Origin of the sequence: Litchfieldia sinesaloumensis (assembly GCF_900156865.1) — a bacterium.
GTDB lineage: Bacteria > Bacillota > Bacilli > Bacillales > Bacillaceae_L > Ferdinandcohnia > Ferdinandcohnia sinesaloumensis.
The window spans coordinates 4,086,456-4,144,126 of record NZ_LT732529.1; the positions used below are offsets into that span (position 1 = coordinate 4,086,456).

Below are 57,671 nucleotides of genomic sequence, written 5' to 3' on the forward strand. Positions count from 1 at the left end.
TGGAATCGCCGCAGCTACTGTTGAATTAGAAGCAGTAGTAGAGACTGAATTAGTTGCTGATGTGTTGCTTACAGCAGGAGTAGCAGCAAGCATACTTGCACGAAGCTCCTCAATATCAGCTAACGTTTTTTGCTCCTTTGATTGTAGAGCAGCCTTTAGGGTATCATTTTGTGCTTTTTGTTCTTGAATCTGACCCTGCATAGCTACTAGTTCTTCTTTTTTGTTTTGTAAAGATGTGAGTGTGGCCTTAATAGTATCTCTTTTTTCTTGTACATCACTAATGGCATTAGCTTGTTCATCAATTATTTTTTGGTCAGCTTGCATAATAGTGGTAACCGCGCTTATACGGTTAATAAAGTCTGAAAAGTTTTGTGCACCAAAAATAACATCTATATAGCTGATAGTACCACCAGACTCCTGCATCATGCGGGCACGCTCTTTGAGAATTTCATTTCGAGCTTCAATTTCTTTTTCTAATTGGTCAATCTCAGATTGAAGTGTATTAACTTGTTCTTCAGACTTTTTAATTTCATCTTCAGTTTGAGTGATCATCTTATGGTTATCTTCAATCGCTTTATCTACCTTTGCGATTTGTGCGTTTAATTCTTTTAGCGCATTTTGAGTTTCTGAAAGTTCACTTTCTAGAGAATTCATTGTCTCAGCGCTAGTTGAGATTACATATGGAGAAAAGGCACTTATCATTAAAGTGGCACTTAAAGCTACGAGTGTCTTTTTCAAGATAATTCCTACTTTCTTACTAGTCTACTAGTCTTCTATCCTAGCTTTTTATTCTCCAATATTATCATATATTTCTATATAATTCTCCATTTGTCGCGAAATTGTTACATTTTGTTAAAATTGTAATGTTTAAAACCTAGTAATGTATGGAAGGGTAATAGAGGTTTCTTACAATTAGTGTCGAAATAAATCTGTAATAATTCCATGCTAGATTACAGATATTCCTCCTACTAAAGTAGGGAAAGGTACAACAGACCTATGAAGAGAATAGTGGATTACTAATGAGTAGGGGAGTGTGGAGCAGGCGCAAGTTTTAAGTAGAAACATCATCGCGCCTGAGTTACTATTTTTATATACCTTCAAACTTTTTGATTCTATCCTTTATGTCTTTTGGTAGGGGAGCTGAAGAGTTTGTAACATTATTGTAATTTACTTGTATTGTTTCAGCTTCAACCAGAATTTCATCTCCTCGTGCTATACTACTTTCTAGAGTGAGACTGGAATTTCCCAATTTTTTAACTCGAACGTAAATAGTTAGTAAGTCATCTAGTACTGCCGGTTTTTTGTATTCTACAGTACTCTTAACAAGGACTGGTTCGAAATGGGAAGTATGTTGATTTAGAAACCAATCTTGTCCAAGAATTTCACGCATATATTCTGTGAAGCCGACATCAAGATATGTAAGGTAATGCGCGTTAAAAACGATTTTTTGCCCGTCAATCTCAGAATACCTGACACGTAGAGTATGTGAGAAATGATAGTTTTCCAAGTGGAATTCCTCCTTTTTAGAAGTATATTCTGTAAAGCTAGGGAATTTCCTGCCTACATTTTATAAGTAGAGTTGTTAAAAAGAAAGGTCGAAAAAAATGAAGTTTTCACTAATGAAAGGAATTGGAGAGGCGTATATAGTTTCGGCAATTGGTGGCTTGTTATTTTACTTATTACATTTTCCAATACCATGGATACTAGGCCCGATGACATTTATGATTGTGTATAAAGCAATCACCCATCGAAAATTGGTTGTATCAACAAGAGCGTATAATGGAGGACTTGCAACCCTCGGAATCTACTTTGGGCTATCGTTTACAAGGGATACCTTTATAACTGTATATCCCTATATCATTCCGTTTTTAATCACGACTATTTTACTTCTTACAGTTAGTGTGATTAACAGTATCTATGTAACTAGGTTTATTAAAATAGACCCAATGACAAGTGTTTTCGGCTCAATTCCAGGTGGATTATCTGAAATGGTAGCAGCGAGTCACTCGTTACGTGCAAATTCAGCCATGGTTACAATCTTTCAAACAGTCCGATTGTTAACAGTAGTATTTCTTGTCCCGTTTATTGTGACACATCTATTTTTGGCGGATGCTGAACGAGTCCTTGATGTAACTAAAGAGATGAGTAACGGACCCGCATATGCGTATTTATGGTTTGGGTTGGCGGTTGTAGCAGGGTGGCTACTTCAAAATAAGCTACCAGCTGCTTATGTCATTGGACCACTTGCTGTTACTGCGCTACTTGGTGTGTTGGGTGTGAGTTTGCCTAGCATTCCACCGTGGTTTTTAATTATCGCGCAAATTACAGTTGGATTGAGAATGGGGAATAACATCAATTTGCGAGATTTAAAGATTGGTGGAAAGTATTGTGGAGTTTATCTAGTGTTAACAATGTTACTGGTGGTTGTCTCGTTTGGGTTCGGTTATCTGTTTGCCATTTTCACAGATTTGGATTTACCAACTGCCATGTTAAGTTTGGCACCTGGTGGAATTGTAGAGATGGTGTTAACCGCAACAGCTATTGGAGCGGATCCAGCTGTGGTAAGTTCATTACAGCTCATTCGTCTATTGTTCATCATCATAGTCGTACCAAGCTTTTTAAAATGGATGTTTACGAGGAAAGCGAAGGTAGCAGCATGATGAGTGCTATTTAAACAAACGATTGATTGAAGTCTGAACCCCATGTGTACCAAGGTTTGTAAGTTAAACAAATGGTCGACCCATGGAGTTGAAAAAAGCTAATGTCTTGTAAGCAAAAATTCAAACAAACGCTTGATTGAAACGTGAATCCCTTGTGTCGCAACAGATAGAACACTAAACAAACGTTTGATTGAAAATTATTATGTAAACTAAATGTGACTTTAGTCTTCCTATCGTCATTTGAGCGAAATCAAGGAGCCACTAGGAATAACCTAGTGGCTCAATTAATTATCAAATTGTTTATGCGCCCCATTCTTCCTTAGAAGGACCGTATACACCAGGAACCTTCAATCCGGCTTGGCGCATAAGGATCGTCATTTGACCACGGTGATGAATTTGATGAGTATTCATCATTCCAAGTAATATAGCAGTAGGCATTTGACCGCCAAAAATATCATGGACTTCTTTTAATGTTTCGTCGTTCCATTGTGCCTTAATCGCATTAACTACATTTTCAGTTGTTACACGGTAGCTATCAGCGATTTCCTTCGCGCTAGTAGGTACTTCTTGACCGTTAGCTCCTTCGAATTGAAGACCAGCTTGTGAAAGCATGAGATGTACAGAAGTAACAACATGCCATGCTAGCTCTCCTAATGTACGGTGCCCAGGCGCAACCTCTTGTGATAATGACTCATCTGTTAAAGCATCGAGAATTTTTTGAGTGCTACTAGCTTCGTATTGCCATTCCTGCACGAATTCCTGTAGTAAATGGTACATATGTATTCCTCCTCATATTTGTTTATTACTATTATACTTCATGCACAAATAATAGCCATTTTAAACGCTTAAGTCGTTTTTAAGAAAATGTATGCTATAAGCCATGAAAGTATGTAGAATAGATAGTAATACTAGATTTTCACACAAAGGATGTTGACGCGTGAAGGAAATAACAATTAGCTCACTCTTAGATGTGATTGGGGAATTGTTCTCTGATGAGATTTCAATAGCCGTATCAAACACAAAGGAATATATCTATTATCGTCCAAGTAAACGAATTGACCTAAAAATAAAACCAGGCGATGTGGTAAAAGAGGGGACCATTGCCTATAAAGCTATAACATCCGGCCAAAAAACGTCTGAATTTATCAATCGGGATGTATTTGGAATTCCCTATCACGGGATGGCAGTACCCTTTTTCGATCATGACGTATTGGAAGGCTGTGTAACTGCTATCTATCCTGCGTTAACAGACGGAAAGTCTGTCGTAACGGTGAAATCACCAGATGGGTGGGTTCCAATTCCATTTTCAGATGTTATTTTCTTAGAAGCAAAACAAAAGAAGACGTATGTGTATACAGAAGGGTTCTCTGGAACTCATAAATATTCGCTACAGGAATTTGAATACACATTACCAAAGGATTTTTTTATTCGTTGTCACCGGTCCTTTATTGTGAACGTCAATCAAATAAAGGAAATTCACCCCGATACCCACTCTACCTTTTTACTTGAAATGAAAAACGGAGCAAGAGTCCCGGTTAGCCAAAACTACTCAAGTTATTTTCGGAAGTTGCTAGGGTTTTAACCATGAATATGCTAGAAAAAGAACAAATCTTCTACTTTAGGAGTTTGTTCTTCTTTTTTATCGAGTTTTCTTGTTCTTTATTCTAGAAATTCCTACTTACATGGCGAATATAGGTAAAATTATCTTAATATTCAATATCATGAAAGGGATGGGATATATGGATAATAAATTAGAACGCATTAGAGACACCCGTCTTCACGAACGTGTTGTCACACCGGAAGAAGCAGCAGAGTGGATACAGGATGGTATGACTTTAGGACTTAGTGGCTTTACTCGTGCAGGTGATGTGAAAGCGGTACCATTTGCACTTGTGAAACGTGCTGAAAAAGAGCCATTAAAAGTTAACGTATATACTGGAGCTTCCTTAGGCTCTGATGTTGATAAATTATTTGCTGAAGCTGGCATTTTAGGAAAGCGTTTACCATTTCAAGCTGATCCAACAATGAGAAAGGGTATTAACCAAGGGGACTTCTTATTTGTGGACCAGCATTTATCTCACACGTCAGAATTAATACGTGCCAATGTAATGGATATAGATGTAGCAATTTTGGAAGCGATTGCAGTAAAAGAGGATGGGCTGATTATCCCTACAACATCGATTGGGAACTCTTTAACATTTGCTCAGCATGCTAAATCAATCATTATCGAAATCAATCTTGCACAGTCTACTGAACTTGAGGGAGTTCATGACTTATATGCACCAGGAAAGCAAGGGGAAAGAAAACCGATTCCACTAACAAAGGCAGATGATCGAATAGGTTTACCAGGCATTAAAGTTGATGTAGAAAAAATTAAAGGCATCGTGTTTACAGATCAAACGGATTCACCATCAACAATTGTACCCCCAGATGACGAAACAGAAATTATGGCACAGCATCTTTTAACCTTTTTACGTAGTGAGATTGAAGCTGGGCGTTTAACAGAAAAGCTTGCTCCACTACAGTCGGGCATTGGGTCTGTAGCAAATGCAGTACTGCATGGAATGCTCGATTCCGAGTTTACTAACTTGGAGGTGTATTCTGAAGTATTACAGGATGCAGTGTTTGATTTAATAGATGCTGGAAAAGTGAATTTTGCTTCGTGCTGTTCGATTACGCTATCAGACGAAAAAATGAAGAAAGTATTCGGGGATTTTGAACAGTATCGTGAGCGGTTAATAATGAGACCTCAAGAGATTTCGAATCACCCTGAAATTATCCGCCGTCTTGGATTGATCTCAATTAATACTGCACTTGAGCTTGATATCTATGGGAATGTAAATTCAACACATGTGCTAGGCACCAAGATGATGAACGGCATCGGTGGTTCAGGTGACTTCGCGAGAAACGCGCGGCTTGCGATTTTTGTTACGAAGTCCATTGCAAAGGGTGGTAACATTTCAAGTATCGTACCGTTCGTATCCCATGTCGATCATACAGAGCATGATGTAGATGTTATTGTGACAGAGCAGGGGTATGCAGACCTTCGTGGCCTTGCGCCAAGAGAGCGTGTAGAGCTGATTATCGAAAACTGTGCCCATCCGATGTACAAACAGCAGCTTCGCGAATACTACCAAGAGGCCCTAACTAGAGGAGGCCAAACACCACACGTACTAGAAAAAGCACTCTCATGGCATACAAACTTCGCTCAAACCGGAACCATGTTGCAGAAGGAACTAGTTAAAGGATAAGTACGTACTAGCCGTTTAAAGAGAATTCTTTAGACGGCTTTTTTTATTCTAGAATGAATCAACATAGGAAAAAAGTAATGTACCCTACGATTTGGAATCATGGTACCATTATCAAAAAGAATAGGGAAGAGGGGTTGAATGAATAATCTTAAGGCATTTGTGGGATGCTTTTTTATTGCAGTTTCTGCTTTTTTATATGCGACAAAACACATAACAGCTGCAATTATGTCGTCTAATATTAATAGCCCAGATGTGAATTACTATGAAGGTGCATACAAAATTGTTGGGTTTGGTATCAACTTTTGGATTTTCGCAGCTTTATTTATCGGAATTGCTATACTAGGAAGCCTATTTACACGTGGAGCAGTACTCCCGTTCAAAAAGAAAATAACAAAAGTAGAAAATCCTCACCAATGAATGGATGAGGATTTTATTAAAAATATTAAAAAGGCTTTAAAATCATTAATGTAATAACAATCAAAAAGATTGCATTCTCAATATGCTCTACTCGAAAAAGCGCCTTTGCTAAAGGATAATATTCTTCAGGAATGTCATCACCCTGATGTGTTTCTAATATCGCTTTTACCGGCTTTGATTTAGGTGTCAGGGCAAATGGCCCCATCGCTAACGCAACAAGAAATAGAAGCAAGCTTGTTACATACCAACCCCTTGTAAAAAGATATGGATTAATAGCCCCCATTAAAAGACCGGTCACAAGCAGAAGTATACCACCAATCATAACAAATATATGGAGTCTATGCCTGATTGCATATGAATGCCTGAGCTGTGTCATCGTATCTCCAGACTTCACGACTGTTGTTAAAATAAAGCCAGGTCCCATTCCAAGGATGGCTGAAACAATATGTATGAAAACAAGTATCTGATAAAATACATCCACTTTATGGAAACCCCCATTCGCAACATATTCATTATTAATGATAGCATTATCGTCAAAAAGGTAAGTGATATCTCTCACTAATCATTCCTCTTAATCTTACTATTTTGTGACAACAGTTTTCTAGTGAAAATAAGTGGTATAATAGTAAATGGATTTTGAACGTGGAAGAAAGGGGGCGATTTTGTGAAGAGCGTCACGAAAATTTTATATATTTTCTTAGGATTTCTTTTCTTAGGCCTTGGGGTTATAGGAATTGTTTTGCCGATCATTCCAACTACACCCCTGCTAATGCTTGCTTCCTTCTTTTTTGTAAAAGGGTCGAAAAGATTTGATCGATGGTTTAAAGGTACTAGCCTATATAAGAAACATTTAGAAGGGTTTGTAAAGCGCCGTGAAATGACCCTCAAACAAAAGTTGACGATTCTCTTAAGCGCTGATGCGATGATTGCAGTCCCATTTATTATTCTAGATAGCATCGCCCTTAAACTATTCTTAGTCGCAGTTGTTATATATAAGTACTACTATTTCTTTACAAAAATTAAAACGGTGGCACCGGAAACGGGTACCGTTCACACGCAATCTCTTGTTGAGAAACCAAGCCATAAATAGACGAAAACCCTTGTCAGTACTTACCTCTGACAAGGGTTTTCTTTTTACTCATTCACTTTACTAAATTCATGGACCCATACTTTCATGTGCGGAAGCCAAGGCATTCCTGGGTGGTAGGAAAGGATAGATTCTTTATACTCATCGACGGTATCAAAGCCTTCCCTATTCGCATCCTCATCGGTGAGTTCTCCAAGTGACTGTTCATAGACATTATCAATTTTAAATTGTTGACCCTCAAGAGTCATTATTTCCCCAACATCAGCATATCTTCCATTTCTGCGTGTTGCGGTTTTAGTACCTTCGAGGACCTTTTTAATGTCAGATTCCATTGTCACAAGACGTTCAATGGAACATGTTTTTGGTGGTAATTCATTTGGTGTATTCATTTTCATACTCCTTTCAATTGACAATCTTCAAGATGAATTTTAATCCGTCTCACAAGGATTGAAAGAGGACTATTTAGGTGGCTTTTCGATCAAAATACCTCCTCAATCCTTCCCCTAAAATGGTAAATGTAAACATGGTTAGGGAAATGGCAACACATGTCCAAAACGGTATCCATATCGAACTAATGATATCTCTTCTGGCCTGTCCTAGCAAGGTTGGCCAATTTAGACTGGTGTTAACTAATTCACCGACCCCGTAGTTTGTTTGAATAAATATCTGGGAAAGGAATACCCCGAATATCCCCAACTGTGCAATTAAAAGACAGGTTTTTCCGATATCAATAAAGAAATTTACAATTATGGAGGGATAGGTATTTGGTAAAATATTTCCGAATGCTAGTCGTAAGGGGGACATCCCAATTGTGATTCCGGCTTCAATATATGGTTTTTTTGCAATACGTTGTGTCTCTTCACGGATAATATGGCTAACTTTGCCGACTTCGATTAAAGCTAACAGTAATATCGACCACCATAAGCGATTTTCATTCATGACCAGAGCAGGTATAGCTAGCAGTAAAAGCGCTGAAAAAATAATGGGAATACTAGAAAAAATATTATTCCAAGCCGTAACAATCCAAGAAAATGGATTGTTTTTTCGAGTGGCCAAGAGTCCAAGGGGAATTGCGATTAGGTAGCGTAGGACAACGATTCCCAAAATGACTTTCAGCGTTTCCTTTGCCCCCATCACGATAAGACTCAATAAATCCCTTCCTTCGTGATCAGATCCAAAAGGAGGTTGTTGACTTGGTGTAAAGGGTGCTCTAATAAATTCCTTACTACCATCCGTAAATCGAATTCTCCCCTCTTCAACTCCTTCTTTCACATATGGTATCTGTGGTCCAACAAAGGTAACGAAAAGTAGGATGCTTAACATGAATAGCCCTGTTATTAAATACCAATTTCGATTCATCCGATACACCTCCTTATTTTGGATCAAGTTTCAATTTAATCATTTGACTGATAATATGTGCGACCATCACAAGCATAAGAAAGCTTATACAGATTCCGATAATGAGTCCGCGTTCATCTGCATTGCCAGAAGGAGGGATATAGTTGGTGTAGCCAATCGCTGAAAATAATCGATAGGCTGCTCCTTCATAACCTAGTATATATTCAACAACTAACAAGTTCGATAGAACAAAGACCATAATGGACTGTAAATGGCTAGAAACGGTAATAAAGCATGATTTCATCATATGGTTGAGTAACACTTTGTTTTTTGTAAACCCCTTAGAAAACGCAACTTGTATATAAGGTTCACGATCCTGTGTGAGTAGAGAAACAGCTGTGATTCTTGCAACATACAATGACGGTGCAATTGAGACGAGGATGCTAGGAGCAATGAACTTCCACCAGTCCTCGGTCCCCATAATAGTAAAGCCAGGTATTGGGACTTTAATCAGCAGGTAGCAAATACAGATGATGATGAAGAAATCAGGTACTCCTGATAAAAACATAGTAGTTCCACTTCCAAAAAAGCTTTTTTTCGTGTTTGTAAATCTATAATCTAAGATCCCTTTTAAAACTCCAGTAACCACACTAAGAAGAAATCCGATAACAATAATTTTTAAACTCCTTGGAAAGTACTTCGCAATTTCATCTTCAGCTGAGAGTGTGGCAAACTTGGTTCCTCCAAGACTTTTATTCTCATAAACATCCGTTAAGAAAGACGAGACACTCGCTGCATACTCTTTTAAACTAAACTGATAGGAATACTCAACAGACATTGCAATTCCAGTATATTCAATACTAGGTTCACGAGGAAAAAGTACGAATAATATCACACAAAGAAAGACGCATAAATAGATTGCTAAAATCTTTCCGAATTCAAATACCGCCCCCAAAAATCTCACTCCCAATTCTTAAAAGACTCACTATTTTAAATGTATAAGAAATTCCAGTTCCTGTCACTATACGATTTTACTTGCAGGAAAGTAAATTCCTAAAAGTAATTTTCATTTTTTGTCGATTGGTTTGGTTCTATTGTTCTAGATAGATTTCATAAAATGTAGGGAGAGAGGCATAGGATAGTAGCGGATAGTGGATTCTATGTTTTTTAGACTATTAAAAGAAACAAAAGAATGAGGGGGTTACGTATGTGAAGAAACTAGCTATTTTTTCTGTCTTATTTGTTTTATTATTCTTAGCAGCATGTGGAACGAGTGATACGAGCGGGTCAGATGGTGAAAAAAAGACACTTAAAGTGATGACAGATGCAGCCTATCCACCTTTCGAATTCATGGAGGGGGATAAGATTGTTGGGTTTGAAATCGATTTGATTCATGCGGTGGCTGAGGAAGCGGGGTATGAATTAGATATCAATCATACCGGTTGGGAACCTATCTTTATTGAGTTAGATAAAGGGTCTTATGATATGGCGGTTTCATCGATTTCGATTACGGAAGACCGCAAGAGTAAATATCTTTTTACACTACCAATCTTCTTATCAACAAATAAAATTATGATTCCTGAAGACAGTGATATTCAAACTGCACAAGATTTAAAAGGAAAAGTGGTGGCTGTTCAAGCTTCAACTACAGGGCATTTTGCTGTTGAGAAGGTACTAGGTGAAAAACATCCTGATATAAAAGCTTTTGAAAATAATAATCTAGCAATCCTAGAGCTTGATAGCGGTGGGGCTGATGCGGTTGTGGCCGATAATGGTGTTATTGAATACTACGCAGCACAAAATCCGAACAAAAAACTAAAAGTTGTGGGAGATAAAGACACATTTGAGGCGGAGTTCTATGGAATGATGTTCCCTAAAGGAAGTGATGACCTGAAGGCCGATTTCGACAAGGCAATCGAGGCTGTAATTGAAAGTGGAAAATACACTGAGATTTATAAAGAATGGTTTGGTGCAGAGCCCGATTTAGAGGCTTTAAAGGCGGAACAAGAAGCTTCGAAATAACCCTCATGAAATTGCGTAACGACTTATTGTGTTACGCAATTTTTGCCTTATACAAATTGGTAAGGAGGACAAACCATGGATTTTAGTTTCGAGATAATCAATGATTATCTTCCGTATTTTTGGAAAGGCACTTTGTTAACCATTGGCCTATCCATTGCGGGTATTTTACTTGGGACAATCCTTGGCCTTTTTATTGGTCTTGGGAAAATGATGCGCAATAAATGGGTAGCGTTTCCGTTTGTCTGTTACATCACATTCTTCCGGGGAACGCCACTACTTGTTCAAATATTACTTGTGCATTTTGGTGTTGTACCGTTATTTTTAGGTACCACAAATGGTATTGTAGCTGGTGTAATTGCACTTACTCTTAACGCATCTGCATACATAGCCGAGATTTTTAGAGCGGGTATTCAATCCTTGGATCGAGGACAAATGGAAGCTGCACGATCGTTAGGAATGACACATGTTCAAGCGATGAGATATATCATTATCCCTCAAGCCTTCAAACGGATGATCCCTCCATTGGGTAACGAATTTGTGATTCTAATCAAAGATTCATCCCTTCTATCTGTAGTAGCAACACCAGAACTTATGCACTGGAGTCGTATGATGATGGGGCAGCATGCTAAAGTCTGGGAACCATATTTAACAGCAGCCTTCATCTATTTGGTACTAACCCTAACATTAACCATCCTGTTAAACCATTTAGAAAAGAGGTTGAAAACGGAATGATTAAAGTAGACTCTATCAAAAAATCTTTTGGGAAAAATGAAGTTCTTAAAGGAATCTCAGTTGATATTAGACCACAGGAGGTCGTTGTGGTAATTGGTCCTTCAGGATCTGGAAAGTCGACTTTTTTACGATGCATAAACCTACTAGAAACAATTAATGAAGGACATGTCTATATTGATGGCGTGGATATTACAGATAAACAAACAAATATTAATAAAATCAGAACGGATGTGGGGATGGTATTCCAACAGTTTAATCTTTTTCCTCATAAAACGGTGATGGAAAACATTACACTTTCGCCATTAAAAGTTAAAAAAATCTCCGAAGAACAAGCGTATAATAAAGGTATGCAACTATTGAAGAAAGTCGGTCTAGCAGAAAAGGCAGATGCTTACCCAGATTCATTGTCGGGTGGACAAAAGCAGCGTGTTGCGATTGCCCGAGCCCTCGCTATGGAGCCAAAGATAATGCTGTTTGATGAACCGACTTCTGCTCTAGATCCAGAAATGGTCGGAGAGGTTTTAGAAGTCATGAAGCAGCTAGCGCGCGAGGGTATGACAATGGTTGTCGTAACTCATGAAATGGGATTTGCACGAGAAGTCGGTGACCGTGTCCTTTTTATCGACGAGGGAATGATAGTTGAAGCAAACATACCAAAAGAGCTATTTGAAAACCCTCAGCACGAAAGGACGAAAGCTTTTTTGAGTAAAGTACTTTAGACCTGAGTCAGGTTTTGATTGGGAGGTAGCAAGATGGACGTAATCGAAAAGGCAATTATTGTAGCAAGCAAGGCCCATGATGGACAATATCGAAAGCTAACGAATATTCCCTATATCACACACCCACTTGGTGTTGGGCTACTATTGATGAAGGCGAGTGCACGTGAGGAACTTATCGTTGCTGGTATACTTCACGATACAGTAGAGGACACTGAGTTAACGTTAGAGGAGATTAGTGATGAATTTGGGGAGGAAATAGCGGAGCTTGTGGAGGGCTGCTCTGAGCCGGATAAGTCGCTGTCTTGGGAAGAGAGAAAAGAACATACGATTACTTTCTTACGTACAGCATCGGAAGATATTCGTACAGTTGTATGTGCTGATAAACTACATAATATCCGGTCGATTATCCGTGACTTTGAAGGACAAGGTGAACAAGTCTGGCAAAGGTTTAGCCGAGGAAGGAACAAGCAGGAGTGGTATTATCGAAATGTAGCGGCTAGCCTTGAGTTTGCCTCAACCTTTCCGTTAGTAGACGAACTAAAGAGGGAAATCGATGTATTGTTTGGATAACGTGTTAATGTCTCAAAGATAACTTTGGGGCCTTTTTTGCGTGAGAACGGTATTTGAAAAATGGGATTGTCCAGTGTAAGAATTAAATTGACCACTTTGGTCAATAAAGGTTATGATAGTATTGACCATGTTGGTCAACGTCTTGCGGAGGATCATATTATGCTGTCAAAATTTTTTAATTTAGAACAAGAAAAACAGGAACGTATATTAAATGCAGCAACAAAAGAGTTTGCTGAAAAGAGCTATGCGAACGCTTCTACAAATGAGATTGTTAAAGAAGCAGGTATCTCTAAAGGACTCTTATTTCATTACTTTAAAAATAAAAAAGAATTATACCTGTTTTTATATGACTATTATTTAGAGGTAATTGTTAATGATTTATTTGCAAAAATTGATCTTGATGAGCCAGATATTTTTAAAAAATACCGAGGGATTACATTTATAAAATTCGAACTGATGAAAAAACACCCTGAGATGTTTAATTTTATACGAACTGCTTTTGAAGAAGATTCGCCCGAGGTAAAAGTTGAGTTCGACAAACGGAGCAAGGATGTACTAAAAAGTAGCTACTCAAGATTAGCGAGCTCTATCGATGTAACGAGGTTTAAGGAAGGAATTGATATTCAAAAAGCAATGAATATTATCTTTTGGTCACTAGAGGCTTTCGGTTATCAAAAAAATGATCAAACAAAAGAAATTCCCTTGGATCAGTTAAATATCGAGGATTTTATTGGAGAATTGGATGACTATATTGAGTTGCTAAAGCAAGCATTTTACAAATGATAAGGGGAGGGCTTGAACATGAATGTTATTGAAATTAAGAACCTAACAAAGATGTATGGGAAATCTCGAGGAATTGAAGATATTAGCTTTCATGTGGAAGAAGGTGAAATCTTTGGATTTATCGGGCCCAATGGTGCTGGTAAGTCGACAACTATTCGGACCATGCTATCTCTCATATACCCGACAAGTGGAAGCGCCAAAATCTTTGGGAAGGATACCATTCAGTTTTCATCTGAAATCAAGAAGGAAATTGGTTATCTCCCTTCAGAGGTATTTTACTATGACAATATGAAAGTGAAGGATTTGCTCCATTATTCCGCAAGCTTTTATAAAAAGGACTGCACAAAACGAATGAAAGAGTTGGCAGAAATCATGGAACTTGACCTTAATCGAAAAATTGATGACCTTTCCTTAGGGAACAAAAAGAAGGTCGGGATTATTCAAGGTCTCCTTCATGAGCCGAAACTTGTGATTCTTGATGAGCCAACAAGTGGTCTAGACCCTCTTATGCAACAACGCTTTTTTGAATTGCTTGAGGAAGAAAATAAAAAAGGTGCAACCATACTCTTCTCGTCTCATATTTTAAGCGAGGTACAACGTCTATGTGACCGAGTAGCTATAATTAAAGAGGGTAAAATAGTAACGGTCGAAAAGATTAGTACGTTAAAAGATAACAATTTTAAAAGATTCAAAGTAGAAACAGCAGAGACTATTGATAAAACGTATTTTTCCATTCCAGGAGTAAATAATTTAGAGATAACGGGACAGGAAATAAACTTTTTCTTTAAGGGGAATATCAATTCAGTAATGGAGAAGCTTGCTGGAATTGAGATTACGAATCTATCTGTTACAGAACCTGACCTCGAGGAGATCTTTATGCATTATTACGAGAAGGAGGCCAAGATAAGATGAATGTCTTTTTTCATGAATTAAGGGCCCTTCGAAAGACAACAATCATTTGGACTCTATCGTTAGTGGGGGTCGTCGTATTGTTCATGTCAATGTTTCCAACCATTGCAAAAGATATTGAAGACTATAAGAAGGTGTTAGATGGGTTTCCGGATGCCGTCAAACAAGCAATGGGGCTACAGGTAGAAACTTTTGGATCTGTACTCGGATTTTACGCCTATGTTTTTGTATATATTAGTCTTTGTGGCGCGATACAAGCAATGAATTTTGGAACAGCCATTGTCTCAAAGGAAGCAAGGGAGAAAACAGCCGATTTTCTATTAACAAAACCGATTACCCGGAAAGCGATTCTAACGGCCAAAGTGCTAGCTTCATTCACTGCCATCTTGTTTACAAGCATTGTATATGTAATTGCTTCTTGGGTCATGGTAGCTGCTGTTGCAACGGATGAATACAGTACAAAAGCCTTTTTTCTAATTTCTCTTTCGTTGTTCTTTATCCAATTGATTTTTCTAGCGGTGGGTATTCTCTTTTCGGTAACCCTTCCAAAAATAAAGTCAGTTCTCTCCGTATCATTAGGGACAGTTTTTGGCTTTTTTATTGTTGGGATGCTTAGTTCTACTAGTGGTGACGATTTTAAACGATATTTGTCTCCTTTCAAATATGTTGATTCACACTATTTAATCGAGCATACGAGTTTCGAAGGTTCCTTTTTAATAGCTGGATTGGGGATTGTATTGGTTTCAGTGATTGTTAGTTATATTACGTATTTGAAGAAGGATATTCATTCCGTATAGGAAGGAGGTAGTTTGGATGAATCTGTTCCTAAGGGAGTTAAAGGCATACAGAAAGTCGGTCATTATATGGAGCGTTGGAATTGTTTTGTTTATTTTAATGGGAAAAACGGAATACTCGAGCCTTTCCTCATCTGGAAATTCATTGAATGAACTTATAGAATCGATGCCAAAAGCACTGCAGGCAATCATGGGTACAGGAACACTAGACGTATCAACACCAATTGGTTATTTTTCGATTTTGTATTTGTATTTATTGTTAATGGGCACCATTCATGCTGCGATGTTAGGAGCATCTATCCTCGCAAAGGAAGAGCGAGATAAGACGTTTGAGTTTTTGTTTGTTAAACCTATAACCCGATCTCAGATTATTACGATGAAATTAATGGCGGCATTAGTTAATTTACTTGTTTTTAACATAGTTACAACGATTGCGTCCATGCTCCTTTTTGAAATGAGCCATGAAAGTAGCCAGCTTCTCATGTTAATGGGCGGAATGTTTATTTTACAGGTGTTATTTTTAACAATTGGCTCAGCACTAGCTTCTGTTTTACGAAGTCCCAAAAGAGCAGCACCCATTGCAACTGGAATTTTACTATTCACATTTATATTATCAATTGTGATTGATTTAAGTGAACATCTCAATTTCCTTACGTACATCGTCCCATTTAAGTATTTTGCAGCAAAAGATATTCTTACCAGAGATGGATATGACGCATTGTTTGTTATTTTGTCACTTTTATTAATTGTCGTTCTTACGATAATTGCTTTTGTTTTTTATAAAAAGAAGGATTTGAATACGTGAAATAGGAGAGATCTCTTCGTAACGAAGGGGTCTTTTTTATTTGTATAAAATAGAGAAAATTCAACTTAATGAGTGTAAGCGGGAAACATTTACAGGAATTCAAACTCGAAAATATATTGACGAATTAAAATATAAAGTGATAGTATTCTAATATGCTATTTAATTTGTTTAGCCAACTAACAAAAAACTTGCAAGTTTTTCATAGTTAACTAATCTATCCATAACTAATGGGGGAATGTGAAAATGAGCACAGCAAAGAAACTCGATATCGCTGATGTAAATGTAAGCGGAAACGAGCCAGGACCTAAAGTACGTCCCTTTGGATTAAGAGACAAGCTTGGTTATTTATTTGGAGATTTCGGAAACGATTTCTTTTTTATACTTGTAGCAATCTTCTTAATGGTATTCTATACAGATGTATTTCATATTCATCCAGCTACAGTAGGGGCATTATTTGCGGTCGCACGACTATGGGATGCTTTTGCTGACGTGGCATGGGGGCGTTTCATCGATACAAGAAAAACGACGCCTAATGGTAAGTTTAGACCTTGGATTTTAAGAATGTCCTTCCCACTTGTTATTACTGGTGTATTAATGTTTGTTAAGATTCCGGGAATGTCCGATGGATTCTATCTAGCATGGGCATTCGTAACGTATATCGTCTGGGGAACACTCTACAGTACAGTGAATATCCCTTATGGGTCAATGGCTTCTGTTATTACAGATGATCCTGTTGAACGTACATCTCTTTCTGGTTGGAGAACAATGGGGGCACAAGCTGCTGGTTTAATCATCGGTGTCGGTGGTCCAATGGTTGTATTTGTTGATAATCAAATTGATCATAACCGCATGTTAATGGCGGCAATTGTATTCGGTGTTCTAGCACTTGCTTGTTATATCGCATGTTATAAAATGGTAACTGAGCGGGTTGTAGCACCTGAGAGACCAAAGGTAAAGGGTTCTTCAAAAGCAACAATGAAAGGGCTTATAAAAAACAAACCATTAATCTGGATTCTTGTTGCATCTCTAACATTCATGGTTTGTACGATGCTTATTCAGTCAGTTAACATATTCTTATTCAAAGATTATTTTGCAAACGCTAAAGCAGTTAGTATGGTGAATTTAGTAACGTCAGGTACAGTCTTTCTACTAATGCCATTCTTAAGTCCTCTTGTAAAAAGATTTGGTAAGAAGGAACTAGCAGCGGCTGGAATGTTACTTGCTGGGCTAGTCTACTTACTGTTATTCTTCTTAAAGGACATTAGTGCTATGCAATTTGTTGGTATTCTAACAATTGGAATGCTTGGTAACGCAATCTTCAATCTTGTAATATGGGCTTTTGTAACCGATGTTATCGATTATCATGAGTACATCACTAATTTGCGTGAAGATGCGACAGTCTATTCTATTTATTCAATGGCTCGTAAAGTCGGGCAAGCTGTTGCTGGTGGTCTAGGTGGAGTCCTAATTGGTGTAGTTGGTTATAATTCAACTTTGAAAGTACAAACTCAAGAAACTCTAGATGGTATTCACGCCTTAGGAACATTATTACCAGCTGTCATCTTTTTAGCTATATTCCTAATAATCGTTTTCTTCTATCCATTAAATAAACAACGCACAATTCAGTTAGCAGCTGATTTAGCAGACAGAAGAAAAGAAAACAACAACTAAATATCAATATAGAAAAATCCCTTCAGTCTATCTGAAGGGGTTTAATTTTGGTTATTTTTTTCGTACGTTTTTTCATCATCTACATATTGTAAATTTAGCATTGGAACTCCAAGAAAATGCTTTATCGCAAATGCGCAAGCTCCCATAGTTACTGATTTTTTTCCGAAACTTGAGATGGATAAGTGACGATAGTGACTAATAGTAGAAGTTAAATGTTCTTCAATTTTTTCGATAGAACCCTCATATAGTCTGAGAATCTCCCCATCAAGGATAATCGTATCGGGATTATACATATTAATCATATTATTTAATCCAATCGAAAGGTAATAAATATAGTTGTCAAGGCGTTCAAGAATATCTTGGTCACCCTCGGCAATTGATTTACGTAAATCCTCATAGGTATAAGATGAAAGATTTTTTTCAACCATTATATTTTCTAGAAAAACGATCTCAGAGGCATATTGTTCCCAACAGCCTTCATTTCCGCATGTACAAGGTCTACCTCGTGGAACAACAATCATATGACCAATTTCACCTGCAAAACCATCATTCCCACGGAAAAATTCATTGTCCATAATCATTCCGAGTCCAATTCCAGTATATATAGTCGCACATAACAGGCTATTGGTTTCATGATGATGAAAAACCCTCTCGGCAAAGGCCGACATATTTGCATTGTTTTCAATATGTACCTTAAGTTGACAGGCTTTCTCTAAATCATTCTTAAGATCAACAGAACCCCATTGGAAGCGAGGAACAAAATGTATCTTTTCATCTTTGCCAACTAATCCGTGAACGGCAATCACGACTCCAATAATACCGTAACGGTTGTCAGCAAACTCATCTGTAAAGGAATTGATTTGCTCAATTAATAGCTGAAGAATACTTTTATAATCAAGTTTAGTACATTCAACTGTTTTTTCACATACAGGGTTACCCAGAAGGTCTGATAGAGTAAAGGATATTTGTCCGTACTCTACATCTATTCCAAGCGCATAGCCCGCCTTAGCGTTTAATGAAAGCATAATTGGCTTTCTTCCAACACTGTTATGCTCAAGTTGAGTTTCGATGATTAAGTCTTCATCTAATAAATCAGCAACCTGTGCGGAGACAGTCGCCCTTGTAAGTGCTGTTGCTTTGGAAATGTCAGCCCTCGAAATCATGCCTTTTTCTATAATCTTCTCTAAAATTAGAGAACGATTTATTTTTTTAATATAAGCTGCATCTCCAGTTATCATACGAATCCCCCATCTGGTAGTAAGTACAACTAATTCAATATGCGATATTTAAAAGTGAATTCATCTTTAAGTTACGCATAATTATGTGCAATATGTGACAATTTTACATGACGACGCTTTCATGAATAAAAAAATTGCAAATGAATTAATTGTTTCTAGATTGTTAATTGACGAATATAAGTTGGGATGGTACATTATAAATGGTTATAATTTGTTTAGTGAACGAATTAATTATACACCTTATCTTTAGGATTGAAAAGATTGGATTTTTTAGGTAGGGTATAACAATAAGATTATTATCTTAATAGTTTAGGAGAGTGGAAAAATGAATACGGTTTTAAGTAATAAAGAACTTGATTTATTAGCTATTAACACAATTCGAACTCTTTCTATTGATGCTGTAGAGAAGGCAAATTCTGGACATCCAGGTATGCCGATGGGTGCTGCTCCAATGGCATACACTCTTTGGGCAAGAGAGATGAATCATAATCCTGCAAATCCAAACTGGTTCAATCGCGACCGCTTTGTTTTATCAGCTGGACATGGTTCCATGCTTTTATATAGCATGTTACATTTATTTGGTTATGATGTAACCTTAGAAGATTTGAAAAACTTCCGCCAATGGGGAAGCAGAACTCCAGGACATCCTGAGTTTGGTCATACTCCAGGTGTTGAAGCAACGACTGGTCCACTAGGACAAGGTATTGCGATGGCAGTCGGTATGGCAATGGCTGAAAGACATCTAGCTGAAACATACAACAAAGATAAATATGATCTAGTTAACCACTTTACATATGCAATCTGTGGTGATGGTGATTTAATGGAAGGTGTTTCTGCTGAAGCAGCTTCACTTGCAGGTCACTTAAAATTAGGCCGTCTAGTTGTAATGTACGATTCAAACGATATTTCTTTAGATGGTGATTTAAACCTTTCTTTCTCTGAAAGTGTTGAAGATCGTTTTAAAGCATATGGTTGGCAAGTAATCCGCGTTGAAGATGGTAATGACACTGAAGAAATTCAAAAAGCATTACAAGATGCAAAAGCAGATTTAAACCGCCCAACATTAATTGAAATTAAAACAACAATCGGTTTCGGTTCTCCTAATAAAGGAGGAAAGTCAGCTTCACACGGTGCTCCACTTGGTAAAGACGAAGTTACTTTAACTAAAGAATCTTACGGCTGGAAAAATGAAGAGCCATTCTTCGTTCCAGAAGAAGTAAGAGAGCACTACAGCCAATTTGTAGAAGCTGGTAAAGAAAAAGAGAGTGTATGGAACGAATTATTTGCAGAATATAAAAAAGAATACCCTGAATTAGCGAAACAATTTGAAATGGCATTAAATGGTGAGCTACCAGAAAATTGGGAAGCTTCACTTCCAAGCTTTGAAGCTGGATCTTCAGTTGCAACTCGTGACGCATCAGGTAAAGCTTTAAATGCTGCTGCTACAGCAATTCCACAATTAATCGGTGGTTCAGCTGACTTAGCAGGTTCAAACAAAACATTAATTACTTCTGAAAAGAACTATGCAATCGACAGCTTTGCTGCTCGTAACATCTGGTTCGGTGTTAGAGAATTTGCAATGGGTGCTGCAATCAACGGTATGGCACTTCACGGTGGTGTAAAAGTATTCGGAGCTACATTCTTCGTATTCTCTGATTACCTACGTCCAGCTATTCGTCTAGCTGCTCTAATGAAACTACCTGTAACATATGTATTTACACATGATTCAATCGCTGTTGGTGAAGATGGACCAACGCATGAGCCGGTTGAACAATTAGCTGCACTACGAGCAATGCCAGGACTTTCAATTCTACGTCCAGCTGACGCGAAAGAAACAGCTGCTGCATGGCGCTTAGCAATCGAAAGCACTGACACACCAACAGCACTTGTATTAACTCGTCAAGGTTTACCTACTTTAGAACTTGACCCAGAAGCTGTATACGAAGGTGTTAAAAAAGGAGCTTATGTGGTTTCTGAAGCAAAAGGAGAAGTTGCGGGTCTATTACTTGCTACAGGTTCTGAAGTTTCATTGGCAATCGCTGCACAACAAGAGCTTGAAAAAGAAGGTATCTTCGTATCTGTTGTAAGTATGCCAAGCTGGGATCGCTTTGAAAAGCAATCAGCTGAGTACAAAGCAAGCGTTCTTCCAAAATCTGTGAAGGCTCGTGTTGGTATTGAAATGGCTTCTTCACTAGGTTGGAAAGCATATGTTGGTGACGAAGGTAAAGTACTTGCAGTTGATACATTCGGAGCATCTGCACCTGCAGGTAAGCTTCTTGAAGAATACGGCTTTACAGTTGCTAACGTAGTGAAAAATTTTAAAGAAGTTTTAAATAAATAATTTCTAGTAGTTTTTACTAACAGCATTTGACTTAACCTTACGAATAGGTGAGTCAAATGTTTCTAACAATATGTATGATTAGAAACTGGAGGGAAAAAGAAATGAAATTTTTTATCGATACAGCTAATCTAGATGACATTAAAAAAGCGTACAAAATGGGTGTGCTTTCTGGTGTAACAACAAACCCATCACTTGTAGTTAAAGAAGGCGTAAAATTCGAAGACCGAATCGCTGAAATCCTTCAATCAGTACCTGAAGTAGAAAGCGTATCTGCAGAAGTATCTCCAGATGCTGAAACTGCTGAACAAATGATCGCAGAAGCTGAAGAGCTTCTAAAAATCAACGGTGGCGACAAAAACATCACAATCAAAGTTCCAATGACTGTTGCTGGTTTAGAAGCTACACGTTACCTTTCTAAAAAAGGTGTTAAAACAAACGTTACTCTAATCTTCACAATGAACCAAGCTCTACTAGCAGCTCGTGCTGGTGCAACTTATGTATCTCCATTCTTAGGTCGTCTTGACGACATCTCTGAAGACGGCGTACAGCTTGTTGCAAAAATTGCTGAGCTATTCCGTGTTCATAACTTAGATTCACAAATCATCGCTGCATCTGTAAGACACCCAGACCATGTTACTCGCGTAGCATTAGCTGGTGCTCACATTGCAACAATCCCATACTCTGTAATTGAGCAACTTACTAAGCACCCACTTACAGACCAAGGCCTAGAAAAATTCGCGGCTGACTGGGTAAAAGCAGTAAAATAATAGGACGATTTTATGTAAGGCCCCAATTCGCTGATTAGTGGATTGGGGTTTTTGGTGTTTTGTTTAGAACTTGTTGCGGGTTCTGAAGAAGAGTGGTTCTGGGTTTGATATGAAGAAACTAATGCTCTAAGGGAGTGAAAAGATAAGATTGTCATGAAAGTAATGAAGACACAGAATCTCCTGTCGATCGGAAGAACATGTCGTCATAAGTGCGATGAAGACACAATCTCTCCTGGCGAGCGGAAGAAGATGTCGTCATGAGTGTAATGAAGACACAGAATCTCCTGGTGAGCGAAAGAAGATGTCGTCATGAGTGTAGTGAAGACACAAACTCTCCTGGTGAGCGGAAGAAGATGTCGTCATAGAGTGGATGAAGACACAAAATCTCCTGTCGAGCGGAAGAAGATGTCGTCATAGAGTGGATGAAGACACAAACTCTCCTGGCGAGCGGAAGAACATGTCGTCATGAGTGCGATGATGACATAAAATCTCCTGTCGAGCGGAAGAAGATGTCGTCATAGAGTGGAATGAAGACACAAAATCTCCTGGTGAGCGAAAGAAGATGTCGTCATGAGTGCGATGATGACATAAAATCTCCTGTCGAGCGGAAGAAGATGGTCGTCATAGAGTGGATGAAGACACAAACTCTCCTGGCGAGCGGAAGAACATGTCGTCATGGGTGCGATGAAGACACAAACTCTCCTGGCGAGCGGAAGAACATGTCGTCATTAGTGCGATGAAGACACAAAGGCTCCAGGTGAGCGGAAGAACATGTCGTCATGAGTGTAGTGAAGACACAAAATCTCCTGGCGAGCGAAAGAAGATGTCGTCATGAGTGCGATGAAGACACAAACTCTCCTGGTGAGCGAAAGAAGATGTCGTCATGAGTGCGATGAAGACACAAACTCCCCTGGCGAGCGGAAGAAGATGTCGACATAGAGTGGATGAAGACACGAAATCTCCTGTCTAGCGGAAGAACATGTCGTCATAGAAGTAATGAGAACACAAACACTTATGAGAAGTGGAAAAACATGTCGTCATGGGGCCACGAAAACACAAGCTCTTCTGCGAGCGTGAAGGAATACGTTATCATAAATTTAATTAAGCTTTAATCACACAAAAGGGTCCTTCATCCAAGTAGAGAAGGACCCAATCAAATAAGCAACCAAACCAACTAGAGCAAAACCCCGTATGAATTTGTAATGAATGATTTTAAATCATTCATACATAATAAGTCCACTGGTTAACCCCAACATTCATAAAGTTTGTAGAAAGTATCCTTCGTATACTCCTTTTTGGATGAATCCCCCCACACCAATCATAAACAAGATTAGTCGTAATCTTTCCTTCGGGAAAAAGCATCTGATACTCTTTAACAGATCTCAATACAGCGCTTGAAACCGATTCCCTATGCCCACATTCTCTGCATAAGCATGTACGACCTTCTGTTACAACATCAAACGAATCACACATCTCACAAGTGATTCCTTTACGAAGCTCCTCGTACCTATAACTAGGTACTTTGGTAAAAGGAGATTTAGTGATGTGGAGTGATACCAATAATTCAGCAATCTTTTTTTGCTTTTCGTTAATTTTGGACGGGATTGAATCCAGGGTCTTCATATGATTATTAATTTGCGTCGGTAATAAAGCTTGTAGATGCAGGGGTGCTTGGTATAGGGTGAAAGTAGGATGGTTAAAAACGACGGTGGCATCGATTGGGAGTTGACATCCGTGGTTACGCAGTAACTGATTCAATAAGGATTCACTTCTACTTAACTGGAGGATGGGGTTAATTACTTCCAGTCTTGGCTTTTTGAATAGTTTATTTGACTCGTACAAGTAGTCGCCTTCAAGATACTTCACTTCATACGTGTTGATTTTCCCATCAATTAAAATAAGAGAATCGATTTGGAAGATCGTGTTATTCACTTCAAGCAGCAAGTCATTTAGCACTAAGCAATCACTCTGCAGTTGTTCGGTAAGAGAATCGAATAATACTTCGCCTTCATAGCCCTTTAGTAAGTTCAAAAAATACTGCTTGTCTTTACCTTGTAAGTCACTTCGTTTGTCCAGAATTTCAAATACAATTAATTCGTCAGACTTGGTACGATATTTATAAATCATATTCCACAACCTTTTCTAGTTTTTCAACTCCATTATATTTGAAAATTTAGTAGATTCATAGAAAAAATCGAGAAGTCCCCCGTCCAAATAAAAAATCCGGCTCTAGCGAAAGAACCGGTTTAAAGATTTATTTCGGCACTTCAAGATCTAAGGTCGTGCCTTTTCCAACTTCAGATTCTAAATGTAAGCTTCCATCGATACTTCGGGCACGTTCTTCCATGCTGAAGAGGCCAACGCCATTTCCTTTTTCGTCAGTCGTAAAGCCCTGTCCATTGTCACTTACTTTAACGGTAACTTTGGCTTCCTCTTCATGAATTGATACGATGGCTTCTGCAACATTCGCATATTTTGCGATATTGGTTAAAGCCTCTTGGACCACTCGATAGATCGTTGTTTCTTTATGAATATCTAATCGTGTCTTTAAGGTACATTCAAATTCAACATTAATACCGTAATGCTGTGTGTAATGTTCAATATACTTCCGAAGAGCTGGTACGACACCGAGATCATCCAATACAGAAGGGCGGAGCTCCCATGCTAGGCCACGAATATCCTCCATCATAAAAGATACATCCTGACGCAGGCGTGAAAGACGTTCTTCTGGTTGTTCACTTAGTATTTGGTCAAGTTGAATTAGTATAGAAAACATGCTTTGACCGATTCCATCATGTAGTTCGCGTGAAAAGCGTTTGCGTTCTTCTTCCTGGATACTGATGACCCGTGTCATCATACTCTTCAATTCTTCTTGTGTTTCCTTCAATGCTGTAACTTCATGGCGGACTGCGAGGTATTGTTTTGGTCGGCCATTTTCAGAAAGAATGGGCACTATGGTTGTATCAACCCAATAAAAAGAACCGTCCTTCGCTTTGTTCTGAATTTCACCTTGCCAAACATGTCCGGAGCCGATCGTACGCCACATGTCTTTCCAGAATTCCTTCGGATGATGACCGGAATTAATGATTCGGTGATCTTGTCCAAGTAACTCTTCCTTTGAATACTTCGAGATCTCACAGAACTTATTATTAATGTATTGGATTTTACCTTGACGGTCGGTAATAGCAACAATGGAGGACTCGTCCAATGCATAGGTTAAGTCCGCCAGGTGGCGCAATGATTTACCTACATCCTCACGAAAAGTAGGATTCTCAATATGATCTTCTAGCTCAGCGAGGAGCTTGACAACGTTTGGACCGCCAATTTCCGATTGGTATTTTAGCCGATCAATTTTATTCAAAATGCAGTAATCCTTTCTTCATTGCATATTTTACAAGCTCTGGTCGAGTTTTTAAACCAAGTTTCTCCATCAAATTACTTTTATGCGATTCAACCGTTTTTACACTAATAATTAAGTGCTCGGCAATTTCTTTATTTGAATAACCCTTAGCAATCCATTCGAGTACTTCCTTTTCACGTTCAGACAATAATGCAAAGGAATCCGCGTTGTCCCCATTTTTTACTCGGTCTAAGTATCCGCCCATTAATACCTTCGTCGCAGAGGGAGTTAAATAGGCATTCCCAGTAGAAACAGATTCAATTGCCCCAAGCAAATCATCGTGTGGTGCATTTTTTAAAATATAGCCAGATGCTCCAGCATGGATGGCTCTGAACAAGTACTCTTCGTCATCATGCATGGTTAAGATGAGAATGGCTAATTCTGGCATAAGTTCGTGTAGTTCTTGAGTAGCCGTTAATCCATCTTTTCCATGTGGCATGCTTAAATCCATGAGTACAACGTCAGGGTTTAATTCCTTTGCTTTTTTAATCGCTTCGTCACCTTCAGAAGCTTCCCCAATTACTTCTATATTATTTTTGCCGTTCAACAACATCATTAGTCCAGATCGAACTACGGCATGGTCATCAACAATCAATAATCTAACCACAGTATACCTCCCCACAAATCCTCAATAGTTTCATTATAACATGTCAACAGACGCTGTTCGAAAACCAATCGTTCAATAAATCGTTACAAATAAGGGATTTTTCATCCAAAGATAGGGAGGTTCCCTGATATGTTTTAAATCACACTTCTTCTACAATAGGTGTTAGTTAATCGATTGAGGAGGAGTTCGTATGCAGGCGAGAGCTGCTGAAATCCAAAAGAAGCAGGCACCAGCTTATAATAATGCATTTGCATCAAAGTTTGCCAAGTCCATGTTTTTATCTGTGTTAGGGTTGGCTATTTTATCTTTTATTGGAACAAGAATGTTTACCCATGTTGATTTGAATCTTTACGGGTACATGGTTGGAACGATTGTCTTTCTTGGAGGTTTCTTTTATCGGTTCATCGCATGGGGAGAAAGACCGCCAACAAAGATTATTATCAAAAAAGGCTTGAAACTGTTAGTTAGAAAATCAACACCCAAAACATCTGTTGATCATTTAGCTACATATAACTTCATTTGGAATAGGGGAATTTACCGATGGACCCAGCATATCTTAATCGGTTGGGGTTGCATCCTTTCCTGTTTGGTTACATTTCCACTTGTCTTTGGTTGGATGTATTTCACAATGGATGAAAACGGCTATTACAACATCATTGCAATGGGAATTCAAATCATGACGGTACCCGCAGATGGTATCATCGCAAATCTTTCATATAATGCCTTAAATATAACAGCAATAATGGTAATTGCAGGAGTTTGTATGGCTATGTATCGCCGTATGAAAAACCTTCAGGCACGAGCAGAGCAGAAGTTCATGTATGATTTACTGCCATTATACTTACTGCTATTTGTTAGCATAACCGGGTTGCTTTTAACGTTTATGAATATTTTCATGCATGGCTGGGGTCAACCTGTTATGTCAATGATTCATCAATGGTCCGTCATTATTACGTTAATCTACCTGCCGTTCGGTAAGCTTGCCCATATTCCTTTCCGTCCAATGAGTGTTTTGGCGAGAAATTATCGCGAGCATTATGCAGAAAAGGAAACAAAAGAGTGTAAGGTTTGTGGTAATGGCTTTGTTTCTACAGAACAATCACAGGATGTAATTCATGTCCTTGATGTGAACGATATCCATTTTAAAACGAAGGAAGGTCATCATTTAGCAGAAATGTGTCTTCCATGTCGTAGAAAATACCGGATTGCGCAATTTTCCGGCTTCCCGACCCATGAGGTCAAAGTTAAGGAGGCAAATCAGAATGCAAAGGGATAAGTTTTTTAAAGAAGAGAAGAATGTTAATCATCCAAACGAAAAGCTAATAAAAACACATTGCAGCTATTGCGGGATGCAGTGCGGAATGAACCTACGAGTAAATACAGTTACCAATAAAATCGTAGGGGTTGAACCTCGTTACGATTGGCCAGTAACTGTCGGAAAAATGTGTCCGAAAGGTGTTACAGCCTACCAACAGACGAACCATCAGGATCGAATCTTAAAGCCGCTTATACGTGATGATGCATCATTAAAGGGAACGAAAGAAGGCTTTCGTGAAGCAAGTTGGGAAGAAGCGTACGAGTTAATCGTCAAAAACTTTAAGAAATTACAAGACGAGTACGGAAAGGATTCCTTATCAGTCTTCAGTGGAGTGTCAATGACAAATGAAAAATGTTATCTAACAGGTAAGTTTGCACGTGTGGCATTAGGAACTCGTTATATCGATTACAATGGTCGTTTTTGTATGTCTAGTGCGGCTGGTGGATTCCTTCGTTCATTTGGGGTTGATCGTGGATCGACATTACCTTGGACGGATATCCATGAAACGGATTGCTTATTTATCGCAGGAAGTAATACAGCAGAGTGTCACCCAACGTCTATGTTCCGCGTTTGGAACGTCCAGGAAAGAGGAGGATACATCATTGTTGTTGACCCTCGTGAAACACCAATAGCAAGAAGAGCGGATTTGCATTTAGATCTAAAACCAGGAACAGACTTAGCTCTAGCAAATGGAATCCTACATTTACTTATTGAAAATGGGTATACAGATAACGAATTTATTGCGAACCATACAAATGGTTTTGAAGAAACGAAGGAACTTGTGAAGGAATTCACACCTGAATACACAAGTGAGTTAACAGGAGTGGCACCTGAGAAAATTATTCGGGCTGCAGAAATTTACGGAAAAGCGCCTAATGCTGTTGTTATGTTTGCTCGTGGTATTGAGCAGCAACATAAGGGTGTAGACAATGTTTCTGCTTATACCAATATGGCACTTATTACTGGAAAAATCGGTCGACCAAAATCGGGCGTAGCTACTTTTACTGGGCAAGGGAACGGGCAAGGTGGTCGTGAACATGGACAAAAGTCAGATTTATTACCTGGCTATCGTAAAATCACAAATCCTGAGCATGTAAAAGAGGTGTGTAATGTTTGGGGGATTACTCCAGAGGAAATGCCAAAGCCAGGTGTATCTGCTTATGAAATGTTTGAACTAATGGAGGAAAAAACGATTCGTGGGTTATATCTTCTTTGTTCAAACCCAGCGGTATCTGCACCTAACTTAAACTTTGTCAGAAAAGCACTAAAATCACTCGACTTCATGGTGTGTGCTGACTTTTACTTATCAGAATCTGCAGAGTTTGCGGATGTGGTTCTTCCGTCTGTGACATGGTCTGAAGATGAAGGAACAGTTACAAATATTGAAGGGCGTATTATTAAAATCAATAAAGCCCAGGAACCGATTGGTGAATCTAAGCCGGACTGGCAAATGCAGGTCGAGCTTGCAGAACGTCTAGGTAGAGGCCAATATTTCTCACATTTAAAAACAGCCAAGGATGTAGCGGATGAGTTCCGCCTTGCAAGTAAAGGTGGCTATGCTGACTACTACGGAGCAACATGGGAAAAAATCGATAAACAAGATGGAGTATTCTGGCCTTGCCGTGATGAGAAAGACCAAGGAACACCACATATGTTCCTAGATAAAAAATTCTATCATCCAGATGGAAAAGCGAAAATATGTGCTTTGCCGTACCGTCCTCCTGCTGAAGAACCGGATCAAACATATCCACTGCGTTTAACAACAGGGCGTGTAGTGTATCACTATTTATCAGGTAACCAGACAAGACGTATTCCATTTTTAAGAGATATGTGCCCTGAACCATATGTTGAGGTTCATCCGGAATTGGCTGCCAAATATGAGATCCAGCATGAAGAACGTGTTCGTCTATTTACTAGAAGGGGCGAAAGTATTTACAAAGTAAAAATTACGGAAGCAATCCGAAAGGATACTGTGTTTGTTCCTTACCATTTCGGTCATGAAGAGTCTATCAATCTACTAACAATTGCAGCACTTGATCCAATTTCAAGAATGCCGGAATTTAAGGCATGTGCTGCTCAGATTGAAAAATTAGTTGTAAAGAAGGTGCAGTAAATGCAAAAAAGGCTATATTTAGAATTGGAAAACTGTATTGGATGCCGCTCTTGCCTTGCAGCCTGTACACAGTGTGGGGGACATGAAGAACGAAATCGAAACTATGTATATGATGTCAATCCGCTTGTGAACAGACAGACTATGCCACTCATGTGTCTGCATTGTGTAAATCCTGCATGCGCTAGAAGCTGTCCGGCACAGGCAATCCAAATCCACGAGTCAGGCGCAGTCTTGTCTGCACTGGTTGAAAAATGCATTGGCTGCCAAAACTGTACGATTGCATGCCCATATGGCATACCAAAATTTGATGAAGAACAAAATCTAATGTACAAATGTGATCTGTGTATTGACCGTACAAAGGATAACATTCCGCCGATGTGTGCAAGTGTTTGTCCATCAAATACAATCCAATGGCTAAGTGATGAGGAAATTGAGGCTAAAAAACAAAGTCATAATCTCGACAATGGTAAATGGGTAACAAGCATGCCGCTTGAGGGAGAAACGAATGTAAAAATTAGCTTACCTGGAATTTTACAAGGCATTGAGAAGTTATTTTAAGAATGGGTTCAAAGACGAGAATGAGAAAGCAACACATTTTCAATGGACTTTTGAACAATCGCTATAGGAGTGATGGGAATGCCGACTGATAAGAATAATCAAGTTCCTTTTAATGAGGATAATTACACACATAATATTAACCGCAATAATGAACGAAGCCTTGATCGACGTGGCTTCATGAAAACGTTGGTTGGAGCAGCAGGTGTCTTCGCTATTTCTTCACTACCGTGGGGAGCTGTAGCTGCAAAGGAATTAATGGGCCTTGGAGAAAAGGAATACTCACATAAAAAAATAATCGATATAAGTAAGTTAGCCGTAGGTGATTCCACCGATTTCACCTTTCCTGGTGACCATGATGATGCCATCTTAATTAGACTAGCTGAAAATAAATTCGTCGCTTATCAAAATGCATGTACCCATCTACGTTGCCCAGTTTTTTGGGTGAAGGAGGAGGGACAAATGGTTTGTCCTTGCCACCACGGTTTCTTTGATGTAGAAACGGGTGCACCGACTGCAGGACCACCTCGTCGTCCGCTACCTGAAATCCAGGTGAAGGTTGAGAATGGAGCAGTTTATGCGGTGAAGGTGAAACGTTATGAGGCGTAGTTACCAAGGTGTACTTATCCTTTCTGTCATCTTGCTGTTAAATATCATCTTTACACAAAAAATGGTACATCAATTTTATTATGAAAACTATGTGAATACACTTATATTTTGCGGCTTAAACATGGTGTTGTTTCCGGTCGCATGGATTTTGTATAAAAAGTTGAAAAAGGCGTGATGTTCATGAACAGCGAAACGTATCTTGATTTTTGTTTCATAAGAGAGGCAACTGGAAATTTCAAAGAAGAGATTCATGAAATTTTATCTAACCTTTTTAAAAGTATACGGTTAAAGTGGTACCTGGAGGAAAAGACGGAAGAGGGCATTGAGATTATCATTGCCGAGGTTAAAGGAATGAGCAGATGGCAATCGGAGGAAGATGCGATCGAATACATTGAAGCTCATGCAGACGAAGCCTTTTGGTCGTATCTTCAGGGCTATAAACTATTCATCTATCCTGCTAAGAAAGGGTGTAGCAGCTGTGGAGTTAACTGAAATTAGAAGTTTGGAATCTTTTATTCTAGAAAAGGTGGAAGTTTCGATTTTAGATAAAGATGGAGAAGACAAAGCACCGTTTGTAAAAAAGAATATACGTAAAACAGAGCTTTGTCCGGACGGAACGCATCTCCGTATTTACTTTGACCGGCTGCAGTTCTTTGCAGTTCCTTTAACCGCAGAGGTAGCGATAAGTGATGAGTTTTGGTCAGCCTTTGATCAGGAAACTGGATTAACCTACGTTGTGAAAAAAGGAAGTGGTCGTGATGGCTAGAAAAATACAGCTTCCGCTTCAGACATTAAATCTTGTTGTAGGATTTATGGTTTGGGTACTCATTTCTTCTTTGCTACCGTTTATGAAAGAGGATATTAATATTCCAGCAAACCAATTAGCTTTGGTAACTGCGATTCCCGTTATTCTTGGTTCAATCTTACGGATTCCGCTTGGATATTACGCGAATCAGTTTGGTGCGAGAATAATATTTTTAGTTAGTTTTATTTTATTGCTGTTTCCAGTTTATTATATTAGTATAGCTAATTCGGTAGCTGATCTCTTAATAGGCGGATTATTCCTAGGGATTGGGGGCGCGGTTTTCTCCGTTGGTGTAACATCACTTCCTAAGTACTATCCAAAGGAAAAACACGGGTTTGTTAACGGAATTTATGGTGCGGGGAATCTTGGAACGGCGATTTCTACATTTGCAGCACCTGTGATTGCAACGCAAATCGGTTGGTCTTTAACTGTTCAACTCTATTTAGTTGTATTAGCATTGTTCATTTTGGCAAACTTCTTTTTAGGAGATAAGAAGGAAATAAAGGTTCAAACCCCGTTAATGGAGCAAATTAAGGGTGTCTATAAAAATGAAAAACTTTGGTTATTAAGTTTGTTTTATTTTATTACATTTGGCTCTTTTGTTGCGTTTACAATCTATCTACCCAACTTTTTAGTAGAGAACTTTGGCTTAGATAAGGTGGACGCAGGGGTTAGAACAGCAGGATTTATCGTTCTTGCGACAATCATGCGACCTATTGGTGGCTGGTTAGCGGACCGTTTCCATTCCTTAATACTCTTAATGTTTGTATTTGGATGCTATACTGTGTCAGCAATGATATTATCGTTTGCCCCATCAATTGGGTGGTATACAATAGGATGTTTAACAATTGCTCTCTGCGCAGGAATTGGGAATGGGGTTATTTTTAAATTAGTGCCAATGTACTTCCAAAAACAAGCGGGGATTGTGAACGGAATTGTCTCTGCAATTGGAGGATTAGGTGGATTTTTCCCGCCAATTCTATTGGGGATTCTATACAACGTCACTGGACATTACGCGATTGGATTTATGGCGTTGTCAGAGGTAGCATTAGCAAGCTTAATTCTTGTTATATGGATGTATTTCAGTGGAAGAATGGAACTTGCGAAACAAGTCATTGACCATACTGCCGAAGGGATTATGGTTACGGATTTACATGGAAAAATCATATCTGTGAATCCAGCGTTTACAAAGATTACAGGTTTTACCTCTGAAGAGATTGTTGGGAAAACGCCAAACGTCCTGAAATCTGGCAAACAACCAAAGGAGTTCTACGAGGGGCTCTGGACAAAAATTGAGACAGAAGGCTTTTGGCAAGGGCAGATTTGGAACAAACGAAAAGACGGGTCAAACTACTTGCAATGGTTAACGATTAGTGCAATTAAGAATGACTCAGGTGATGTCGTGCAATACGCTGGTATGCTTAGTGACATGACTGGAAAACAAGTTAAATAAGCAAAAAAATGAATCCTTTTTATAGGGATTCATTTTTTTAATGTAGCAAATTCATCTGCTACTTTTTTTAGAAGGTCGACTTGCTCAGTTGTATATTTAACTTCAGTGCGAGAGCCAATCAGAAGGACAGCACATACTTTGCTATTCACATTAATAGGGACCGCTACAGCTGAAACTAGATTCTCTGCTAGCATTATTGGATATTGAAGACGAGTTCGCTGTCGGTCTGGTGTGTCCATATCGAGGATCATTGTTGTTCCAAAGCGAACAACTGAGCCAGAGAGTCCTTTTCCAGGTCGTATCACCATATTTTTAAAGCGGTTATTTGTATAACCATATGCGTATTCCCAACGGATGGTTTGACTACTTTGATCAACGTTTGCAATTGCAGAGAAATCACTTGAGGTGTTTGTACACAAATCATGAAGTTTTTCTTCTATTTCTATCTGTAATGCTTCCATGAATATCTCTCCTTGAATAGGAATCGTGATTTCTTTATATAAAAGGATAATCTCTCGTTTTCATTCTACACATCTATTGTAAAGCTTTTTTATGGGGTTGTATGTCAGGGAATTCCCTTAACTTTATGACTAAAAATGATGATATTTAAACCTTTTATAGGGGAAACCCACTGTTGGAGTGTTTTACGAGGGGTAAATCACGGATGAATAAATAGGGGAATTTGGAGCAAATATTCAGGAATTCCCCCGATATTAAGTTTTTACTATTGGTTGTATGCTTATAGTATAAAGTTTTGACGGGGGGATTTATAATGTCAATGATGATTGCACAGGAACTAAATAGAGAGATTCCTCACATAGAGTCAATTAACGAAAGCATTAATCAATTTCTATCAGATGAAAATTTAAATAAATTACAAAGCGTTATGCATATACGAAAAGTAGCTGCAGGAACTCACCTTTTTTGGGATGGTGAGGAAGCTGAAAAGATGTACTATATCATCTCAGGAAGAGTTAAATTGCGAGCATCCTCTGAAAGAGGTAAGGATTTCTTATTATCCATTAAGGAAAAAGGAAGTCTAATTGGAGAATTCGGTGGATTCACTGGAAAGCTCTATTACAATTACCGTGCAGATGTAGAAGAAGAAACTGAGATAGGTATTATCCATATCAATGACCTGAAAAAGTTATTATACCAGTTTGGAAATTTTGCAGTGGAATTTATGAGTTGGATTGGTTGGACACAACGTATCATGCAGAATAAATTATATGATTTCCTATTCTTTGACAAGCAGGGGGCACTGGCTTCTACGTTGATAAAATTAACGACAACACATGGTGTCAAATGTAAGGATGGTATTTTAATTGGAATTGAACTCACTAATAAAGACTTAGGTGATTTCATTGGAACCACTCGTGAAAGTGTTAACCGCCTTTTAAATGGCTGGAAAAGAGAAGGAATCGTAGAAATGTATGACCATAAGGTCGTCATTCTTCAGATGGAACGACTATATGAAATTTGTGAGTACACAGGTGGTGTACACTAATAAATGAACAACAAAAATGCGCACAGCTTCAGTCCAAATAACTGATACCATGCGCTTTCTTTTTTGAAGACAGAGGGACAGGTACATTGTCCCAACATGCGTCTATTCTTATATCATTGCTTTTACATGAGTTTTTGATTTTATTTTCTTTTGCCAAAACATCGTAATGAAAAGAGTAACAATGAGAAGGACTAGCCCTAGAATAAATGGATATATGATATGAACATCATATAAGAGTCCTCCAAGAGTTGGGCCAAGGATATTACCAATGCTCATATAGGCATTATTCATCCCCATCGCAAATCCCTGTTCGTTGCCTGCTAGTTTTGAAATTAACGTGTTAAGCACAGGACGTAGGATAGAAGTAGCTAAGAAAATCAGTAGTGATATTCCGAAGAACATTGCAAAGCTGTTTGCTACTATTGATAGAAGGAATCCTACTGCTGCTACCATAATAAAAATGTTTAAGATTCTTCCTTCTCCGTAACGAGTTACCATACGATCGACAACAAATAGTTGAACAATTACACTCACAATTCCTGTAGATGTTACCATCAGTGCAATATCTTGAGGTGTTGCATTGTATTGATTATCAACGAACAGTCCAATGACTGATTCAAAAGCCATTAATCCGAAACTCATTACGAGTGTGATGATTAATGGAATGAAAAACGGCATACGTACGGAACGTACCAACTTCTTGGCCATGTTTTCATCATCTGCAGGCATGAAACCTTCCACTTTTTGTTGGCTCTCTTTCAGAACCACAAATGAGAAAATAACAGATACAAGTGAAACCAATGCTGAAATTAAAAAGGGGAATTTCAGTCCGAAGTCTGCCAAAAAGCCACCAATTCCTGGTCCCACAACGATTCCAAGAGACATCGCTGCTGATATATAGCTATTCCCTTTTGCGCGTTGCTCCATTGTCGTAATGTCAGCAACATATGCAAATATTGCTGGAATGAGAAGTGCCGCACCAATTCCACCCACAACACGAGATGCATACAGAAGCCAAATCGAATTTACAAAGTAGAAAATAAACATGGATAATGTTAGACCGGAAAGTCCATAGATAATCATTTTCCTACGTCCATATTGATCCGTCCATTTTCCTGCAATTGGTGACATAATAAATTGTGCCCCAGCAAAAATGGCAATCATCAGTCCTGCTGCTTTCCCGCCCTCATTGATGGACTCAAGATAAGCAGGTAAAATTGGTATAATAATCCCAAAGCTTCCGATCGCGATAAACATATTAATCATTAAGATAATCATCTTTTTTCGTTGGTCTGCAGTCATCGTACACCTCTATTTCTAGGATTATAGCAATAATCCTTTTTTAATTTTTTTCAAATAACTATACTAAGTTATTATAACTTCTTCTAGAAGTCAAAGATAATTAATACCAATAATCCGACAAGATTCGACATGAGGCAGAGGGGCAGCGCCATTACCTTCCAGGGAAAATGGACCTGTTCATCTGTCCCAGATATAATAGAAAGAAAAAATGAGGTAGTAGATATGATACATTTTGAAGATTTTCATTTGAGTGATGAGGTTTTAAAGGCGTTATCTGGTTTGGGTTTTAAGGTACCTACTGAGATTCAGGCGAAGGTTATTCCACTAGCTCTTCAGAAAAAGGACATTGTAGGGAAATCGCCAACTGGAAGTGGCAAAACGGCGGCTTTTGCGATACCCATTTGTGAATCGATAAGTTGGGAAGAAAATAAGCCTCAAGCCTTGATTTTGGCACCAACGAGGGAATTAGCTGCACAGGTAAGTGAAGATTTTATTACAATCGGTCGATTTAAGCGAATAAAGGCAGCCGCTATTTATGGTAAGCAATCCTTTGAACGACAGAAACTTGAGTTGAAACAAAAAACACATGTCGTTGTAGGAACACCAGGTAGGGTGCTGGATCATCTTAAAAAAGGAACTCTTGTTGTAGATCAGTTATCATATTTGGTCATTGATGAGGCTGATGAAATGCTGAATATGGGGTTCATTGATCAAGTTGAAGAGATTATCGAAGCTCTTCCAACCGATCGGATTACATTGTTGTTTTCGGCAACCTTGCCAGAGGATATCGAAAATCTTTCAGTTAATTATATGAAGTCTCCAACATATATTGAAGTGAATCGTTCACATTCTTTAACTGGTAAAACGAATCATGCATTGGTCGAAGTTCAAGAGGAAGACAAGCTGTCACTGTTAAAGGGCATTACCATTGTTGAGAATCCGGAAAGTTGTATTATTTTTTGTAGGACACAGCAGGAAGTGGATGGTTTATATCAAAAACTAATAAAAGCAAACTATTCATGCGGTAAAATTCACGGGAGCATGGTCCAAGAAGATCGTTTTGCAGTCATGAATGATTTTAAAAAGGGGAAGTTTCGTTACTTGGTAGCGACTGATATCGCAGCAAGAGGAATTGATGTGGAAGATATTTCACTTGTCATCAGTTATGATGTCCCTCAGGATAAGGAACGGTATGTTCATCGTATTGGTCGAACAGGTAGAGCCGGTAAAACGGGGAAGGCAATTACACTAGCAACGACAAAAGAAGAAAATTTAGTTAGAGAAATCGAAGAATACATTGGGGAAGAGATTCCAAAAGTAAAGCCCCCAAGTAAAGCAGAGATTGAGCTTGCAAAATCGTCCTTTACGGAAAAAATGAGCCGTAGACCACAGCCTAAACGTGATAAAGCAGCAGAGGTGAATAAGGATATTTTAAAGCTATATTTTAATGGAGGAAAGAAAAAGAAGCTCCGAGTGGTTGACTTTGTTGGTACAATTTCCAACATCCCTGGGGTATCAGCAGATGATATAGGAAACATCACTCTCCAAGAGAACGCAACCTTTGTAGACATCTTAAACGGGAAAGGGCAGCATGTACTGACAGTAATGAAACACACAACCATCAAAGGAAAGCAGCTAAAAGTACATATCGCAAAAGACTAAATGAATAGAGAATAGGTATTTTGAGGGGAGTATATAATGGATTTCGTTGAAATTGGGGTATTGGTTGCCATTTGGGGTATGTTTGGATTCAACATATTTAAGGAATATAAAAAAACAAAAAAAGAAAATAGACGACAGCTTTTTAATGTAAAAGAATTTGAATTTTGGGAAGAAAGTATGCGCATCATGGGGATACTCCTCTTTGTATCCGGATTAATTATTGGTATTTCATTGGTAAAGCATATAGGTGCTTATTTATTAGTGGCAGGTTGGCTATTAAGTGGCATCATTTTATTGGGGAAAAGGAACAATAGAGGCTATATAATTATGGCGGTAGCACTCTTGTTTGGGTTCATCTACTATCTAATTTGGTTTTAAGGATTGGGGCATCCGTGGAGGTGCTCCATTTATTCTGAAGTGAGGGTACTCATTTGTGAACAGGGACTTGCCGAACAGAATATTGATAAAAAGTAGTAAGGTCTTGTTATAATGAGAAATACTAAGATGAGCACCGGGAGGAGGACAAAAATGTCAAAGCCTAATGTGGATGATTATCTTCAACAGGGGATTCATGGAGCCAAGGAAACAAAACCAGAAGAGCGAAGAAAGTTTCTTGGAACCATTAGAGAACGAGTTTTATGGGCACTGTCACAGTCACAGGTGAGAGAGAATAAGGTATATGCAGAAATTCAAGAGGCTTGTAAAAAAAATAACGAAGTACATATGTACTTAAATGGCCATATCAATTATCGATTTTTATCAAAATATGTACAATTAGCAAATTCGAATAACATCCAGTACACACTTGTCACGAACAAAGATTATAATTCAGACCTAGGACTAGTGCTCGCATTCGATCACCATGCCATAGACAAAGAAGATATATACATCAGTAAAACCCCAAAACCTGTCGTACCGCAACAACAAATCAAAGAAAAAAAAGGACTCCTCTCACGCCTCAAAAAAACCTTTAAAAAGTAGCAAGACACAGGGACAGCTCCCGTGTCCCTGTCCCTCTAGCCACTTAGATCCACCTTTTTTCTTTGGCGACTGTGACTGCTTCGGTGCGATTTTTTACGCCGAGCTTGTTGATGATTTCGGACATGTAGTTTCGAACGGTTCCTGCTGATAGGAATAACTGTGAGGATATTTCTTTTGAGGTTTTTCCTTCTGAAGCCATTCGCAATACTTCTTGTTCGCGCTCGGTAAGAGGGTTATTTTCTTTGATGCTTCCAAATATCAATTCAGGAGCAAATTCGCGTTTCCCTTTCATCACACTACGAATAGACTCAGCTAATTCATCAATCGAACCGTCTTTTAACATGTAACCATGTACCCCAATTTTCACTGCTTGCTCAAAATAACCAGGGCGAGCAAAAGTAGTTAAGATGATAATTTTACAGGTAGAAAAGCGTCTTTTTGCTTCTTCAGCCACCTCAAGACCGTTCATATAGGGCATCTCAATATCCATTAAACACACATCGGGCTTGAGGGACAGTATCAACTTTAATGCTTCTTTACCGTTTGATGCCTCTCCGACAATTTCAAGGTCTTCCTCAAAATCTAGTAATGAGCCTAATGCTCCTCTAAGCATGCCTTGATCCTCAGCAATCATCACTCTAATCAAGAACCAACACCAGCCTTTTTTTCTTTTGCAATAATTGGTACAGTAATAATGAGTTTGGTTCCGTTGTTTGATAGAACTTCAACAAACCCTTCAATCAATCGTAATCGTTCATTAATTCCTTTCAATCCATTGCCGTACATCGTATTTTCACCGAGTCCTTTTCCGTTATCATATACTGTAAGTTCGATCTGTCCCGTTTTTTGAGAGAGCTCGACAGTACATTTCCTAGCATTGCTATGCTTGACCACATTTGTAATACCTTCTTTTAGACACATACTAAGTATGTTTTGGGTGAGCAATGGGACATCTTCAAGCTTTGAGTCACCTTCAAATTGAAAGGAAATACCTGCCGTCTCTAAAATATTCTCAGTTTCAATCAGCTCTTCAGCAATGGTGATCGCTCTCATATCGGACACTAATTCTCGAACTTGTCTTAGTGCAGATCGGGAGGTTCTTTCAATCTCTTTCGTTTCAAGTTTTGCCTTTTCAATATCCTTACTAATTAACTTATGCACGAGTTGACTTTTCAAGGTAATCATAGATAATGTGTGACCAAGTGTATCGTGAAGGTCCCTAGCAATTCTCATTCGTTCTTCACGTTTTACTAGCTCCTCAATCTGTTCGTTTGCCTCTTCTAACTGCTTTTCTAGCTCCATACGGCTATTCATTGAACGGATACCAAAAGGAGAAATCAGCATAATCACGATAAAAATCGCACTGTAAAAAACGTCGTCCAACACGATTGCATCCCAGCGAATAAGAAATGGAAGCAGGATGGCTATAGCCAATAGCCCTAATGCCCTATTAAATAGTTTTCTGTCTCTATACCAACCAATAAAATGGGCTGAAAAGAACCCTAAAAAAATATTATAAAGATTAAACGAGACTGCAAGAATGATAATAATGAAGAGTTGTAGAACCAACCAGAACGTGTACAATTTTGTGGAGGAAGAATTATAGAGCTGCCGGTAGGTAATTAAGAATATTAAAAGCAGCCCGATACCAGCGATTCGTTTCCATCCATGCTCAACTGCAACATAATAAGAAGGCAAAGCAAGATAAATCAAGAACACATAGGGAAAGAATCCGAACTTGGCGGGAAAGACCCTAAAATCCCTTATACTTTGAAGCATTTAGTTTACCACCGCCACTTCCTGTTTTCGTCGTGTATAACTTGATAGTACCATGAATAAAAGGAGATACCCACCTAAAAGTGTAAAATTAAGCCAATCAGGATGCCCGCCACGCACAATTTCCCATGCACCACTACCATAATGATAAGAAGGAAGCCATTTTCCAATGGTTTGCACGAAGTTTGGTAGGATTTCCATTGGCATCCACATGCCTCCACACATTGCAAGTACCATATACAACATATTTGAGACTCCAGAGGCGGTATCTACTCTTTTCATTGTTCCAACGAGCGTTCCTATTGCTAGGAAAGGTAACGACCCAAATAGTATCCATGCTCCACACATCAACCATTCCCACAGACTCAGTGAAACGCCGTTGATAAGGCCACCTGCAGTAAAGATAATCAAGATCGAAAAAATATGAATAACCGTTTGGCCAATCATTTTTGCAGCAAAGTATGCATGGTCAGACAGTGGTGTAATTCTCATAAACATGGACCATCCTTGTTTTCGTTCCTCAACTAGGCGGATTCCAAGTGTCATAATCGCAGAACCCATCACACTAAATGACGCCATCGACATTAAATAATGGGCTTGCCATAACTTCTGATCATCTAATGCATTATTAAAAATCCTCGTAAAAATCACGTAAAAGACAATGGGCATGAACAATGACCAAAATACGTAGTAGGGGTTCCGAAAAATCCTCAAAATCTCAATTCTACATTGCATGATAAAACTACTCATATTACATAGCCTCCCTTTTTTCAACAAGTTGTTCAAATGCATCCTCAAGTCGTCCACGTTCAATTTCAATATTTTGAATGGGAAGGTTCCGCTTGAATAGTGCAGCCAACACCATATCGGTATTGTCAGTTAATGCATACAGGCGGCCATCTTTTTCATATACGTCTGTTACATGCGGAATGTTCCTGATTTCTTGCATGTTAAGTGTATGGATCGGTGTAAATGAAACCACCTGTGTTAACAACCTAGCTTTGATACTTTTCGGGGTTCCATCACTTATGATTTTCCCTTCGTGAAATAGTATCACTCGCTCTCCAATATCATCCGCTTCTTGTAAGTAGTGGGTTGTAAAAAGGATGGTTTTACCACGGTCTTTTAATTCAGTAACGGTGTTCCAAAATAATTTTCTTGAAGTAACATCCATGCCAACTGTTGGTTCGTCGAAGAAGAGAACATCAGGAGAACCCGCCATCGCTAGCGCAAAGCCAAGTCGTCGCTTTTGACCTCCTGACAGCTTATTTGCACGTTTTTGTAATTCGTCTTTAGTAAAGCCAGTGAACGCTACTAATTCTTCAAAGGACAGAGGCTGTGGGTAATAACTTCTGAAAAGGTGAATAACTTCACGCACTTTTAGTGCATCAATGACACTAACCTCCTGCAACAGTGCACCAATTTTTTCTCGAACCGATTTTTCCTTAGGGTCTTTCCCAAACACGCGAACACTTCCCTTGGTTGGCTCTAAAAGCCCTAGCATCATCATCATCGTTGTTGTTTTACCAGCACCATTTGGACCGAGGATTGCAACAATCTCTCCCTTTTGTATCGAAAACGAAACCTGATCCACCGCCATTTTATTTTTAAAGACCTTACTAACCTCGTTTAATTCAATAATAGGTTCCACAAAAACCACCTCCACGATCATTGTAAACCGGCTAAAGTATGCAAATCAGTGGATAATGTCATCATCTTACATGACATTTGTCATTAGGACACAGGGACAGGCTAAGTTTACTTGGAAAACAGAACTGTCAATTGAAAAAAGTATGTTTTATTTTTAGAGGAATTCCGTAAACTAGGGAAAATATGTAGAGATTGTTTGGAGGAGGAGTACGACGTATGAAGACGCAAAAATTGCAACTGCCACTTCAAACCGGAAGTTTAGTTGTAGGCTTTATGGTGTGGGTGATTCTTTCTTCCCTTATGGCAAGTATTAAACAAGATATCCCCTTAACGGATAACGAAACGGCAATGGTCACAGCTGTTCCAGTTATTTTAGGCTCACTGTTGCGAATCTTATTAGGATATTGGACTAATAAATTTGGAGCAAGATGGTTATTTTTCATTGGATTTGTTATCTTAATTCTTCCGATTTTTTATATTAGTATTGCAGACTCGATGTTTGACTTGATTCTGGGAGGACTTGTACTGGGAGTCGGGGGAGCACTATTTTCGATTGGGGTTACCTCGCTCCCGAAGTACTACCCGAAAGAACGTCATGGATTTGTAAACGGTATTTACGGTGCTGGTAACATCGGTACGGCAATCACCTCTTTTGCAGCGCCTGCACTTGCAGTAAGTATTGGATGGCAGAACACCGTTCGGTTATTTTTAATTCCTGTTATTCTATTTGCTTTGTTAAACTTTTTGTTAGGTGACAGGAAGGAACCTAAGGTTAATAAACCATTAAACGAACAAATTAAGAGTGTATATAAAAATGAAAAACTGTGGTTCATTAGCTTATTTTACTTTGTAACTTTCGGTTCGTTTGTAGCTTTTACTGTATATCTGCCGAACTTCCTAGTTTCTTATTTTGGATTAACGTCAGTGGACGCCGGTTTGCGAACAGCTGGATTTATCACACTGGCAACCCTTATGCGACCGGTAGGAGGCTGGCTGGGAGATAAGTTTAATCCCTATCTCATTCTGTTTATCGTCTTTAACTTCATTACATTTGCTGGCGTACTCTTGGCTTTTACACCGGATATTGTTCTATATACAATTGGATGCTTGCTCGTATCACTTTTTGCTGGAATTGGTAATGGGACCATATTCAAGCTGGTACCGTATTACTTTTCAAAGCAAGCTGGGATTGTCAACGGGATAGTATCTGCAATGGGGGGCCTAGGAGGATTTTTCCCGCCAATTGTTCTGTCAATTGTGTTTGGGATTACAGGGCACTATGCAATTGGATTTATGTCGCTTGCGATGTTTGCGTTACTCAGCTCTGTATTCGTTGTTTGGATGTTCTATACGGAACGAATCCAAACTGAAGCAAAAGTGATTGAAAATGTCGCCCAGGGCATGATGGTCACGGATCCAAAAGGTGTTATTAAAAAGGTTAACCATGCGTTTACGACTGTTACAGGCTATCAACCAGAAGAAGCAATTGGGAAGAAACCAAGTCTACTTCGTTCTGGTAAGCATGATTCCGCATTCTATGACCAAATGTGGGATACCATACGTAGCAAGGGATATTGGCAGGGAGAAATCTGGAACAAGCGTAAAAATAACGAATTGTATTTGGAATGGTTAACGATTAGTGAAGTGAAAAATGAAGCTGGCGAAGTTAAATACTATGTAGGTCTGTTCAATGACTTAACTGAAAAAGATGTGTGATGTGAGCTAAGAACAACTTCTTAGCTCTTTTTTGTGTGCACCGAGGTCAATATACACGCTCGTATCAAAAATGCCTAAGCATGTCCCGCAAGCGAAATCTAGCGGTACATGCACGATGTAAAAAATCCCGAGCATGTCCCGCAAGCCAGAATCTAGCGGTACACGCCCAAATCAAACATCCCCAAGCACGTCCCGCAAGCGAAATCCTGCTCCACATGCTCAATCAATAAATAAACTAAGCATGTTTCTTAGACAAGGAAATTGTGACAATTTTTTAAAATGCAGGTATTTGAGTTTATTGCAACCCAAGATGGAAAGGATTATGAAGAAGAGTTTTAACTTTATACATTGAAAGGGTGGTTATGATGTCAACAGGACCAAGTTTACGAAAAGTGGATGCTCATTCAGCAATCCATGAGGCCGCATTACATGAAGCAAAGGAACTCCGTAATCTATTCCGAAAGTGTATTGAGGAAGGAGATAAGGAAAAAGCGCTGCAAGTTGCTGAAATTGCAATAGACCATTGGGAGTCTCGGACATTGAAACATGCCGATTCAGAAGAAGAAGGTTTATATAAAGAAATGGTAGAGAAAAATCCTAAGCTCGAAAAAATAGTCAATCAGTTAACTCGTGATCATGATTTAATGCGACGCATTGTTGGGACTATGAAGAAAAGTTTGGAGACAGAAGAGGCAGATTATAGAATGATTCCTTTGCTAGATAGCTTAATTATCATAGATGAAATTCATAATGATGACGAAATGAATAAATTACTAGAGGTTAACGAACAATAAAAAGAAAAATTAGGAAAATGAGGAAAGGGGATGAAAATGGGTAAAAAAGATGTAATTGAGGAAAAACTGTTACGATTCGTAGCTCCGAACCTCTATGAAAAGATGGTCGAAGTTTTTGCTGCACAGAATATTCATTCCTATGATATCTATGCAACCGTAGTAAAGCAGGAAGATGGATATGAATTGTCATTGCGATTCTCTCAGTCATTTTCGCAATCTGTCACAACCTTTATCAGTTTTGATCAAGCGAAGAATCCGGATGATGAAACTTTAGTTTTTTTCAAAGAGACAGCAGAGAAATGCAAGAATCAATTAATTTCTGATTACTACAAGATGATTAAACTATAAAAATGCCGTACTTAGTTTTTGGTTTCTAGTTCCAAGCGCATCGGCTCTGGTCTAGCCAATCGCTTCGGAAGGCTGGGCTCATCTTATGCTTGTCGCCTCTGCCAGGACAGTGAGGATTCTAGCGTCAGGCACAGGACGTGCCTGTCCTTAGCTGGAGTTTGGGGCGCTTTGCACTTTTCTTAAAAAGGAGTTGGTTTGTTGTTTTCAATGGAGAACGACGCAATGTTAATCGATGATCGTGAGGATTTAATCGCTGTTTTGAGAATGCGATTTGGTGATATTCCTGGAAAAATGATTGAAGAAATCTATGAAATAGAAGATATGAGTACACTTCAACGTCTCATTCTGGCAGCAGCAAATGCATCAAGTTGGAAGGTCTTCCTAGAGGAATTCCAAGCAGGAACACAAAGCTATAGGTTAGTGGGGGAAGACTTCAACCCATTGGCAAATATACTTAAGGGAAGGGATGGAGACATTGGCAAAGCAGAATAGTCTCTTTCGCTCGCTAAAGCATTTAGTGCGTGGAGAGCGTATAAACGATGGTTGGACAGAAGAAAATCCACGCCCGCGTGATTGGGAATCAATCTACCGCCAGCGCTGGGCTCATGACAAAATCGTCCGTTCCACACATGGGGTGAACTGTACGGGTTCATGTAGCTGGAAAATCCATGTGAAAGACGGGATCATTGCCTATGAAACTCAGCAAACAGACTATCCATCTACCGGTGACGATTTCCCAGATTACGAGCCCCGTGGATGTCCACGTGGCGCTAGCTTTTCATGGTATACATACAGTCCTACTCGCGTGAAATATCCGTATGTACGAGGTGACCTCCTTAATTTATGGAAGGAAGAGCTTAGTAACGCGGATAATCCTGTCCAAGCTTGGGAAAACATTGTCACCAATCCAGAAAAACGAAACGCGTATGTTTCCGCTCGTGGTAGAGGTGGATTTGTAAGAGGAAACTGGAAAGATGTTTGCCAAATGATTGCAGCATCGACCATTTATACGATAAAAAAATACGGTCCAGATCGAGTTGTTGGATTCAGTCCGATACCTGCCATGTCGATGGTGAGCTATTCGGGGGGAACTAGATTTCTATCCCTAATCGGTGGAACCATTCTTAGTTTCTATGATTGGTATGCTGACTTGCCACCTGCTTCTCCACAGGTGTGGGGTGACCAGACAGATGTTCCGGAAAGTGGTGATTGGTACAATACCAAATATTTCATTATTTGGGGAACCAATATCCCTCAAACAAGAACTCCTGATGCACATTTTATGGTTGAATCGCGCTATAACGGGACGAAGGTAGTTGGAGTTAGCCCAGACTATGCGGAGTATGATAAATTCGCTGATATTTGGTTGCCTGCCAAAGCGGGTACAGATGGTGCGCTTGCAATGGCCATGACCCATGTTATTTTAAAAGAATTTTATGTGGATAAAGAGACTCCATATTTTAGAGATTATGCTAAGCAGTATACTGATTTGCCGTTTCTCATCACCTTGAATAAAAAAGGTGAAAACTACCGGTCAGACCGCTTCCTACGTGCTTCGGATTTTTCTGATCAACACGAATTGGGAGATTGGAAGACAGTGGTATGGGATGAGGATACAAATCAAATTGCCGTACCAAATGGAAGCCAAGGGTTCAGATGGGATAGCAGTACTAAATGGAACCTTGACATGACAACTGAAGATGGGACGAGTATTAATCCAAAACTAAGTTTTGTCAATGATTCTGATGAGGTTGCAATGGTTGAGTTCCCTTATTTTGCAGAAAAAGAGGGCGGAACAATAAAGCGTGGCGTTCCAATTAAACGCATGAAAGACCAATCGGGTAATGAATTAATTGTGACGACCGTCTACGACTTAATGCTTGCACATACTGGAATTAGTCGTGGTCTAAAAGGTGACTATCCGACTGACTATAATGATGTGGCGAGACCGTATACACCTGCATGGCAAGAAAGTATTACAGGTGTTAAAAAGGAGCACGTCATTCAGGTTGCACGAGAGTTTGCTGAGAATGCGGCTTTAACTCAAGGTAAATCGATGATTGCGATGGGCGGAGGAACAAATCATTGGTTCCATAGCGACCAAATCTATCGTTCCATCTTAAATCTAGTCATACTTACAGGCTCACAAGGAGTCAATGGTGGTGGCTGGGCTCACTATGTAGGGCAAGAAAAGGTTCGTCCATTAGAGGGATTCCAGCAAATTGCGTTTGCAAATGACTGGGTAAAATCACCGAAATTAATGAACGGAACATCCTTCTTCTATTTTGCAACAGAGCAATTCCGCTATGAATATGACTTTGATGACAGAGAAACAGACTGGGGTAGCCAGTATTCCAAAATGCATCCGGCCGATTTTAATGCAATGTCAGCAAGATTGGGTTGGTTACCTAGCTTTCCGTCTCTTTCTCAAAACACACTTGATGTCATGAAGGATGCTCGTGCAAAAAGCAGTGATGACAAAGAAGCGACGGATTACATCGCTAAGCAATTAGTCGATGGTGAGTTAGAATTTGCAATTGAAAATCCGAATGACCCCCGAAATTTTCCGAGAGTTTTCTTTAATTGGCGTTCTAATTTACTAGGGGATAGTGGTAAAGGTCACGAGTATTTTGCCAAGCATTTAATAGGGTCAAAGGATACGGTCTTATCTGATCCAGAACAATCCTGGCAGCCTAAGGATGTGAAAGTTTCTGAGAAACCACCAGAAGGTAAAACGGATCTCTTCATCAGTATGGATTTCCGGATGACAAGCTCAGGATTATTCTCAGATATCATTTTGCCTGCAGCCACTTGGTATGAAAAGCAAGATATTAGTACCACGGATTTACACCCATTCGTACATCCATTTAATGCGGCGATTAGTCCACCTTGGGATACTAGAAGTGACTGGGACGCATTCAGAGAAATTGCCAAAGCCTTTTCAGAGCTTGCGAAAGAACATTTACCTGCACAAGAGGATCTTGTTATCTCACCTCTTGCTCATGACACGATTAATGAAATTGCTCAACCATTTGGAAAAGTGAAGGATTGGCGTAAGGGAGAAGTAGAAGGTATCCCTGGTAAAACAATGCCAAACTTCAATTACGTTCAGCGGGATTATCCAAATGTGTATGACATGTGGATAACAATTGGGCCGAATATTAAAAATGGCTATGGAACGAAAGGTGTAAAAATCCCTGGGGATAAAGTATACCAATCCTTATTAGATCGCTTAGGACCATCAAAACATGAAGGAATCGGAAAAGGATATCCATCGCTCTATAGTGATGTTCAAGCAATCAATGCAATTCTCCTTATGTCCGGTGCAACGAATGGAAAGCGCGCAGTTGAAGGTTGGAAGTCGATGGAACATAAGACTGGGAAGAAGCTTGCCCATATCTCGGAGCCGCGTGAAGAAGAGGACTTTACGTTAAATGCCTTAACGATTCAACCGAGACAAACTCTCTCAACTCCGGTATGGAGCGGGTTGGAAAGTGATGGTCGCAGGTATTCACCTTTTACAGTAAACAAAGAGTACCACATTCCGTGGCATACATTGACTGGCCGACAAAGCTTTTATTTAGATCATGAAGTAATGCTAGATTACGGGGAAGGACTTCCATTATATATACCGCCAATTAACAAAGGTCCGTTTGTGAAAGGTGAAAAAGAGATTGAGAATACTGGAAAGTCGATTACCCTTCGTTACATGACTCCTCACCAAAAGTGGGGAATCCATACGATGTTTACCGATACACAGCATATGGTGCAACTCTTTAGAGGCTGGCAGGTTGTGTGGATGAATGAAGAAGATGGTGCAGAAATCGGCATTAAGGATAACGATTGGATTGAACTGTATAACCGAAATGGTGCCGTTGTCGCAAGAGCGGTATTAACGTACAGAATGCCGCGAGGAGCTGTATATATGCACCATGCTCAAGACCGGACAATGGGGGTACCAGGAAATACGATTAATAAAAATCGCGGTGGAACACATAACAGCGTAACAAGAATCTATCCTAAGGCAACACATATGATTGGTGGTTATTCACAGCTTAGCTATGGATTCAATTATTATGGACCAACAGGTAGCCAGCGAGATACGCTAACGATTGTTCGCCCATTAAAGGAGGTCGACTGGCTTGAGAATTAAAGCACAAGTGGCGATGGTGATGCACCTAGACAAGTGTATCGGCTGTCATACTTGTTCTGTCACATGTAAAAATGTATGGACGAATCGACCGGGTATGGAGTACGTATGGTACAACAACGTGGAAACACGTCCAGGACCAGGGTACCCGAAGGAATGGGAAAATACGGACCGCTATAAGGGTGGTTGGACATTACGAAATGGAAAACTGCACTTAAAAGCGGGTGGTCCAATTTCCAAGCTAGCAAACATTTTTTACAACCCAAATATGGCAGACCTTGATGACTTTTATGAGCCGTGGACATACGATTTTGAACATCTACACCAAGCAAAAAAAGGGGAAAATATCCCTGTTGCACGCCCAAAATCGATGATTACCGGTAAATATATTGATAAACCAGAATGGGGTTCCAACTGGGACGATGACCTAGCGGGTGGTAGTGAAATTGTTCCAATGGATCCAAACGTTCAAAAGCTACAAGAGCATGTTGCAATGGAATATGAAAAGACATTTATGATGTATTTGCCACGAATTTGTGAACACTGCCTAAATCCATCCTGTGTGGCTTCTTGTCCGTCGGGCGCACTTTACAAGCGGGATGAAGATGGGATTGTTTTAGTTGATCAGGATGCATGTCGTGGCTGGCGTTTTTGTATGAACGGTTGCCCTTATCACAAGGTGTATTACAACTGGAACACACATAAGGCAGAAAAGTGTAACTTCTGTTATCCGCGAACTGAAGCAGGATTACCAACAATTTGTTCGGAAACATGCGTAGGTCGAATTCGTTATATCGGAGTTGTCCTATATGACGCAGACCGTGTAAAAGAAGCGGCATCAGTTGAAGACCCGAAAGACTTATATGAAGCACAATTATCTGTCTTTTTAGATCCATTTGATCCAGAAGTAATTGCAAAAGCAGAAGAACAAGGAATCAATCATAGCTGGATAAAAAGTGCGCAGGAATCACCTGTGTATAAAATGGCTATGAAGTGGAAGATTGCATTGCCATTGCATCCAGAATATAGAACCTTACCAATGGTATGGTATGTGCCACCCCTTAGCCCAATTATGAACCATATCACAAATGAGCAATCTTTAAGTGCAGATGGCTATATCCCAGCAGTAGATGATATGAGAATTCCAATGGAATATCTGGCTTCTATTCTTTCTGCTGATGATACGGATGTCATTCGCAGAGTATTGCTCAAGATGGCAGCGATGCGAGTTCATATGCGTGCAAAAACAGTTGGAGGAATTGACGAAGTGGAAATGTCTAAGCTTTTAAAGGAAGCGAACACGACGGTTGAAGAGATCGAAGAAATGCAGCGTCTATTAGGAGTTGCCAAGTACAATGAGCGATTTGTAATTCCAACAGGCCGACGTGAAATGGATGAAGACCTCCACTACAAGCAAGGCGCATGTAGCATTGAAGATTTAGCACCACCAGAAGGAATGGTGACATATCCTTTTGAAAGAAGTGGAAATCAATGACCAATGAAGCAAAAGCAATTTTAATCATCATGTCACGAATTCTCGATTATCCGGACCAAACCCTCCTTGAAGGGTATCCGGAAATTGAGGAGTATGTAAATGCCGAGGTTGGCTCTGTAAGGATAAGAAATGAGATTTTAGAAAGAATAGCCCCACTTTTTAAGATGCCAATCCTTGAATTACAGGAGCTGTACGTGGAAACCTTTGATTATAAGGATAAAACGGGCCTATATTTAACTGCTCATGAACTGGGTGACAGTCGCAAACGAGGGGCAGCTTTAATTAAGTTACAGAAGTTAATTGTTGAAGGCGGATTTGAATACCAAGGAAATGAAATTGTGGATTATATCCCCATGCTGTTTGAGTTATTAGCTCATGCACCGGAGGGAGAAAACTTTGCGAGATTACACCGGCGCTTAGCTTTTGCGGTAGATCGAATTCATAAAAACCTTTTTGATTCAAACCCTTATCAGAGAATTGTCGATTTATTAATGATGTTTGTTTTCGAAGCACCAGAAGTAGAAGAAGTTACCTTACTTGAAAATCAACGTGAGGAAGCAGATTTGGAAGAACTGCCATACCCGATGTTTTATCAATAATAATGTTCATAACTTGTGGACAATGTGGATAACACTGATGCTTTTCTGTGGATAACGTGGATATTGTGGAAAATGAAAATCGACATCCGCTGAACACTATCCACAAAAGGGTCCACAGGTTGTGGAAAACAAATGTTCTTATGTGGATAAGTAGTATGTTATAAGTCGTTTTTGGTGTCTAGCTACAGGCGGCCTCGACTCTCGGGTCTAAGCCAATCGCTTCTGAAGGTAAAAGGCACCTTCTGTCAGCGCTCGTTAGTGATGTTCCTAATTAACAGCGCCTTACGCTTTTCTATTTTGAAAGGAGGTCATTGGATGGAATTATATTTCTGGTGGACGGCATATCCTTATATATGCATTGCAATCCTTGTTGTGGGAACATTTTACCGCTTCGTATTTCGCGGCAAGAGTTGGACAGCACCATCAACGGAAATCTTTGAAAAGAAGTGGCTTAAGTATGCGTCCGTTATCTTCCATTATGGGATTATTTTTGCCTTTTTCGGACATGTCATGGGGATGTTGATACCACTTGAGTTTTATAATGCAATTGGAGTAGACGACCACACGTACCACTTATTTGCAATTGTTGGTGGTGGATTTGCTGGACTAATGGTTGTCCTCGGTTTGCTTCTATTTTTAATTCGAAAGTTTGTAATCGAACGAGTTAACGTCCATACAACAGCGGGTAGTTATTTTACAATCATCCTCCTACTTCTTGTAGCTGGTTTAGGTACGTATATGACAATTGTCTACAATACAACGGTAGCAGCGTATGAATATAGACTATCAATCGGGCCATGGTTTCGCAGTTTATTCACATTAAATCCACAGCCTGAATTAATGCTCGGGGTGCCAGGGTTATTTAAATTACATGTGATTTTATCATTTTTATTATTTGCCTCTATTCCATTTACAAAGCTCGTTCATATGTTTAGTTTTCCATTGCGTTACCCTACCCGGGCACCACAGCAATACCGTTCACGTGATAGCTATTCAAAAAATACACGTCAAAACTAAGAGAGGATTCCTCTCTTTTTTATTTTCAACTTTATAAACATCCCCCAATTTTGACCCACGTCAAAGTTTCCCTCTCAACCTCCGCTTACAATAGAGATATAAACAAAGAGGAGGAAAATACAATGAAAACCGCCACTTATCAAATGGAAGAACTCAGTTGCCCAAGTTGTATCAAAAAAATAGAGAAAGCTTTATCAAAACAAGAAGGAGTAGAAGACGTAAAAGTATTGTTTAACTCAGGAAAGGTAAAGGTTACGTATCAAGAGGGCGAGGTAAATCCAAATCAATATAAAGAAATCCTAACCAAATTGGGCTATCCTGTTTTGTCTACAAAGATCAACTAATAAAAAGAGATAGAAAGAAAAAGTCATACTAACTTTGTCCCTATGAGTTTTAGCACAGACAATTCTTCTCGCATCTAGTATTGTTAATGAAAAGGCAAGTTCTTTCCTAAGCCGTGGTACTTGTCCATTAGTAATAAACGAAATAGATGTCACCACTTGACCTATATATAAAGGAGTGTAGAAGAATGGCCTGTCATTCTTGTAGTCACAACGCTACTATGAAAAGCTCATGTATTTCGCGAGTTCCGATTTTTAACCACTTAACAGAAAGTGAAATGGCTGAAATATCAAAGGTTGTTGTAAGTAGGAAACTAAAAAAAGGGGAGCTTTTATTCCATTCGGATGAACTCTCTGAACATCTTTTCATCGTTCATAAAGGGTTAATGAAAATGTACAGAATCACTGAAAATGGCAAGGAACAAATTATCAGATTTGTTGAAGAGGCCGATTTTATTGGTGAGCTATCTCTTTTTTCAAAGTCAATGACAACATGCTTTGCTGAAGCGATGGAAGACACGGAAGTGTGTACAATCCAGCAGAAAGATATTCATCAATTGCTTTTACATTATCCAACCATTTCATTGAAAATTTTAGAGGAAATCACGAGAAGGCTCCATGAAACCGAAGCGTTAATCGAAAAATTAAACTCACAGGACGTGGAGAAGCGCGTTGCCAGTTATTTGCTGGAGTTAATTGAGAGTCAAGCAAATGATTCAATGACCATACAATTACCGGTTCGTAAAACGGATCTTGCATCCTATCTTGGAACATCACAGGAAACTTTAAGTCGTAGACTATCGGCATTTCAAGAAAAAGGTCTGATTGAGTTAAAAGGACAAAGGAAAATTATCATCAAACAACTAGAATTGCTAAAAAAGAAGGCAAACAACTAAGGAAAAGGTGATTGCGTTGAACAATGCCATTCTTGTATACGCAAGTATGTCAGGAAATACAGAGTTGATGGCAACGTATATTGCAGAAGGTATTAAAGAAAAAGGGGTCCAACTGGACGTGAAAGAATGTTTTGAAGTAACCCCAGGGGATCTCGTCAAATACGATGGAATTATCATTGGAAGCTATACATGGGGCGATGGAGAACTTCCAGATGAATTAATAGATTTCTATGATGAAATGGATCAACTCGAATTCCATCACAAAAAGAGTGCAGTGTTTGGTTCCGGAAGCACACTTTATTCGAATTTCGGTGGTGCAGTTGATTTACTTATGGAAAAGCTTAAAGAGCGTGGAGCAGAAATAATAGGAAGTCCTCTAAAAGTGGAATATACTCCAAATGATCAAGATGAGATAGCTTGTAAAGATTTCGGTAGGCTATTTGCAGATAGACTTAAAATAGATAGTACAATAAGGTAGAGGGCTCCTTCGAGAACGAGGGGCCTTTTTTTCTATTATTGACAAGTCATAGATTTTTTTATAAAATTATCTCGAATTCAAGATATTTAACTTTAAGGTAAAAAGAAATGCATATACGTAAATATTCAGTTGAAAAATAAAGTAGGTTTACTTATGGAAGGAGATAAAAACAAGATGAAAACAGCAGGCATTCATCACATTACTGCAATCGTTGGACATCCCCAAGAGAATGTTGATTTTTATGCCGGAGTTTTGGGACTTCGTCTAGTCAAACAAACAGTCAATTTTGATGACCCAGGTACGTACCATTTTTACTTTGGTGACGATGTTGGAAGTCCAGGTAGCATTATTACATTTTTCCCATGGGCTAATGCAACTCAAGGAGAAATTGGCGATGGTCAAGTGGGTGTTACTAGTTACCTAGTTCCTAAGGGAGCATTATCTTTTTGGGAATCCAGGTTAACTAAATTTGGCATTAATTATGATAAAACTGAACGATTTGGTGAACAGTATCTTCAATTTAATGATATTCATGGTTTGCGACTTGAAATTGTAGAACGTGAAGAAGGACCAAACAACAAGTGGGAATTTGGTGAAATAACCTCCGATGTTGCGATTAAAGGATTCGGTGGTGCAATTTTGTTTTCTTCAAAGCCTGATGAAACCGAAAAACTTCTAACTCTCATGGGTCTTGAACGTGTTGGTGAAGAGGGAGATCTTGTTCGGTTCACATCTGAAGGTGACATTGGGAATGTTATTGATATAAAACGAACTCCTGGGCAAAGAGGAAGAATGGGTGTAGGAACTGTCCATCATATCGCGTGGCGTACGAAGGACGATGAAGAGCAATTGGCTTGGAGACAGTATATTTCAAAAAATGGTTATAGAGTAACAGATGTGCGTGACCGTAATTATTTTAATGCCATATATTTTAGAGAACATGGAGAAATTCTATTTGAAATTGCAACAGACCCTCCAGGCTTTGGCATTGATGAAGACTATGAGAAGATGGGTTCAAATTTAAAGCTCCCTCCACAATATGAACCCCATCGCCAACAGATTGAAACTGTCTTATTACCGTATGAAGTAAGAAGCCTAGATTAGGAGGAGTTAATAATTTGATTACAATTGATCCAAGTGAAATTTCAGAAAGAGACAATTATAAACTTTTAATAGGAAGTATTATTCCAAGGCCAATTGCATTTGTGACTTCCAAGTCAGACCTTGGTACGCTAAATGGTGCACCTTTTAGTTATTTCAATATAGTTTCATCCAATCCTCCTCTCATTTCATTATCTATCCAACGAAAAGATGGGAAGATGAAAGACACGGCGAGGAATATTATAGAAGGAAAAGAATTTGTCGTTCATATTGTAGATGAAAGCAATGTAGACAAAATCAATAAAACGGCGGCAAGTCTTCCTCCCAATGAAAGTGAAGTTGAGCTTGCCGGGCTAACTCCAGTAGAAAGTTCAAAGGTAGACGTACCAGGGATTAAGGAGGCCAAAATACGATTAGAATGTAAGTTAGAGCATTCAGTAGAACTAGGTGACACAGATCTTTCCGGATGTGATTTACTAATCGGAAAAGTGCTCCAATTCCATGTAGATGAGGAGCTATACAGCAACGGACGGATTGATCAAGAAAAATTAGGGGCAGTAAGTCGATTAGCAGGTAATTATTATGCAAAAATAGGGGACGTTTTCGAAATCGAGAGACCAAAGTAATTAAATTTGGTCTCTCTTTTCCGTTTTAGGTGTAATTTTACGAGGCGAATTATTGATGTCCTCAGATGAATAGACGGTTACAACAATGCTTCCATGGTACACTTTAGCTCGAATCAAAATTGGCTGGTTGTAAGTATTTTTAAAAAGAAAATCAGGTCCATACCAACTCACTGTTGCATCACGTCCTGGCGGCACATACCCAACACGTTTACTATGTGAATATCGTTTAACAATCTCAACTCCGGCCAAATCAACAGCATTAAAAAGAGTGGAAGACGTTTGACAAATTCCGCCCCCAATCCCTTCAATTAGCTCGCCCTTTATGATTTCGGGAGCGGGTTGATACCCCCTCTCGGCGGTGCGTTTACCAACAACCTTATTAAATGAGAAGGTTTCATTCTGAAAAAGAACATACCCATCTATAGCAGCTGCAGAAAGAGCAATATTGGTCGACCGTTCTTTATTGGAGGAATTGAAATATGTGACATACTGTCCAATTACTTTGGTACGGATTGAAGATAAAAGCTCACTATCGACTCTAGGGTAAATCCTTTCAACGGGTACTTCTACGTATTCCCCTTCACCTAAAAACTTCGAGTAAAATAATCGTGTAAATTTATCAGTGTCCAATTTTACACCAACGTTTTCTTTAATGATTTCACCAGCCTTGCCAATCCTCGCATCCTTAGGTTCCTCATAGATTTGCTCCGCTAAATAGGTCAGGAAATCGCTATACTTTTTTGAATTCAAGGCTGGAACACCGAGTAATGGAATGGCGTATTCAGACCGATTGACAGTTGCAATCGGTTCTCCTCTATACATAATGTAGATTGGGTCCTGAGGTTGAAACGGCTGCACAGATAAGAGAAGCATCATGGCTATCAAGATTTTCAGTGACCCCACCACCTTTCAACATCCTTTTTATTAGTATGGATGGATAATCTCAATTCCATTAAAAACTTGCTGAGTTTTTTTATGTTTTAACTTTGTAACAGAATGTTCAAATTCAAAAAAGACGTGTGATGTGCATCACATCAAGGTTAAAGGGCTCTATGGTACAATAATTATTTTTTACAAATAATTCCTTCCCGATTCTGTAACAACTTTTTCACTCCTTTGATGTTATCATCATTTACACAGTGATAATGTTTTAAGAATTTATTTTTGCAAAGTAAAAATTAGCTACATTTTTCAAGATAGTTACGAAAAAAACAGGTAGCTAAAAAATTTTTGACAACTTTGTGAAGTTGTACACATATTCGTCACAATCACATAATTGTGAATTAAGCATCCATTCGGAAAGGAGTACGTTTATGAAAATCAAATGGCTTTTATTTATGATGGCTTTCACTATTACAACCGTGCTAGCAGGATGTGAACCATTGCTTGTCCTCGATCCAAAGGGTCCTCAAGCAGAAAGGCAAGCACGTGATATCTTGCTATCAATTGGAATCATGTCGGTTGTGATTATAGTTGTTTTTATCTTGTTAATTTATATGTTAGTCAAATATCGCGCTTCAAAGATGCCAGAGGATTACGAACCACCACATATCGAAGGGAATCCTTGGGTTGAAGCGATTTGTATTGGAATCCCAGTTCTAATTGTTGGTTATCTTTCATTTGTATCTGTTCAAAGTAACTACATTGTTGAATCAACACCACAAGGTTATGAAAATCAAGAACCATTGGTTATTTATGCATCATCTTCTGATTGGAAATGGCATTTTAGCTACCCAGAAGAAGATATTGAAACCGTCAATTACTTATACGTTCCAACCGATCGACCACTTGAGTTCAGACTTTATTCTTACGGACCAATTACAAGTTTCTGGATTCCACAACTTGGCGGACAGAAATATGCCATGGCCGACATGATTACAACTTTGCATCTGGCGGCCGAGGAACAAGGTGAATTAATGGGGCGAAACGCTAACTTTAGTGGGAAAGGATTTGCTGAGAATACCTTTAGTGTAAAAGCTGTCCCTCAAAAAGAGTATGAGGAATGGGTAGATGAAGTTAAACAAACAGCGAAGCCTATCACTGAAGAAAAGTTTGAAGAGCTTCTAGAACCTGGACATCTTGGTCAAATGACCTTTACAGGAACTCATCTAGGGTTCGCACCACCACCCGAGCATAATCATGGATCAAATGATGATTCTAGTGAGCATGAGGATCATTCAGAGCACGACGAACACGCAGAGCATGATGAACATTCAGACCACGAAGGTCACTAATTTATAAATAAGACTAAGAACGCCGAATTTTCAA

General features: G+C 39.0%; 59 protein-coding genes (1 of these 59 only partly in view). 41 read left to right on the plus strand and 18 right to left on the minus strand.

What is annotated here, in order from left to right; genetic code table 11:
• Positions 1 to 738, minus strand: the 5' portion of a protein-coding gene (locus CZ490_RS20050) for a coiled-coil domain-containing protein (RefSeq protein ID WP_077620510.1). 411 nt of this gene lie to the left of the window's left edge; 738 of the gene's 1,149 nt are visible here — the first part of the coding sequence; it begins with the start codon at positions 736 to 738; the stop codon falls past the left edge of the window.
• A 349-nt stretch (positions 739 to 1,087) separates the two neighbouring features.
• Complete coding sequence (locus tag CZ490_RS20055; RefSeq protein WP_077620511.1) at positions 1,088 to 1,507, minus strand: acyl-CoA thioesterase; 420 nt, start codon at positions 1,505 to 1,507, stop codon at positions 1,088 to 1,090.
• 112 nt (positions 1,508 to 1,619) lie between these two features.
• Between CZ490_RS20055 and CZ490_RS20060 the strand changes: the two genes are divergently transcribed.
• Positions 1,620 to 2,660 carry an AbrB family transcriptional regulator gene (locus CZ490_RS20060; protein WP_077621121.1) on the plus strand — a complete coding sequence of 347 codons (1,041 nt, stop codon included), beginning with the start codon at positions 1,620 to 1,622 and terminating at the stop codon, positions 2,658 to 2,660.
• Between the two features lie 300 nt (positions 2,661 to 2,960).
• Here CZ490_RS20060 and CZ490_RS20065 read toward each other — a convergent pair whose 3' ends face one another.
• A complete protein-coding gene (locus tag CZ490_RS20065; protein ID WP_077620512.1) occupies positions 2,961 to 3,437 on the minus strand; it encodes a DinB family protein in 477 nt (158 codons plus the stop codon).
• Between the two features lie 160 nt (positions 3,438 to 3,597).
• On the opposite strand from CZ490_RS20065, the gene CZ490_RS20070 reads away from it, so the two are divergent.
• From CZ490_RS20070 to CZ490_RS20080, 3 genes are all read left to right on the plus strand, one after another.
• Positions 3,598 to 4,242 (plus strand): LytTR family DNA-binding domain-containing protein, encoded by a 645-nt coding sequence (locus tag CZ490_RS20070; RefSeq protein WP_077620513.1) that lies wholly within the window; start codon positions 3,598 to 3,600, stop codon positions 4,240 to 4,242.
• Between the two features lie 157 nt (positions 4,243 to 4,399).
• Complete coding sequence (locus tag CZ490_RS20075) at positions 4,400 to 5,911, plus strand: acetyl-CoA hydrolase/transferase family protein (RefSeq protein ID WP_077621122.1); 1,512 nt, start codon at positions 4,400 to 4,402, stop codon at positions 5,909 to 5,911.
• A gap of 138 nt (positions 5,912 to 6,049) precedes the next feature.
• Positions 6,050 to 6,328, plus strand: coding sequence for a hypothetical protein (locus tag CZ490_RS20080; RefSeq protein WP_077620514.1), 279 nt, complete (start codon positions 6,050 to 6,052; stop codon positions 6,326 to 6,328).
• A gap of 25 nt (positions 6,329 to 6,353) precedes the next feature.
• On the opposite strand, the gene CZ490_RS20085 is transcribed toward CZ490_RS20080, so the two are convergent.
• Entirely contained in the window at positions 6,354 to 6,809 is a 456-nt protein-coding gene (locus CZ490_RS20085) for a DUF2269 family protein (protein WP_077621123.1), read from the minus strand.
• A gap of 183 nt (positions 6,810 to 6,992) precedes the next feature.
• Here CZ490_RS20085 and CZ490_RS20090 point away from each other — a divergent pair, with 183 nt between their 5' ends.
• Positions 6,993 to 7,418: a YbaN family protein gene (locus CZ490_RS20090; RefSeq protein WP_077620515.1), complete on the plus strand. Its 426-nt coding sequence runs from the start codon at positions 6,993 to 6,995 to the stop codon at positions 7,416 to 7,418.
• Positions 7,419 to 7,462: 44 nt separating this feature from the next.
• Here the strand turns inward: CZ490_RS20090 and CZ490_RS20095 are convergent, their stop codons facing one another.
• From CZ490_RS20095 to CZ490_RS20105, 3 genes are all read right to left on the minus strand, one after another.
• Positions 7,463 to 7,804, minus strand: a complete 342-nt coding sequence (locus tag CZ490_RS20095; RefSeq protein ID WP_077620516.1) for an ASCH domain-containing protein — start codon at positions 7,802 to 7,804, stop codon at positions 7,463 to 7,465.
• Positions 7,805 to 7,877: 73 nt separating this feature from the next.
• On the minus strand, positions 7,878 to 8,774 hold the full coding sequence (locus CZ490_RS20100; protein WP_077620517.1) for an ABC transporter permease: 897 nt from the start codon (positions 8,772 to 8,774) through the stop codon (positions 7,878 to 7,880).
• A gap of 13 nt (positions 8,775 to 8,787) precedes the next feature.
• The gene (locus CZ490_RS20105) at positions 8,788 to 9,708 is read right to left on the minus strand and encodes an ABC transporter permease subunit (RefSeq protein ID WP_077620518.1); all 921 of its coding nucleotides are present in this window, start codon (positions 9,706 to 9,708) and stop codon (positions 8,788 to 8,790) included.
• 254 nt (positions 9,709 to 9,962) lie between these two features.
• Here CZ490_RS20105 and CZ490_RS20110 point away from each other — a divergent pair, with 254 nt between their 5' ends.
• The 9 genes from CZ490_RS20110 (at position 9,963) to CZ490_RS20150 (ending at position 17,758) form a co-directional block, all read left to right on the plus strand.
• Complete coding sequence (locus tag CZ490_RS20110) at positions 9,963 to 10,775, plus strand: basic amino acid ABC transporter substrate-binding protein (protein ID WP_077620519.1); 813 nt, start codon at positions 9,963 to 9,965, stop codon at positions 10,773 to 10,775.
• A gap of 75 nt (positions 10,776 to 10,850) precedes the next feature.
• A complete protein-coding gene (locus tag CZ490_RS20115) occupies positions 10,851 to 11,507 on the plus strand; it encodes an amino acid ABC transporter permease (RefSeq protein WP_077620520.1) in 657 nt (218 codons plus the stop codon).
• Positions 11,504 to 12,226 (plus strand): amino acid ABC transporter ATP-binding protein, encoded by a 723-nt coding sequence (locus CZ490_RS20120; RefSeq protein WP_077620521.1) that lies wholly within the window; start codon positions 11,504 to 11,506, stop codon positions 12,224 to 12,226. The genes CZ490_RS20115 and CZ490_RS20120 overlap by 4 nt, the downstream gene beginning before the upstream one ends.
• A gap of 33 nt (positions 12,227 to 12,259) precedes the next feature.
• Positions 12,260 to 12,796 (plus strand): HD domain-containing protein, encoded by a 537-nt coding sequence (locus CZ490_RS20125; RefSeq protein WP_077620522.1) that lies wholly within the window; start codon positions 12,260 to 12,262, stop codon positions 12,794 to 12,796.
• Positions 12,797 to 12,883: 87 nt separating this feature from the next.
• Positions 12,884 to 13,579, plus strand: coding sequence for a TetR/AcrR family transcriptional regulator (locus CZ490_RS20130; protein ID WP_234987266.1), 696 nt, complete (start codon positions 12,884 to 12,886; stop codon positions 13,577 to 13,579).
• A gap of 18 nt (positions 13,580 to 13,597) precedes the next feature.
• On the plus strand, positions 13,598 to 14,491 hold the full coding sequence (locus CZ490_RS20135) for an ABC transporter ATP-binding protein (RefSeq protein ID WP_077620524.1): 894 nt from the start codon (positions 13,598 to 13,600) through the stop codon (positions 14,489 to 14,491).
• Positions 14,488 to 15,285: an ABC transporter permease subunit gene (locus tag CZ490_RS20140; RefSeq protein WP_077620525.1), complete on the plus strand. Its 798-nt coding sequence runs from the start codon at positions 14,488 to 14,490 to the stop codon at positions 15,283 to 15,285. The genes CZ490_RS20135 and CZ490_RS20140 overlap by 4 nt, the downstream gene beginning before the upstream one ends.
• Before the next feature lie 16 nt (positions 15,286 to 15,301).
• Positions 15,302 to 16,087, plus strand: coding sequence for an ABC transporter permease subunit (locus CZ490_RS20145; protein ID WP_077620526.1), 786 nt, complete (start codon positions 15,302 to 15,304; stop codon positions 16,085 to 16,087).
• Positions 16,088 to 16,330: 243 nt separating this feature from the next.
• Positions 16,331 to 17,758 carry an MFS transporter gene (locus CZ490_RS20150; RefSeq protein ID WP_077620527.1) on the plus strand — a complete coding sequence of 476 codons (1,428 nt, stop codon included), beginning with the start codon at positions 16,331 to 16,333 and terminating at the stop codon, positions 17,756 to 17,758.
• 41 nt (positions 17,759 to 17,799) lie between these two features.
• Here CZ490_RS20150 and CZ490_RS20155 read toward each other — a convergent pair whose 3' ends face one another.
• Entirely contained in the window at positions 17,800 to 18,996 is a 1,197-nt protein-coding gene (locus tag CZ490_RS20155; protein WP_077620528.1) for an ROK family protein, read from the minus strand.
• 325 nt (positions 18,997 to 19,321) lie between these two features.
• On the opposite strand from CZ490_RS20155, the gene tkt reads away from it, so the two are divergent.
• Both tkt and fsa read left to right on the plus strand, forming a co-directional pair.
• Positions 19,322 to 21,337 (plus strand): transketolase, encoded by a 2,016-nt coding sequence (gene tkt, locus CZ490_RS20160; protein WP_077620529.1) that lies wholly within the window; start codon positions 19,322 to 19,324, stop codon positions 21,335 to 21,337.
• 101 nt (positions 21,338 to 21,438) lie between these two features.
• Positions 21,439 to 22,104: a fructose-6-phosphate aldolase gene (gene fsa, locus CZ490_RS20165; RefSeq protein WP_077620530.1), complete on the plus strand. Its 666-nt coding sequence runs from the start codon at positions 21,439 to 21,441 to the stop codon at positions 22,102 to 22,104.
• 1,221 nt (positions 22,105 to 23,325) lie between these two features.
• Here fsa and CZ490_RS20170 read toward each other — a convergent pair.
• The 3 genes from CZ490_RS20170 to CZ490_RS20180 form a co-directional block, all read right to left on the minus strand.
• Entirely contained in the window at positions 23,326 to 24,231 is a 906-nt protein-coding gene (locus CZ490_RS20170) for a nuclease-related domain-containing protein (protein ID WP_077620531.1), read from the minus strand.
• A 127-nt stretch (positions 24,232 to 24,358) separates the two neighbouring features.
• On the minus strand, positions 24,359 to 25,465 hold the full coding sequence (locus tag CZ490_RS20175) for a PAS domain-containing sensor histidine kinase (protein ID WP_077620532.1): 1,107 nt from the start codon (positions 25,463 to 25,465) through the stop codon (positions 24,359 to 24,361).
• Complete coding sequence (locus tag CZ490_RS20180; RefSeq protein WP_077620533.1) at positions 25,458 to 26,111, minus strand: response regulator; 654 nt, start codon at positions 26,109 to 26,111, stop codon at positions 25,458 to 25,460. Before CZ490_RS20180 ends, CZ490_RS20175 begins: the two co-directional genes overlap by 8 nt.
• A 190-nt stretch (positions 26,112 to 26,301) precedes the next feature.
• Between CZ490_RS20180 and CZ490_RS20185 the strand changes: the two genes are divergently transcribed.
• From CZ490_RS20185 to CZ490_RS20220, 7 genes are all read left to right on the plus strand, one after another.
• Positions 26,302 to 27,387, plus strand: a complete 1,086-nt coding sequence (locus tag CZ490_RS20185) for a hypothetical protein (RefSeq protein WP_077620534.1) — start codon at positions 26,302 to 26,304, stop codon at positions 27,385 to 27,387.
• On the plus strand, positions 27,374 to 29,542 hold the full coding sequence (locus tag CZ490_RS20190; protein ID WP_077620535.1) for a molybdopterin oxidoreductase family protein: 2,169 nt from the start codon (positions 27,374 to 27,376) through the stop codon (positions 29,540 to 29,542). Before CZ490_RS20185 ends, CZ490_RS20190 begins: the two co-directional genes overlap by 14 nt.
• Positions 29,543 to 30,100, plus strand: coding sequence for a 4Fe-4S dicluster domain-containing protein (locus CZ490_RS20195; protein WP_077620536.1), 558 nt, complete (start codon positions 29,543 to 29,545; stop codon positions 30,098 to 30,100). It abuts the gene before it with no gap.
• Positions 30,101 to 30,178: 78 nt separating this feature from the next.
• Positions 30,179 to 30,706 carry a QcrA and Rieske domain-containing protein gene (locus CZ490_RS20200; RefSeq protein WP_077620537.1) on the plus strand — a complete coding sequence of 176 codons (528 nt, stop codon included), beginning with the start codon at positions 30,179 to 30,181 and terminating at the stop codon, positions 30,704 to 30,706.
• A gap of 180 nt (positions 30,707 to 30,886) precedes the next feature.
• The gene (locus CZ490_RS20210; RefSeq protein WP_077620539.1) at positions 30,887 to 31,198 is read left to right on the plus strand and encodes a hypothetical protein; all 312 of its coding nucleotides are present in this window, start codon (positions 30,887 to 30,889) and stop codon (positions 31,196 to 31,198) included.
• Positions 31,185 to 31,472, plus strand: a complete 288-nt coding sequence (locus CZ490_RS20215) for a hypothetical protein (RefSeq protein WP_077620540.1) — start codon at positions 31,185 to 31,187, stop codon at positions 31,470 to 31,472. Before CZ490_RS20210 ends, CZ490_RS20215 begins: the two co-directional genes overlap by 14 nt.
• Entirely contained in the window at positions 31,465 to 32,964 is a 1,500-nt protein-coding gene (locus CZ490_RS20220; protein ID WP_077620541.1) for a NarK/NasA family nitrate transporter, read from the plus strand. The genes CZ490_RS20215 and CZ490_RS20220 overlap by 8 nt, the downstream gene beginning before the upstream one ends.
• Positions 32,965 to 32,993: 29 nt before the next feature.
• Here the strand turns inward: CZ490_RS20220 and CZ490_RS20225 are convergent, their stop codons facing one another.
• Positions 32,994 to 33,425 (minus strand): GAF domain-containing protein, encoded by a 432-nt coding sequence (locus tag CZ490_RS20225; RefSeq protein WP_077620542.1) that lies wholly within the window; start codon positions 33,423 to 33,425, stop codon positions 32,994 to 32,996.
• A 311-nt stretch (positions 33,426 to 33,736) separates the two neighbouring features.
• On the opposite strand from CZ490_RS20225, the gene CZ490_RS20230 reads away from it, so the two are divergent.
• Positions 33,737 to 34,471, plus strand: a complete 735-nt coding sequence (locus tag CZ490_RS20230) for a Crp/Fnr family transcriptional regulator (protein WP_077620543.1) — start codon at positions 33,737 to 33,739, stop codon at positions 34,469 to 34,471.
• Positions 34,472 to 34,579: 108 nt separating this feature from the next.
• On the opposite strand, the gene CZ490_RS20235 is transcribed toward CZ490_RS20230, so the two are convergent.
• A complete protein-coding gene (locus CZ490_RS20235; RefSeq protein ID WP_077620544.1) occupies positions 34,580 to 35,773 on the minus strand; it encodes an MFS transporter in 1,194 nt (397 codons plus the stop codon).
• Positions 35,774 to 35,995: 222 nt separating this feature from the next.
• Between CZ490_RS20235 and CZ490_RS20240 the strand changes: the two genes are divergently transcribed.
• The 3 genes from CZ490_RS20240 (at position 35,996) to CZ490_RS20250 (ending at position 38,416) form a co-directional block, all read left to right on the plus strand.
• Complete coding sequence (locus CZ490_RS20240; RefSeq protein WP_077620545.1) at positions 35,996 to 37,435, plus strand: DEAD/DEAH box helicase; 1,440 nt, start codon at positions 35,996 to 35,998, stop codon at positions 37,433 to 37,435.
• A 36-nt stretch (positions 37,436 to 37,471) separates the two neighbouring features.
• Positions 37,472 to 37,813, plus strand: coding sequence for a hypothetical protein (locus CZ490_RS20245; RefSeq protein ID WP_077620546.1), 342 nt, complete (start codon positions 37,472 to 37,474; stop codon positions 37,811 to 37,813).
• Between the two features lie 150 nt (positions 37,814 to 37,963).
• Positions 37,964 to 38,416 (plus strand): YueI family protein, encoded by a 453-nt coding sequence (locus tag CZ490_RS20250; protein WP_077620547.1) that lies wholly within the window; start codon positions 37,964 to 37,966, stop codon positions 38,414 to 38,416.
• 43 nt (positions 38,417 to 38,459) lie between these two features.
• Here CZ490_RS20250 and CZ490_RS20255 read toward each other — a convergent pair whose 3' ends face one another.
• Genes CZ490_RS20255 through CZ490_RS20270 form a run of 4 tightly spaced genes read right to left on the minus strand, consistent with a single transcriptional unit; the run spans position 38,460 to position 41,843 of the window.
• Positions 38,460 to 39,062: a response regulator transcription factor gene (locus CZ490_RS20255; protein ID WP_077620548.1), complete on the minus strand. Its 603-nt coding sequence runs from the start codon at positions 39,060 to 39,062 to the stop codon at positions 38,460 to 38,462.
• Positions 39,059 to 40,195 carry a sensor histidine kinase gene (locus CZ490_RS20260; RefSeq protein ID WP_077620549.1) on the minus strand — a complete coding sequence of 379 codons (1,137 nt, stop codon included), beginning with the start codon at positions 40,193 to 40,195 and terminating at the stop codon, positions 39,059 to 39,061. The genes CZ490_RS20255 and CZ490_RS20260 overlap by 4 nt, the downstream gene beginning before the upstream one ends.
• Positions 40,196 to 40,942: an ABC transporter permease gene (locus tag CZ490_RS20265; RefSeq protein WP_077620550.1), complete on the minus strand. Its 747-nt coding sequence runs from the start codon at positions 40,940 to 40,942 to the stop codon at positions 40,196 to 40,198.
• Between the two features lies 1 nt (position 40,943).
• Positions 40,944 to 41,843: an ABC transporter ATP-binding protein gene (locus tag CZ490_RS20270; RefSeq protein WP_234987267.1), complete on the minus strand. Its 900-nt coding sequence runs from the start codon at positions 41,841 to 41,843 to the stop codon at positions 40,944 to 40,946.
• A gap of 215 nt (positions 41,844 to 42,058) precedes the next feature.
• Between CZ490_RS20270 and CZ490_RS20275 the strand changes: the two genes are divergently transcribed.
• The 13 genes from CZ490_RS20275 (at position 42,059) to CZ490_RS20335 (ending at position 55,403) form a co-directional block, all read left to right on the plus strand.
• Positions 42,059 to 43,558 carry a nitrate/nitrite transporter gene (locus tag CZ490_RS20275; protein ID WP_077620552.1) on the plus strand — a complete coding sequence of 500 codons (1,500 nt, stop codon included), beginning with the start codon at positions 42,059 to 42,061 and terminating at the stop codon, positions 43,556 to 43,558.
• Positions 43,559 to 43,923: 365 nt separating this feature from the next.
• Complete coding sequence (locus CZ490_RS20280; protein ID WP_077620553.1) at positions 43,924 to 44,352, plus strand: hemerythrin domain-containing protein; 429 nt, start codon at positions 43,924 to 43,926, stop codon at positions 44,350 to 44,352.
• A gap of 30 nt (positions 44,353 to 44,382) precedes the next feature.
• Positions 44,383 to 44,700, plus strand: coding sequence for a hypothetical protein (locus CZ490_RS20285; RefSeq protein WP_077620554.1), 318 nt, complete (start codon positions 44,383 to 44,385; stop codon positions 44,698 to 44,700).
• 207 nt (positions 44,701 to 44,907) lie between these two features.
• A complete protein-coding gene (locus CZ490_RS20290) occupies positions 44,908 to 45,192 on the plus strand; it encodes a hypothetical protein (RefSeq protein WP_234987322.1) in 285 nt (94 codons plus the stop codon).
• On the plus strand, positions 45,176 to 48,853 hold the full coding sequence (locus CZ490_RS20295) for a nitrate reductase subunit alpha (RefSeq protein ID WP_077620556.1): 3,678 nt from the start codon (positions 45,176 to 45,178) through the stop codon (positions 48,851 to 48,853). The genes CZ490_RS20290 and CZ490_RS20295 overlap by 17 nt, the downstream gene beginning before the upstream one ends.
• Positions 48,843 to 50,345 (plus strand): nitrate reductase subunit beta, encoded by a 1,503-nt coding sequence (narH, locus tag CZ490_RS20300; RefSeq protein WP_077620557.1) that lies wholly within the window; start codon positions 48,843 to 48,845, stop codon positions 50,343 to 50,345. The genes CZ490_RS20295 and narH overlap by 11 nt, the downstream gene beginning before the upstream one ends.
• Positions 50,342 to 50,944 carry a nitrate reductase molybdenum cofactor assembly chaperone gene (narJ, locus tag CZ490_RS20305; RefSeq protein WP_077620558.1) on the plus strand — a complete coding sequence of 201 codons (603 nt, stop codon included), beginning with the start codon at positions 50,342 to 50,344 and terminating at the stop codon, positions 50,942 to 50,944. Before narH ends, narJ begins: the two co-directional genes overlap by 4 nt.
• Positions 50,945 to 51,259: 315 nt before the next feature.
• Positions 51,260 to 51,961, plus strand: a complete 702-nt coding sequence (gene narI / locus CZ490_RS20310; RefSeq protein WP_077620559.1) for a respiratory nitrate reductase subunit gamma — start codon at positions 51,260 to 51,262, stop codon at positions 51,959 to 51,961.
• Positions 51,962 to 52,083: 122 nt separating this feature from the next.
• Positions 52,084 to 52,305 (plus strand): heavy-metal-associated domain-containing protein, encoded by a 222-nt coding sequence (locus CZ490_RS20315; RefSeq protein WP_077620560.1) that lies wholly within the window; start codon positions 52,084 to 52,086, stop codon positions 52,303 to 52,305.
• 275 nt (positions 52,306 to 52,580) lie between these two features.
• On the plus strand, positions 52,581 to 53,198 hold the full coding sequence (locus tag CZ490_RS20320) for a Crp/Fnr family transcriptional regulator (RefSeq protein WP_234987268.1): 618 nt from the start codon (positions 52,581 to 52,583) through the stop codon (positions 53,196 to 53,198).
• 16 nt (positions 53,199 to 53,214) lie between these two features.
• A complete protein-coding gene (locus CZ490_RS20325; protein WP_077620562.1) occupies positions 53,215 to 53,676 on the plus strand; it encodes a flavodoxin in 462 nt (153 codons plus the stop codon).
• A gap of 174 nt (positions 53,677 to 53,850) precedes the next feature.
• Complete coding sequence (locus CZ490_RS20330) at positions 53,851 to 54,780, plus strand: ring-cleaving dioxygenase (protein WP_077620563.1); 930 nt, start codon at positions 53,851 to 53,853, stop codon at positions 54,778 to 54,780.
• A 14-nt stretch (positions 54,781 to 54,794) separates the two neighbouring features.
• Complete coding sequence (locus CZ490_RS20335) at positions 54,795 to 55,403, plus strand: flavin reductase family protein (RefSeq protein ID WP_077620564.1); 609 nt, start codon at positions 54,795 to 54,797, stop codon at positions 55,401 to 55,403.
• On the opposite strand, the gene CZ490_RS20340 is transcribed toward CZ490_RS20335, so the two are convergent.
• Entirely contained in the window at positions 55,404 to 56,279 is an 876-nt protein-coding gene (locus CZ490_RS20340) for a VanW family protein (RefSeq protein ID WP_077621124.1), read from the minus strand.
• A gap of 437 nt (positions 56,280 to 56,716) precedes the next feature.
• Here CZ490_RS20340 and qoxA point away from each other — a divergent pair, with 437 nt between their 5' ends.
• On the plus strand, positions 56,717 to 57,637 hold the full coding sequence (gene qoxA / locus CZ490_RS20345; RefSeq protein ID WP_077620565.1) for a cytochrome aa3 quinol oxidase subunit II: 921 nt from the start codon (positions 56,717 to 56,719) through the stop codon (positions 57,635 to 57,637).
• Positions 57,638 to 57,671: the final 34 nt, after the last annotated feature.

What these genes read in the sequence shown, in the direction of transcription:
- CZ490_RS20200 (WP_077620537.1), top strand. Translation starts at nt 30,179, where the DNA reads ATGCCGACTGATAAGAATAATCAAGTTCCTTTTAATGAGGATAATTAC.
- CZ490_RS20235 (WP_077620544.1), bottom strand. Translation starts at nt 35,773, where the DNA reads ATGACTGCAGACCAACGAAAAAAGATGATTATCTTAATGATTAATATG.
- CZ490_RS20080 (WP_077620514.1), top strand. Translation starts at nt 6,050, where the DNA reads ATGAATAATCTTAAGGCATTTGTGGGATGCTTTTTTATTGCAGTTTCT.
- CZ490_RS20285 (WP_077620554.1), top strand. Translation starts at nt 44,383, where the DNA reads ATGAAAATGGGTAAAAAAGATGTAATTGAGGAAAAACTGTTACGATTC.
- CZ490_RS20245 (WP_077620546.1), top strand. Translation starts at nt 37,472, where the DNA reads ATGGATTTCGTTGAAATTGGGGTATTGGTTGCCATTTGGGGTATGTTT.
- CZ490_RS20125 (WP_077620522.1), top strand. Translation starts at nt 12,260, where the DNA reads ATGGACGTAATCGAAAAGGCAATTATTGTAGCAAGCAAGGCCCATGAT.
- CZ490_RS20330 (WP_077620563.1), top strand. Translation starts at nt 53,851, where the DNA reads ATGAAAACAGCAGGCATTCATCACATTACTGCAATCGTTGGACATCCC.
- CZ490_RS20320 (WP_234987268.1), top strand. Translation starts at nt 52,581, where the DNA reads ATGGCTGAAATATCAAAGGTTGTTGTAAGTAGGAAACTAAAAAAAGGG.
- CZ490_RS20260 (WP_077620549.1), bottom strand. Translation starts at nt 40,195, where the DNA reads ATGCTTCAAAGTATAAGGGATTTTAGGGTCTTTCCCGCCAAGTTCGGA.
- CZ490_RS20190 (WP_077620535.1), top strand. Translation starts at nt 27,374, where the DNA reads ATGCAAAGGGATAAGTTTTTTAAAGAAGAGAAGAATGTTAATCATCCA.
- CZ490_RS20145 (WP_077620526.1), top strand. Translation starts at nt 15,302, where the DNA reads ATGAATCTGTTCCTAAGGGAGTTAAAGGCATACAGAAAGTCGGTCATT.
- narI (WP_077620559.1), top strand. Translation starts at nt 51,260, where the DNA reads ATGGAATTATATTTCTGGTGGACGGCATATCCTTATATATGCATTGCA.
- CZ490_RS20170 (WP_077620531.1), bottom strand. Translation starts at nt 24,231, where the DNA reads ATGATTTATAAATATCGTACCAAGTCTGACGAATTAATTGTATTTGAA.
- CZ490_RS20135 (WP_077620524.1), top strand. Translation starts at nt 13,598, where the DNA reads ATGAATGTTATTGAAATTAAGAACCTAACAAAGATGTATGGGAAATCT.
- CZ490_RS20150 (WP_077620527.1), top strand. Translation starts at nt 16,331, where the DNA reads ATGAGCACAGCAAAGAAACTCGATATCGCTGATGTAAATGTAAGCGGA.
- CZ490_RS20100 (WP_077620517.1), bottom strand. Translation starts at nt 8,774, where the DNA reads ATGAATCGAAATTGGTATTTAATAACAGGGCTATTCATGTTAAGCATC.
- CZ490_RS20265 (WP_077620550.1), bottom strand. Translation starts at nt 40,942, where the DNA reads ATGAGTAGTTTTATCATGCAATGTAGAATTGAGATTTTGAGGATTTTT.
- CZ490_RS20250 (WP_077620547.1), top strand. Translation starts at nt 37,964, where the DNA reads ATGTCAAAGCCTAATGTGGATGATTATCTTCAACAGGGGATTCATGGA.
- qoxA (WP_077620565.1), top strand. Translation starts at nt 56,717, where the DNA reads ATGAAAATCAAATGGCTTTTATTTATGATGGCTTTCACTATTACAACC.
- CZ490_RS20315 (WP_077620560.1), top strand. Translation starts at nt 52,084, where the DNA reads ATGAAAACCGCCACTTATCAAATGGAAGAACTCAGTTGCCCAAGTTGT.
- CZ490_RS20340 (WP_077621124.1), bottom strand. Translation starts at nt 56,279, where the DNA reads ATGATGCTTCTCTTATCTGTGCAGCCGTTTCAACCTCAGGACCCAATC.
- narJ (WP_077620558.1), top strand. Translation starts at nt 50,342, where the DNA reads ATGACCAATGAAGCAAAAGCAATTTTAATCATCATGTCACGAATTCTC.
- CZ490_RS20230 (WP_077620543.1), top strand. Translation starts at nt 33,737, where the DNA reads ATGTCAATGATGATTGCACAGGAACTAAATAGAGAGATTCCTCACATA.
- CZ490_RS20155 (WP_077620528.1), bottom strand. Translation starts at nt 18,996, where the DNA reads ATGATAACTGGAGATGCAGCTTATATTAAAAAAATAAATCGTTCTCTA.
- CZ490_RS20065 (WP_077620512.1), bottom strand. Translation starts at nt 3,437, where the DNA reads ATGTACCATTTACTACAGGAATTCGTGCAGGAATGGCAATACGAAGCT.
- CZ490_RS20275 (WP_077620552.1), top strand. Translation starts at nt 42,059, where the DNA reads ATGAAGACGCAAAAATTGCAACTGCCACTTCAAACCGGAAGTTTAGTT.
- CZ490_RS20120 (WP_077620521.1), top strand. Translation starts at nt 11,504, where the DNA reads ATGATTAAAGTAGACTCTATCAAAAAATCTTTTGGGAAAAATGAAGTT.
- tkt (WP_077620529.1), top strand. Translation starts at nt 19,322, where the DNA reads ATGAATACGGTTTTAAGTAATAAAGAACTTGATTTATTAGCTATTAAC.
- CZ490_RS20290 (WP_234987322.1), top strand. Translation starts at nt 44,908, where the DNA reads ATGGAGAACGACGCAATGTTAATCGATGATCGTGAGGATTTAATCGCT.
- CZ490_RS20220 (WP_077620541.1), top strand. Translation starts at nt 31,465, where the DNA reads ATGGCTAGAAAAATACAGCTTCCGCTTCAGACATTAAATCTTGTTGTA.
- CZ490_RS20185 (WP_077620534.1), top strand. Translation starts at nt 26,302, where the DNA reads ATGCAGGCGAGAGCTGCTGAAATCCAAAAGAAGCAGGCACCAGCTTAT.
- fsa (WP_077620530.1), top strand. Translation starts at nt 21,439, where the DNA reads ATGAAATTTTTTATCGATACAGCTAATCTAGATGACATTAAAAAAGCG.
- CZ490_RS20075 (WP_077621122.1), top strand. Translation starts at nt 4,400, where the DNA reads ATGGATAATAAATTAGAACGCATTAGAGACACCCGTCTTCACGAACGT.
- CZ490_RS20140 (WP_077620525.1), top strand. Translation starts at nt 14,488, where the DNA reads ATGAATGTCTTTTTTCATGAATTAAGGGCCCTTCGAAAGACAACAATC.
- CZ490_RS20225 (WP_077620542.1), bottom strand. Translation starts at nt 33,425, where the DNA reads ATGGAAGCATTACAGATAGAAATAGAAGAAAAACTTCATGATTTGTGT.
- CZ490_RS20195 (WP_077620536.1), top strand. Translation starts at nt 29,543, where the DNA reads ATGCAAAAAAGGCTATATTTAGAATTGGAAAACTGTATTGGATGCCGC.
- CZ490_RS20060 (WP_077621121.1), top strand. Translation starts at nt 1,620, where the DNA reads ATGAAAGGAATTGGAGAGGCGTATATAGTTTCGGCAATTGGTGGCTTG.
- CZ490_RS20240 (WP_077620545.1), top strand. Translation starts at nt 35,996, where the DNA reads ATGATACATTTTGAAGATTTTCATTTGAGTGATGAGGTTTTAAAGGCG.
- CZ490_RS20095 (WP_077620516.1), bottom strand. Translation starts at nt 7,804, where the DNA reads ATGAATACACCAAATGAATTACCACCAAAAACATGTTCCATTGAACGT.
- CZ490_RS20210 (WP_077620539.1), top strand. Translation starts at nt 30,887, where the DNA reads ATGAACAGCGAAACGTATCTTGATTTTTGTTTCATAAGAGAGGCAACT.
- CZ490_RS20115 (WP_077620520.1), top strand. Translation starts at nt 10,851, where the DNA reads ATGGATTTTAGTTTCGAGATAATCAATGATTATCTTCCGTATTTTTGG.
- CZ490_RS20280 (WP_077620553.1), top strand. Translation starts at nt 43,924, where the DNA reads ATGTCAACAGGACCAAGTTTACGAAAAGTGGATGCTCATTCAGCAATC.